Source organism: Rhodococcus sp. 14C212, assembly GCF_011058195.1.
GTDB classification, from domain to species: domain Bacteria; phylum Actinomycetota; class Actinomycetes; order Mycobacteriales; family Mycobacteriaceae; genus Rhodococcus; species Rhodococcus aetherivorans.
Genome location: NZ_JAALEH010000043.1, coordinates 1 through 45979 on the forward strand (window position 1 = coordinate 1; position 45979 = coordinate 45979).

General features: G+C 72.1%; 47 protein-coding genes and 1 pseudogene. 22 read left to right on the forward strand and 26 right to left on the reverse strand.

Annotated elements, in window-relative coordinates:
- On the reverse strand, positions 1-257 hold a 257-nt coding region (locus G6038_RS18410; RefSeq protein WP_165039244.1), incomplete at its 3' end, for a MerR family transcriptional regulator.
- 82 nt (positions 258-339) lie between these two features.
- On the opposite strand from G6038_RS18410, the gene G6038_RS18415 reads away from it, so the two are divergent.
- Positions 340-759 (forward strand): hypothetical protein, encoded by a 420-nt coding sequence (locus G6038_RS18415; RefSeq protein WP_165039245.1) that lies wholly within the window; start codon positions 340-342, stop codon positions 757-759.
- Here the strand turns inward: G6038_RS18415 and G6038_RS18420 are convergent.
- The 3 genes from G6038_RS18420 to G6038_RS18430 are packed head-to-tail and all read right to left on the reverse strand — an operon-like array spanning position 715 to position 3819.
- A complete protein-coding gene (locus G6038_RS18420) occupies positions 715-1677 on the reverse strand; it encodes a sugar phosphate isomerase/epimerase (RefSeq protein WP_165039246.1) in 963 nt (320 codons plus the stop codon). The two genes, G6038_RS18415 and G6038_RS18420, sit on opposite strands and share 45 nt — an antisense overlap.
- A 13-nt stretch (positions 1678-1690) precedes the next feature.
- Positions 1691-2869: a hypothetical protein gene (locus G6038_RS18425; RefSeq protein ID WP_165039247.1), complete on the reverse strand. Its 1179-nt coding sequence runs from the start codon at positions 2867-2869 to the stop codon at positions 1691-1693.
- Positions 2866-3819 (reverse strand): Ppx/GppA phosphatase family protein, encoded by a 954-nt coding sequence (locus G6038_RS18430; RefSeq protein ID WP_165039248.1) that lies wholly within the window; start codon positions 3817-3819, stop codon positions 2866-2868. The genes G6038_RS18425 and G6038_RS18430 overlap by 4 nt, the downstream gene beginning before the upstream one ends.
- Before the next feature lie 45 nt (positions 3820-3864).
- Between G6038_RS18430 and G6038_RS18435 the strand changes: the two genes are divergently transcribed.
- Complete coding sequence (locus tag G6038_RS18435) at positions 3865-4695, forward strand: hypothetical protein (RefSeq protein ID WP_165039287.1); 831 nt, start codon at positions 3865-3867, stop codon at positions 4693-4695.
- Here G6038_RS18435 and G6038_RS18440 read toward each other — a convergent pair.
- From G6038_RS18440 to G6038_RS18450, 3 genes are all read right to left on the reverse strand, one after another.
- A complete protein-coding gene (locus G6038_RS18440; protein ID WP_165039249.1) occupies positions 4677-5366 on the reverse strand; it encodes a response regulator transcription factor in 690 nt (229 codons plus the stop codon). The two genes, G6038_RS18435 and G6038_RS18440, sit on opposite strands and share 19 nt — an antisense overlap.
- Positions 5367-5443: 77 nt before the next feature.
- A complete protein-coding gene (locus G6038_RS18445) occupies positions 5444-6631 on the reverse strand; it encodes an ATP-binding protein (RefSeq protein WP_165039250.1) in 1188 nt (395 codons plus the stop codon).
- Positions 6632-6777: 146 nt separating this feature from the next.
- Positions 6778-7524: a phosphoglyceromutase gene (locus G6038_RS18450; protein ID WP_165039251.1), complete on the reverse strand. Its 747-nt coding sequence runs from the start codon at positions 7522-7524 to the stop codon at positions 6778-6780.
- Between the two features lie 132 nt (positions 7525-7656).
- Here G6038_RS18450 and G6038_RS18455 point away from each other — a divergent pair, with 132 nt between their 5' ends.
- Together G6038_RS18455 and G6038_RS18460 are read left to right on the forward strand one after the other, a co-directional pair.
- On the forward strand, positions 7657-9432 hold the full coding sequence (locus G6038_RS18455) for an FAD-dependent oxidoreductase (RefSeq protein WP_165039252.1): 1776 nt from the start codon (positions 7657-7659) through the stop codon (positions 9430-9432).
- Between the two features lie 136 nt (positions 9433-9568).
- On the forward strand, positions 9569-11185 hold the full coding sequence (locus tag G6038_RS18460; RefSeq protein WP_165039253.1) for an FAD-dependent oxidoreductase: 1617 nt from the start codon (positions 9569-9571) through the stop codon (positions 11183-11185).
- Between the two features lie 4 nt (positions 11186-11189).
- On the opposite strand, the gene G6038_RS18465 is transcribed toward G6038_RS18460, so the two are convergent.
- On the reverse strand, positions 11190-12776 hold the full coding sequence (locus tag G6038_RS18465) for an AMP-binding protein (RefSeq protein WP_165039254.1): 1587 nt from the start codon (positions 12774-12776) through the stop codon (positions 11190-11192).
- Positions 12777-12972: 196 nt separating this feature from the next.
- Here G6038_RS18465 and G6038_RS18470 point away from each other — a divergent pair, with 196 nt between their 5' ends.
- Positions 12973-13980, forward strand: coding sequence for an AraC family transcriptional regulator (locus G6038_RS18470; RefSeq protein ID WP_206025061.1), 1008 nt, complete (start codon positions 12973-12975; stop codon positions 13978-13980).
- Positions 13981-14122: 142 nt separating this feature from the next.
- Positions 14123-15298: a serine hydrolase domain-containing protein gene (locus G6038_RS18475; protein ID WP_206025073.1), complete on the forward strand. Its 1176-nt coding sequence runs from the start codon at positions 14123-14125 to the stop codon at positions 15296-15298.
- A gap of 88 nt (positions 15299-15386) precedes the next feature.
- On the opposite strand, the pseudogene G6038_RS18480 reads toward G6038_RS18475, so the two are convergent.
- From G6038_RS18480 to G6038_RS18495, 4 genes and pseudogenes are all read right to left on the reverse strand, one after another.
- Positions 15387-15722, reverse strand: a pseudogene (locus G6038_RS18480) (transglycosylase family protein); the annotation flags it as partial.
- 379 nt (positions 15723-16101) lie between these two features.
- Positions 16102-16620 carry a YbjN domain-containing protein gene (locus tag G6038_RS18485; protein ID WP_346772856.1) on the reverse strand — a complete coding sequence of 173 codons (519 nt, stop codon included), beginning with the start codon at positions 16618-16620 and terminating at the stop codon, positions 16102-16104.
- Positions 16617-17954 carry a D-inositol-3-phosphate glycosyltransferase gene (gene mshA / locus G6038_RS18490; RefSeq protein WP_006936015.1) on the reverse strand — a complete coding sequence of 446 codons (1338 nt, stop codon included), beginning with the start codon at positions 17952-17954 and terminating at the stop codon, positions 16617-16619. Before mshA ends, G6038_RS18485 begins: the two co-directional genes overlap by 4 nt.
- A gap of 93 nt (positions 17955-18047) precedes the next feature.
- Positions 18048-18749 carry a helix-turn-helix domain-containing protein gene (locus tag G6038_RS18495; RefSeq protein WP_165039257.1) on the reverse strand — a complete coding sequence of 234 codons (702 nt, stop codon included), beginning with the start codon at positions 18747-18749 and terminating at the stop codon, positions 18048-18050.
- Between the two features lie 63 nt (positions 18750-18812).
- Here G6038_RS18495 and G6038_RS18500 point away from each other — a divergent pair, with 63 nt between their 5' ends.
- The gene (locus G6038_RS18500; protein ID WP_165039258.1) at positions 18813-19991 is read left to right on the forward strand and encodes an acyl-CoA dehydrogenase family protein; all 1179 of its coding nucleotides are present in this window, start codon (positions 18813-18815) and stop codon (positions 19989-19991) included.
- On the opposite strand, the gene G6038_RS18505 is transcribed toward G6038_RS18500, so the two are convergent.
- Positions 19966-20787 (reverse strand): alpha/beta hydrolase, encoded by an 822-nt coding sequence (locus G6038_RS18505; protein ID WP_165039259.1) that lies wholly within the window; start codon positions 20785-20787, stop codon positions 19966-19968. The genes G6038_RS18500 and G6038_RS18505 overlap by 26 nt on opposite strands.
- A gap of 5 nt (positions 20788-20792) precedes the next feature.
- Positions 20793-21983, reverse strand: a complete 1191-nt coding sequence (locus G6038_RS18510) for an MFS transporter (RefSeq protein ID WP_165039260.1) — start codon at positions 21981-21983, stop codon at positions 20793-20795.
- Between G6038_RS18510 and G6038_RS18515 the strand changes: the two genes are divergently transcribed.
- The 3 genes from G6038_RS18515 to G6038_RS18525 are packed head-to-tail and all read left to right on the forward strand — an operon-like array spanning position 21982 to position 24291.
- Complete coding sequence (locus G6038_RS18515) at positions 21982-22764, forward strand: PIG-L family deacetylase (RefSeq protein WP_165039261.1); 783 nt, start codon at positions 21982-21984, stop codon at positions 22762-22764. The two genes, G6038_RS18510 and G6038_RS18515, sit on opposite strands and share 2 nt — an antisense overlap.
- Before the next feature lie 25 nt (positions 22765-22789).
- A complete protein-coding gene (locus tag G6038_RS18520) occupies positions 22790-23251 on the forward strand; it encodes an SRPBCC family protein (protein WP_165039262.1) in 462 nt (153 codons plus the stop codon).
- Positions 23252-23256: 5 nt separating this feature from the next.
- On the forward strand, positions 23257-24291 hold the full coding sequence (locus tag G6038_RS18525; RefSeq protein ID WP_165039263.1) for a tocopherol cyclase family protein: 1035 nt from the start codon (positions 23257-23259) through the stop codon (positions 24289-24291).
- A 78-nt stretch (positions 24292-24369) separates the two neighbouring features.
- Here the strand turns inward: G6038_RS18525 and G6038_RS18530 are convergent, their stop codons facing one another.
- Positions 24370-25632, reverse strand: a complete 1263-nt coding sequence (locus G6038_RS18530) for an ROK family protein (RefSeq protein WP_165039264.1) — start codon at positions 25630-25632, stop codon at positions 24370-24372.
- A gap of 531 nt (positions 25633-26163) precedes the next feature.
- Here G6038_RS18530 and G6038_RS18535 point away from each other — a divergent pair.
- The 3 genes from G6038_RS18535 (at position 26164) to G6038_RS18545 (ending at position 28991) form a co-directional block, all read left to right on the forward strand.
- On the forward strand, positions 26164-27120 hold the full coding sequence (locus G6038_RS18535) for a TauD/TfdA family dioxygenase (protein ID WP_165039265.1): 957 nt from the start codon (positions 26164-26166) through the stop codon (positions 27118-27120).
- 62 nt (positions 27121-27182) lie between these two features.
- Positions 27183-27932: an SDR family oxidoreductase gene (locus G6038_RS18540; RefSeq protein WP_165039266.1), complete on the forward strand. Its 750-nt coding sequence runs from the start codon at positions 27183-27185 to the stop codon at positions 27930-27932.
- Positions 27933-27938: 6 nt separating this feature from the next.
- Positions 27939-28991: a DUF2804 domain-containing protein gene (locus tag G6038_RS18545; RefSeq protein WP_165039267.1), complete on the forward strand. Its 1053-nt coding sequence runs from the start codon at positions 27939-27941 to the stop codon at positions 28989-28991.
- A 10-nt stretch (positions 28992-29001) separates the two neighbouring features.
- Here the strand turns inward: G6038_RS18545 and G6038_RS18550 are convergent, their stop codons facing one another.
- Both G6038_RS18550 and G6038_RS18555 read right to left on the reverse strand, forming a co-directional pair.
- Positions 29002-30138 (reverse strand): Ig-like domain-containing protein, encoded by a 1137-nt coding sequence (locus tag G6038_RS18550; RefSeq protein ID WP_165039289.1) that lies wholly within the window; start codon positions 30136-30138, stop codon positions 29002-29004.
- Positions 30139-30235: 97 nt separating this feature from the next.
- Positions 30236-31282: a UDP-N-acetylmuramate dehydrogenase gene (locus G6038_RS18555; RefSeq protein WP_346772857.1), complete on the reverse strand. Its 1047-nt coding sequence runs from the start codon at positions 31280-31282 to the stop codon at positions 30236-30238.
- A gap of 71 nt (positions 31283-31353) precedes the next feature.
- Here G6038_RS18555 and G6038_RS18560 point away from each other — a divergent pair, with 71 nt between their 5' ends.
- The 3 genes from G6038_RS18560 to G6038_RS18570 all read left to right on the forward strand — a co-directional run bounded on the left by G6038_RS18560 (position 31354) and on the right by G6038_RS18570 (position 33268).
- Positions 31354-31857 (forward strand): DUF2505 domain-containing protein, encoded by a 504-nt coding sequence (locus tag G6038_RS18560; RefSeq protein WP_165039269.1) that lies wholly within the window; start codon positions 31354-31356, stop codon positions 31855-31857.
- Positions 31858-31921: 64 nt separating this feature from the next.
- The gene (locus G6038_RS18565) at positions 31922-32428 is read left to right on the forward strand and encodes a DUF2505 domain-containing protein (protein ID WP_165039270.1); all 507 of its coding nucleotides are present in this window, start codon (positions 31922-31924) and stop codon (positions 32426-32428) included.
- Between the two features lie 6 nt (positions 32429-32434).
- Entirely contained in the window at positions 32435-33268 is an 834-nt protein-coding gene (locus G6038_RS18570; RefSeq protein WP_165039271.1) for a class I SAM-dependent methyltransferase, read from the forward strand.
- Here G6038_RS18570 and G6038_RS18575 read toward each other — a convergent pair.
- Positions 33214-33831, reverse strand: a complete 618-nt coding sequence (locus tag G6038_RS18575; protein WP_165039272.1) for a type IV toxin-antitoxin system AbiEi family antitoxin — start codon at positions 33829-33831, stop codon at positions 33214-33216. The two genes, G6038_RS18570 and G6038_RS18575, sit on opposite strands and share 55 nt — an antisense overlap.
- Positions 33832-33934: 103 nt before the next feature.
- Here G6038_RS18575 and G6038_RS18580 point away from each other — a divergent pair, with 103 nt between their 5' ends.
- Positions 33935-34675: a DUF2993 domain-containing protein gene (locus G6038_RS18580; RefSeq protein WP_165039273.1), complete on the forward strand. Its 741-nt coding sequence runs from the start codon at positions 33935-33937 to the stop codon at positions 34673-34675.
- 16 nt (positions 34676-34691) lie between these two features.
- On the opposite strand, the gene deoC is transcribed toward G6038_RS18580, so the two are convergent.
- The gene (gene deoC, locus G6038_RS18585) at positions 34692-35357 is read right to left on the reverse strand and encodes a deoxyribose-phosphate aldolase (RefSeq protein ID WP_165039274.1); all 666 of its coding nucleotides are present in this window, start codon (positions 35355-35357) and stop codon (positions 34692-34694) included.
- 64 nt (positions 35358-35421) lie between these two features.
- Between deoC and G6038_RS18590 the strand changes: the two genes are divergently transcribed.
- The 3 genes from G6038_RS18590 (at position 35422) to purU (ending at position 37962) form a co-directional block, all read left to right on the forward strand.
- Entirely contained in the window at positions 35422-35946 is a 525-nt protein-coding gene (locus G6038_RS18590; protein WP_165039275.1) for an N-acetyltransferase, read from the forward strand.
- 224 nt (positions 35947-36170) lie between these two features.
- Positions 36171-37031 carry a class I SAM-dependent methyltransferase gene (locus tag G6038_RS18595; RefSeq protein ID WP_165039276.1) on the forward strand — a complete coding sequence of 287 codons (861 nt, stop codon included), beginning with the start codon at positions 36171-36173 and terminating at the stop codon, positions 37029-37031.
- Positions 37032-37074: 43 nt separating this feature from the next.
- Entirely contained in the window at positions 37075-37962 is an 888-nt protein-coding gene (gene purU, locus G6038_RS18600; RefSeq protein ID WP_165039277.1) for a formyltetrahydrofolate deformylase, read from the forward strand.
- A 23-nt stretch (positions 37963-37985) separates the two neighbouring features.
- Here purU and G6038_RS18605 read toward each other — a convergent pair whose 3' ends face one another.
- From G6038_RS18605 to G6038_RS18635, 7 genes are all read right to left on the reverse strand, one after another.
- Positions 37986-39530 carry a molybdopterin-dependent oxidoreductase gene (locus G6038_RS18605; protein WP_165039278.1) on the reverse strand — a complete coding sequence of 515 codons (1545 nt, stop codon included), beginning with the start codon at positions 39528-39530 and terminating at the stop codon, positions 37986-37988.
- Between the two features lie 60 nt (positions 39531-39590).
- Positions 39591-40628, reverse strand: a complete 1038-nt coding sequence (locus G6038_RS18610; RefSeq protein WP_165039279.1) for an alpha/beta hydrolase — start codon at positions 40626-40628, stop codon at positions 39591-39593.
- A 71-nt stretch (positions 40629-40699) separates the two neighbouring features.
- The gene (locus G6038_RS18615) at positions 40700-41602 is read right to left on the reverse strand and encodes a diiron oxygenase (protein ID WP_165039280.1); all 903 of its coding nucleotides are present in this window, start codon (positions 41600-41602) and stop codon (positions 40700-40702) included.
- 82 nt (positions 41603-41684) lie between these two features.
- The gene (locus G6038_RS18620) at positions 41685-41978 is read right to left on the reverse strand and encodes a DUF2516 family protein (RefSeq protein WP_165039281.1); all 294 of its coding nucleotides are present in this window, start codon (positions 41976-41978) and stop codon (positions 41685-41687) included.
- 76 nt (positions 41979-42054) lie between these two features.
- Positions 42055-42885, reverse strand: coding sequence for a heparin-binding hemagglutinin (locus G6038_RS18625; protein ID WP_165039282.1), 831 nt, complete (start codon positions 42883-42885; stop codon positions 42055-42057).
- Position 42886: 1 nt separating this feature from the next.
- Positions 42887-43435 (reverse strand): helix-turn-helix domain-containing protein, encoded by a 549-nt coding sequence (locus G6038_RS18630; protein ID WP_165039283.1) that lies wholly within the window; start codon positions 43433-43435, stop codon positions 42887-42889.
- Positions 43436-43495: 60 nt separating this feature from the next.
- Positions 43496-44767, reverse strand: a complete 1272-nt coding sequence (locus G6038_RS18635) for a DUF445 domain-containing protein (RefSeq protein WP_165039284.1) — start codon at positions 44765-44767, stop codon at positions 43496-43498.
- Between the two features lie 140 nt (positions 44768-44907).
- Here G6038_RS18635 and G6038_RS18640 point away from each other — a divergent pair, with 140 nt between their 5' ends.
- Positions 44908-45648 carry a TetR/AcrR family transcriptional regulator gene (locus G6038_RS18640; RefSeq protein WP_165039285.1) on the forward strand — a complete coding sequence of 247 codons (741 nt, stop codon included), beginning with the start codon at positions 44908-44910 and terminating at the stop codon, positions 45646-45648.
- A 41-nt stretch (positions 45649-45689) separates the two neighbouring features.
- On the forward strand, positions 45690-45979 hold a 290-nt coding region (locus tag G6038_RS18645; RefSeq protein ID WP_165039286.1), incomplete at its 3' end, for a DUF4873 domain-containing protein.

The following is a 45979-nucleotide window of genomic DNA, read 5'->3' on the forward strand; positions in this document are numbered from 1 at the left end:
GCGATGGCCCGGCCGAGGGCGACGAACAGCGACTCGTCGGTGCCGTCGAGGAGACGGACGATCTCGCGGATGCGCGGCAGCGGCAGCCCCTGCGCGGCGAGCGCACGGATCAGGGCGAGGCGGCGGACGTGCCGCTCGTCGTACCGGGCCTGAGTGGCGCTGGTCGCCTCGCCCGGCATCAGCAGGCCCTCGCGCAGGTAGTACTTCACGGTCGCCAACGGGACGCCGGTGCGGGCCACCAGTTCCGAGATCCGCATTGCCACCTCCTCTTGACATCGGATAGTACAACTATCCAGTATTGGATACTGCAACTATCCAATACTCTGCGAGGAGGACCTCGTGCATCCCGTACTCGTCATCGCCCTCGGCGCCACCCTGCTCACCGTCGCCGGGATCGCCTTCGGCGGCACGTTCCTGTTGCGCGTCGCCGGCGGGCGGGCGCCGGCCAACGATCTGCAGAAGGCGTTCTTCCGGGCCGGTCACGCCCACGCCGGCGTCCTCGTAACCCTGGGGTTGCTCGTGGCGGTGCTCACCGACGCCGTCGGCGCCTCACCCGGATGGGCCGCGGCCGGCGCGCTCGCCGTGCTCGGCTCGGCGATCCTGATCCCGGCCGGGTTCTTCCTGTCCGTGCTGGGCCCCGACCCCCGGCGACCGGGCACGATGATCGCCTCGGTGTGGCTCGGGGCCGCCGCCCTCGTCGCCGGGGTGACGATCTCAGGAGTCGTGGTCCTCGGTGCCGGGATCGGCGCCCTGGCCTGAGTCGCGAACCTGCTCGATCGCCGTCGAACGCGGATGCTCGGGCCCGGTGGTGATCGCCAGGCGGGGGGCGCGGTGCAGATGCTCGCGCGCGAAGGCCAGCGCCTGACCCAGCGCCCGCGCCCGCGCGGACCGGCTGCGCGCCCCCTGGGTGCTGACCTCCAGGACCACATGCCCGGAGAAGTCGCTCTCGGCGAGGAGCCGGCACACCTGCTCACACGGCTGGCCACCCTCGCCCGGGAGCAGGTGTTCGTCCGTCGATGCACCGTGGCCGTCCGCGAGGTGCAGGTGGGCCAGACCACCGCCCATGCGCTCGGCGAGTGCCACCGCGTCCATCCCCGCCGTGGCCGTGTGCGACAGGTCCAGCGTGTAGTGCGCGAAGCCGGTGTCGGTGGGGTCGATCGACGGGCTGTAGGCCGACACGGCCCGGCCGGGCCCGCCGCGCCGGCGCATGCGCTGGGCCGTGCGGTCGCGGCCGCCGAAGAACACATCGGCGCGCATCGGGTACATGTTCTCCACCGCGACGACCACGTGACTGCGGTCCTCGAGGCCCGCCACCTGATCTGCGAAGCCCTCCGCGTAGCGGCGCTGCCACCGGAACGGCGGATGCACCACCACCGATGCGGCCCCGAACGATTCCGCAGCCCGCACCGACCGCTCGAGTTTCGCGGCCGGGTCCGAGCCCCACACGCGTTGCGAGATCAACAGGCACGGCGCGTGCACCGCCAGCACCGGTACGCCGTACTTGCGCACCAGCGCCTGCACCGCCCGCACGTCCTGGCTCACCGACTCGGCCCAGACCATCAGCTCGACGCCGTCGTAGCCGAGTTCGGCCGCATAGCGGAAGGCCGCCTCGGTGTTCTCCGGATACACCGAGGCGGTCGACAACCCGACCAGGATCTCTCGCGAAAGGACGCTCATGACGACGCGCGGCTCAGCCGGTGGGCAGCAGGAACAGAAGCGGACCGAACGTCACGAAGGCGCCCACGGCGAGAGCGATGAGCTGGCTCGTGATGTCGTCGGTGCGGCGCAGGATGCGCACCATCGCCACCAGGCCGACGATGACCAGCAGTGCGAGCGCGAACGCCACCCACGGCAACGCGTCCCACAACTGTTCGAAGCCCTTGAACAGCAGCGCACCCGCGATAATCGCGACGACGGCCTCGCCGATCAGCCGCGCCCACTGACCGATGGCGCCGCGCGACTCTCCGGTGTCGGACGGGGCCTCGTCCGGCTTCGCCGCGGACGGAGTTTCCGCCGCGGCGCCGTCGCCGCGGCGCCGGCGTGACCCCGCGGGCCGCTCCTCCGGCTTCTCCTCGTCCGGCTCGTGGGCGGCGACGGGGCCGCCGATAGTCTCGGTGTCGCCGTCGGCGATGTCGTCGCCGCTGCCCCGCAGATCGCTCGCCGGCCCGGACAGCAGCCTCGGCTCGGGGGCGTCGGCGGGCCGCACCGGCGCGCTCGCGGTCACCTCGACGTGGGCCCGCGCTCGTCGCGGCAGGACGGCCGGGCGGATGATCTCGGTCGGCGACTCGACCTTCACCGGCTGCACCCGCTCGGCGGCTGCCGCGTCCTCGCGCGTCCCGGGCGGCGACGGCGGGACCGGGGTCTTCGATTCGGGTGGCTCGGCCTTGGGGGCCTCGAGTGCGACGGGCTCCGCCGTCGGCTTCGCCGGCACGACGGGCGTCGGCTTCGCCGGCACCACGGGCTCTGCCTTCGCCGGCGTCACGGACTTCGCCGGCGTCACGGGCTCTGCCTTCGCCTTCGCCGGCGTCACGGGCTCTGCCGGCGTCACGGGCTCTGCCGGCGTCACGGGCTCTGCCTTCGGCGCCGCGGGCTGGGCCGACGCCGCCGGCTCGGCCTTCGGCGCCGCGGGCTCCGGAGCCTCGGTCGGCTCGGCCTCGGGAGGTGCCGTCGGCTCGGGCTCGGGAGGCCCCGTCGGCTCGGGCTCCGGAAGGCTGACGGGGATCTCCCCGGTCAGTTCCGCGACCGAGATCCCCCCGCTGACGCCGCGGCGGCGACGTCCGCCGGCGCGGGAATTCACCTTCTGGCCGTTCCGGGCCAGCAGCTCCGCGACGGAGATCTGCCCGGTGTCGGTGCTGTGACCGTCCGTCATTGCGAAACCACCATCAATTCGCCCCCCATCTCGGTGTCGAGCTTGCGGAGGATGAGCCCCTCTCGCAGGGCCCAGGGACAGATGTCGAGCGTCTCCACTCCCAGCGCACGCATGGCGGCCTCCGCGACCAGCGCACCGGCGACGATCTGCTGCGACCGGTCGGAGCTCACGCCCTCGAGCTCGGCACGGTCCGCGGCCGTCATGCGGGAGATGAACGCGATGAGCTGACGCAACCCGGCAGCGGTCAGGGTGCGCCGCACGCGCGGGCCCGCCGACGACGGGGCGGCACCGGTCAGCCGCGCCAGGGTGCGGAACGTCTTCGAGCTCCCGACGCACAGGTCGGGAACGCCGGCCGCCCGCAGCTCCTGGGCGGGCCGGACGAGCTCGGCGTCGAGCCAGTCCCGCAGCACCGCGACGCGCCGCTTGCCGGGCGGGTCCTCGCTCAGCCAGTCCCGGGTGAGGCGACCGGCGCCGAGCTGCAGCGAGAACGCGCAGTCCGGATCCTCGTCGCCGCCGAACGTCAGCTCGAGGGAGCCGCCGCCGATGTCGAGGCACAGGATGCGTCCCGCGCTCCAGCCGTACCAGCGCCGGACCGCCAGGAACGTCAGCCGGGCCTCGTCCACGCCGGAGAGCACCTCGAGCGCGACCCCGGTCTCGGCGCGGACGCGGCGGAGTACCGCTTCGGAGTTGTTGGCGTCGCGCACCGCGGAGGTCGCGAAGGCCATCAGCTCCTCGCACCCGGAGGTGCGGGCGATGCCCGCGAAGTCGGCGACCGTCTCGACCAGCCTGTCGGCGCCCTGCGGGGTGATGTCGCCGCGGTCGTCCGTGTTCTCGGACAGACGCAGGGTTGCCTTCGTCGAGCTCATGGGGGTGGGATGGCCACCGCGATGAGCGTCCACCACGAGCAGATGGACGGTGTTGCTTCCGACGTCGAGTACCCCTAGGCGCACATACATACGGTACTGGGTCTACCGTCGGGTCCTGTGACAGCAGGTATGCCCGGCGCCGCACACAAGCAGGACCCGGCCCCCGAAGTTCCCCTCGACTTCCCGCGCGAATGGGTCGAGTTCACCGACCCGGACAACAGCGAGCACGTCGTCGCCGCCGACCTGACGTGGCTGCTCTCCCGCTGGACCTGCGTGTTCGGCACGCCTGCGTGCCAGGGCATCATCGCCGACCGTCCGGACGACGGGTGCTGCTCCCACGGGGCGTTCCTGTCGGACGACGACGATCGCGCCAAGCTGGACGCTGCAGTGAGACATCTCACTCCCCAGGACTGGCAGTTCATGGAGAAGGGACTCGGCAAGAAGGGCTACCTCGAGGAGGACGACCTCGAGGACGAGCCGGCCCTGCGCACCCGCCGCTACAAGGGTGCCTGCATCTTCCTCAACCGGCCCGGTTTCGCCGGCGGCATCGGCTGCTCGCTGCACAAGATGGCGCTGCGGCGCGGCATCGAACCCCTCGAAGTGAAGCCGGACGTGTGCTGGCAGCTGCCGATCCGCCGGACCCAGGACTGGGTCGAGCGCCCCGACGGTACCGAGGTGCTGCGCACCGTCGTCACCGAGTACGACCGGCGCGGCTGGGGCGAGGGCGGCCACGACCTGGACTGGTACTGCTCCGGATCGCCGGACGCCCACGTGGGCGCCGCGCCGGTGTGGCAGTCGTACGCGCCGGAACTGCGCGAGCTGCTCGGCGAGGCCGCCTACGAGGAGCTCGCGCGGCTGTGCCGCCGCCGCGAGGGGCTGGGTCTGATCGCCGTGCACCCCGCGACGACGGCCGCCGCCGAGCGGACGCCGGAGCCCGTCCGCTACCCCTCGAGCTTGTAGCCGAGGCCGCGGACGGTGACCAGGTGCTGCGGTTTGGCGGGGTCGGCCTCGATCTTCGAACGCAGCCGCTTGACGTGCACGTCGAGGGTCTTGGTGTCGCCGACGTAGTCGGCACCCCATACCCGGTCGATGAGCTGGCCGCGTGTGAGCACCCGGCCGGAGTTGCGCAGGAGGTACTCGAGCAGGTCGAACTCCTTGAGGGGCAGGGTGACCGGCTGCCCGGCCACGTGCACGACGTGCCGGTCGACGTCCATCCGCACCGGCCCGGCCTCGAGGATCCCGTCGTCCTGTGCGGACTCGGCGTCGCTCTCCCCGCCGCGGCGCAGCACCGCACGGATGCGGGCGATGAGTTCACGCGCCGAGTAGGGCTTGGTGACGTAGTCGTCCGCTCCCAGCTCGAGGCCGACGACCTTGTCGATCTCGCTGTCGCGAGCGGTCACCATGATCACGGGCACGCCGGAGCGGCTGCGCAGTTGCTTGCACACGTCGGTGCCGCTCATGCCGGGCAGCATCAGGTCGAGCAGGACGATGTCCGCGCCGGCCCGGTCGAACTCCGCGAGCGCCGACGGTCCGTCGCCGACGACGGTGGTGTCGAAGCCCTCCTTGCGCAGCAGGAACGCGAGCGGATCCGCCAGCGATTCCTCGTCCTCCACGATCAGCACACGCGTCACTGCTGGTCCTCCGTACCTTCCGTTACCTGGTGCATCCGGCTCGCTTCCGTTTCTCGTCGTGGGTGTCGGCGTAATCGTCACCGCTCCGCCGTCAGCGCCGCCCCGCCCTCGCGGCGAGGGGAGCCGACCTGCGACTCGCGGGGGTCGGCCGAGTGGGCGGGGATGAGGAGCGTGAAGGTGGATCCGGTTCCGGGCTGGCTCCACAACCGGATCTCCCCGTTGTGGTTGGCGGCGACGTGCTTGACGATCGCCAGGCCGAGACCGGTGCCGCCGGTGGCGCGGGAACGGGCCTTGTCGACCCGGAAGAACCGTTCGAAGACGCGCTCCTGGTCCTCCTTCTCGATCCCGATGCCGCGGTCGGTCACCGCGATCGCCACCTTGCCCCCGCGCAGGGACCGGCTGACCGACACCGGCGAGCCCGGGGACGAGTAGGCGACCGCGTTCTCGATGAGATTGGCCAGGGCGGTGACGAGCAGCGTCTGATCGCCGAGGACCTCGAAGCCGCCGGGGGCGTCGGTGGTGACGGTGATCTGCGCGTTCTCGGCGGTCAGGCGGGTGCGGCGCAGCGCCTCCTCGACGATGTCGTCGACCTCGACCACCTCGAGGTTCGGGAGCTTCTCGGCCCCCTGCAGGCGCGAGAGCGCGATCAGTTCGGTCACCATGTTGCCGAGCCGGTAGGCCTCGCTCTGCAGCCGGGTTCCGAAGTGCCGCACGGATTCCGGGTCGTCGGCGGATTCGAGCAGGGCCTCCGCGAGCAAGGCCATCGCCCCCACCGGCGTCTTGAGTTCGTGGCTGACGTTGGCGACGAAGTCCCGGCGCGTGGCCTCCATCCGGACCTGCTCGGAGTCGTCGTAGGCGTAGAGCGCGACGAAGCGCGCGTCGTCGTCGAGCAGGCGCCGCGCGAGGCAGCGCACCGCGACGCGCTCGCGACCGCGCGGGCTCTTCGCGGTGAGGTCGAGCTCGACGGGCTCGCCGGTCTCGAGGACCCGGGTGGCGGCCGCCCAGGCCGAGTCCTCGACGAGCCGGTTGCGGACGAGGCCGAGTTCCTCGGCGCGCGGGTTGAACAGGATGACGTCGTGGAACCGGTCGACGACGGCGATGCCCGTGTCCGCGCCGTAGACGACGCGGTCGAGCACCTGCGCCATGGTCAGGTCGGCGTCCGTGCGGTCGGTGGCCCGGCCCCGGAGGAGCCGCATCAGCACGATCGCGAACACGGCACCGAGGACGGCGGCCCCGGCGAGCAGCACGGCCTGCGCAACAGTCACGTCTCGAATCGTACGTAGGCACGGCGGGACGGTGACAGCGGGCCGGGGCATTCCGCCGCACGTCACGCCGCATGTTCGCGCCATTTGCCGCGTGTTCACCGGCCGTTTCCCGGGGCCGCGGGACGGCTGCCCGCGGCCCCCGGGGACTACCGGCCGCCCTGGCCGGCGACGGCGGCGGCACCGGCCGCGGCCGCCTCCGGATCGAGGTACGTGCCGCCCGGGTTCAGCGGGCACAGGTTCTCGTCGAGGTCGTAGCGCAGCGGGATGCCGGTGGGGATGTTCAGCCCGGCGATCTCCTCGTCGGAGATCCCGTCGAGGTGCTTGACGAGGGCGCGCAGCGAGTTGCCGTGGGCCGTGATCAGGACGGTCCGGCCGGCCCGCAGGTCCTGGGAGATGGTCTCCTCCCAGTACGGGATCAGGCGCTCGACGACGTCCTTCAGGCACTCGGTGAGCGGCACCTCGTCGACGTCCGCGTACCGGACGTCGCTGTCCTGGCTGTACTTGCTGCCGGGCTCGATCGGGGGCGGCGGGGTGTCGTAGCTGCGGCGCCACAGCATGAACTGCTCCTCGCCGAACTCCGCCTTGATCTCCGCCTTGTTCTTGCCCTGCAGCGCACCGTAGTGCCGCTCGTTCAGGCGCCAGTCGCGCACGACCGGGATCCAGTGCCGATCCGCGGCGTCGAGCGCGTAGTTCGCGGTGCTGATCGCGCGGCGCAGCAGCGACGTGTACAGCACGTCCGGCAGGAGACCGTGCTCCGCGAGCAGCTCGCCGGCACGCTTGCCCTCGGCGATCCCCTTGTCGGTCAGGTGCACGTCCACCCACCCCGTGAAGAGGTTCATCGCGTTCCATTCGCTCTCGCCGTGGCGGAGCAACACAAGTGTTCCGTTGGTCATGGGCCAATCCTGGCACGCCCGGGCAGCGGTGCCACGTCCGCACTGTTCGGCGAATCCGCTACGCGGGTCGCACACATCGGATATATGTGACAACGGTTGTTTTCAGAACGACGTCCGGATCGGGGGATTCTCGTGTTCGACACCCGGCTTTCCCGCCGCACCTTCCTCACCGCCCTGGGCGCGCTCGCCGTCGCGCCCACGACCGCCCATGCGGCGCCGCGCTCGCCCGCGCTGCGCTCGGGGGGCTCGGGGGGCCGGCGCGTCGCCGTGCTCGGCGGCGGGATAGCGGGCCTGACGGCCGCCCACGAACTGAGCGAACGCGGCTTCGAGGTCACCGTCTTCGAACCGACCGCCCTCGGCGGCAAGGCCCGCAGCATCCCGTCGCCGGGCACCGGGACCGGCGGGCGCGGCGACCTGCCCGGCGAGCACGGCTTCCGCTTCTTCCCGGGCTTCTACCAGCACATCCCGGACACGATGCGGCGGATCCCGTTCCCGGGCAACCCGAACGGCGTGTTCGACAACCTCGTCGCCGGATCCGCCTTCCGCATGGCGATCCCCGGCGGGCCCGACCTGACCGCCCCCGCGTCGATCGCGCCGTTGCGCCCCGACGTCCTCGACCCCGTCTCGCTGCAGGAGTCCCTGGCCGCCGCCTTCTCCCTCGGCGGCGCGATCCCCCCGCACGAACTGGCCGTCTTCACCCGCACGCTGGTGATGTTCCTGACCAGCAGCCTCGAACGCCGCAACGGCCAGTGGGAGCACCAGACGTGGTCGCAGACACTCGAGGCCGACGGCAAGTCGGCGTCCTACCGCAACATCCTCGTCTCGGCGCTGACCCGTCAACTGGTGGCCGCCCGGCCCACCGTCGCGTCCACCCGCACCATCGGCATCATGGGCCAGGCGTTCGTGTGGAACGCGATGGGCACCGTCCCCGCATACGGTCACCTGGACCGGCTCCTCGCCGCACCCACCAACGAGGCCTGGATCGACCCGTGGGCGGCGCACCTGCGCGCCCTGGGCGTGCGATTCGAAATGGGCTGGGCGGCCGAAGCTCTCGACATCTCCTCGGGCTCGATCACTGGGGCACGGCTGGTGGACGGCAGCGGCACCCGCGCCGTCGCCGAGGCCGACTGGTACGTCGCGGCGATGCCCGTGGAGCGGGCTGTGCCACTGTGGTCACCGCAGATCCTCGCCGCGGACCCGCGGCTCGAGGCCATGCGGAACCTGCAGACGGACTGGATGGTGGGCATCCAGTACTTCCTGCGCCGGCCCACCCCGATCGCCGCCGGGCACGTCGCGTACCTCGGCTCGCCGTGGGCCCTGACCTCCATCAGCCAGGGCCAGTTCTGGGGCGGGGACTTCGCCGCCCGCTACGGCGACGGCAATGCCCACGACTGCCTGTCGGTGGACATCTCCGACTGGGACACCCCCGGCATCCTCCACGGGAAGACCGCGAAGGAGTGCACCGCCGAGGAGATCGCCCGGGAGACCTGGGCTCAGATGTCGGCCTGCCTCGACGACACCGGCACGGGTGTGCTCGACGAGAACGACGTCGTCTCGTGGTTCCTCGATCCCGGCGTGCGGTGGGATGCCGACCGGGCCCGCAACACCAACGACACTCCCCTGCTCGTCAACACCGTCGGCTCCCTGTCCGACCGTCCGGACGCGCGCACCGCGATCCCGAACCTCTTCCTCGCCGGCGACTACGTCCGCACCGACATCGATCTCGCGACCATGGAATCGGCCGGCGAATCGGCGCGGGCGGCCGTCGCCGCGCTGCTCGAGGCCGCCGACTCGCCCGCCGCACCGCCGGCGCTGTACCGACTGCACGAGCCGCCCGAGCTCGACCCGATGCGGCGGATCGACGCCGACCGTTACCGCGCCGGGCTGCCGCACATTCTCGACGTGTGATGTCGGGCGCGCGTCCCGGCGCCGAAAGGGCCCGGAACGTGGTCCCGTCGGCGCGGAAGCAGGATGCGGCGAACGGGCACCCGCCGGAGCCGGATTCGGACATACTTCCCCCGGACGCGACGAAAGGGTATGCCCGATGAGCGAGACCTCGGTCCTGGTGGTCGGCGCCGGTCCGGTCGGACTGACCGCCGCGCTGGAACTGCGCCGGCGCGGCGTCGACGTCGTGATCGTCGATCGGCTGCCGGAACCGCCGCAGTACGCCAAGGCGGTCGGCATCCAGCCGCGCACCCTGGAGGTGTGGGACGCGATGGGCGTGGTCCGGCCGTCGCTCGACGTGTCCGCGCCGATGCACGGGCAGCTCGTGTACGTGGACGGGCACGAGGTGATGCGCCTCGAACTCGCACTGCCCGAGGACGTGCCGTACCGATTCGTCTGCATCCCCCAGTACGCCACCGAACGGGTGCTGACGCAGGCCCTGGCCGAGCACGGCACCGTCGTGCGCCGCGGCGTCGAACTCACCGGCTTCGACCGGACCGCGGACGGCGTGGTCGCCGCCCTGCGCGACGGCGACGACACGACCCGGCTCGCGGCCCGCTACCTGGTCGGCTGCGACGGCGCGCACAGCGCCGTGCGCAAGGGCCTCGGGGTGTCCTTCGACGGCGACGCGTTCCCGGAGGAGTACATGCTCGCCGACGTCGAGCTGAACTGGTCGATGCCGGCCGGCTACGGCATCCGCGCGTCGGCTCGGACCGACGGCACGACGACGGACATGATGGTGTGCATCCCGCTGCCCGGCGACGGCCGCTACCGGCTGTCGACGTTCGTCGCGCCGGACCTGGCGACGTCCGCGCCCGGCGTCGGTACCGTCGCGCACGGACTCGAGGGCGGGCGCCGGCCCACCCTCGGTCACATCCAGGCGGTGCTCGACCGGCTGGCGCCGGAACCGACGCGGGCGAGTGCCCTGCGCTGGTCGTCGGTGTTCCGGATCAGTCACCGCCTCGCCGGGAACTACGGTGCGGGCCGGGTGTTCCTGGCCGGGGACGCCGCGCACATCCATCCGCCCACCGGGGCGCAGGGCATGAACACCGGCATCCAGGACGCCTACAACCTCGGCTGGAAGCTCGCGCTGGCGGTGCAGGGCCGCGCCGCCGACGGCCTGCTCGACAGCTACGACGCCGAGCGCCGCCCCATCGGGGAGGAGGTGGTGGGCCGCACCGTGCGGCACGCCCGGCAGGGCCTCGGGGCCGGCGAGACGGACGCGGCGACCGCGATCGCGCGTGAGGCCCAGTTGCTGCTCGGCTATCCCGGCAGCCCGCTCGTGGGCGGCGACGTGCCGGACGGCGGCGGTCCGGCTCCGGGTGATCGCGCCCCGGATGCGACGGGACTGCGCCAGGACGCCGTCGCGTCGCCGCTCCGGCTGCACGAGCTGCTGCGCCACCCCGGCCACACGGTCCTGCTGTGGGCGCCGACGGTGCAGGCGCTGGCGTCCCAGCGGGAGCTGGCCGAGCGGGCGACGGACCGCTTCGGCGACGCGCTGCGGGCGTATGTGCTCGTGGCGGGACCCGCCGGAACGCCGGCCGACGGCAGGGTGCTGCGCGACGACGCGGGCCGCGCCGCGCAGGCGTACGGGTTCGACGCTGCCGCCGCGGCCGTGGTGGTGCGGCCGGACGGCTACGTCGGGTTCCGGGTGCAGGATCCGACGATCGAGGCGCTGGCGGCGCATCTCGGCCGGATCCTGCGGCCCGGACGGTAACCGGCTACGCCGTCGGCGTGCGCAGGTCCTTGCGCAGGATCTTGCCCGCGGCGGACTTCGGGACGATGTCGATGAACTGCACCCGGCGCACCTTCTTGTGCGGCGAGACGCGCTCGGCGACGAACTCGATGACCTCGTCCTCGGTCAGCTCCGCGTTCGGCTGGCGCACGACGAAGGCCTTCGGCACCTCCTCGCCCTCGTCGTCGAGCACGCCCACGACCGCGGCGTCGGCGATCTGCGGGTGCGTCAGCAGCAGCGCCTCGAGCTCGGCCGGCGGCACCTGGTAGCCCTTGTACTTGATCAGTTCCTTGAGCCGGTCGACGATCGTGATGTTGCCGGCCGCGTCCACCGTGGCGATGTCGCCGGTGTGCAGGAACCCGTCGGCGTCGAGGGTCTCCGCGGTGGCCTGCGGGTTGCCGAGGTAGCCGACCATCACGTTCGGGCCCTTGCACCACAGCTCACCCGGCTCGGAGACGCCCTCGCCGGTCGGGTACGCGACCTCCTCGAGCGTGCCCGGGTCGACCAGCTTGCACTCCATGTTGGCGATCGTCGGGCCGACCGAGTCGAGCGGCACGTCGTCGCCGTCGAAGGGGATGGCGTGGCTGACCGGGCTCATCTCCGACATGCCGTAGCCCTGGCGGATCTTGCAGCCGAGCCGCGCGGAGACCGCGCCGCCGAGTTCCTTGTCCAGGGGCGCGGCACCCGAGAACACGGTGTGCACGCTGGACAGGTCGAACTGGTCGACGAGGGGGTGCTTGGCGAGGGCCACCGCGACGGGCGGCGCGATGAACACGTACGTGCACTTCTGTTCGGCGACGATCCGCAGGAACTCCGGGAGGTCGAACTTCGGCATCGTCACCAGCGACGCCCGGTTGTACAGGGCGGCGTTGAGCAGCACGGTCATGCCGTAGATGTGGAAGAACGGCAGCACGGCGAGGACCTTGTCGTCGGCGCCGATGCCCATGCGCGGGTTGATCTGGCACACGTTGGCGACCAGATTGGTGTGCGTGAGCATCACGCCCTTCGGGCGGCCCGTGGTGCCCGACGAGTACGGCAGCACCGCCAGATGGGTGGCCGGATCGAACGACACCTCGGGGGCGGGCGCGTTCTCGGCGAGCAGGTCGCGCAGGGACGGGTGCCCCTCGGCGCCGTCGAGCACGACGAGGCGGTCGTCGGCGATGCCGACCTTCGCCGCGGCCTCCTTCGCGTGCGGCAGCAGCGGGGAGACGGTGAACAGGACCGTCGCCTTGGAATCCGCGAGCTGCTTGGCGATGTCCTCGGCGGTGTAGAGGGCATTGATCGTGGTGGCGGTCGCGCCCGCCCGCAGGATGCCGTGGAAGACGGACGCGAAGGCGGGCACGTTCGGCGACAGCAAGCCGACGACGTCGCCGACCCCCACACCGCGCGCCGCGAGGGCCCCGGCGATCGCGTCGATCTGCCCGATCAGGGTGCGGTAGTCGGTGACGGCCCCGGACGCGCCCTCGATCAGCGCCGGGCGACCGAGGTCCGCCTCCGCGATCGAACCGAACAGGAAGTCGTAGACACTCAGTGCCGGGATTTCGACGTCGGGAAACGGGCTGCGAAAGCTCATGGGTTCTCCTCGGGAGCAGGACTCTGTGGCACGCCGTGCCAGACGTGCCGGGAGTACGGTACCTGACCGCTGTGAAGGCAGTCACACGCACGCCGGACATTACCGCGTCGGGGCCCGTCGCGTGCCGGGTCGCGCGCCCGGCACCCAGCCGATCGGGCAGTGTCGGCGCCCGCCCCGGCGCTCTAGGCTCGGCCGGATGACGGACGTCGTGCATTCGCTGGACCCGTTCTCCGGCTGCGCCCCCTCGCCGGCGACGGTCTCGACGGACTGGGACGAGATCCGGGCGTGGTCGGACCAGGTGTACATGCCCTATCGCGTACGGCCGAGCGGTCGCCTGCTGCGCCCGCGATCGAGCATGTTCTCCGCCGCGATCGGCGACATCGTGCTCACCCGTTTCCGGTACGGGATCCCGGTGACCGTCGACCAGCTCTCGGCCGAGGCCGGCAACATCCTGGTGCTGACGACGGTCCGCGGTCACGCCCGGCACCGCGTCGCAGCGGGCGAGGTGGAGATCGGCTCCGGCGCCACCTTCGTGGCCGATTGCAGCCGGATCGAGCATCGCGTCGACTTCGACGACGAGCATCTCCAGCTCAACCTGACGGTGCCGCACCGGCTCGTCGCCGACCTCGCCGACCGCTGGTTCGGCGTCGTTCCCGACGACCGTCTGTGGCAGCACAAGTGCGTCGTCGGGGCCGGATCGTCGGGCTGGAACGCGCTGCTCGCGTATGCGGTCCGCGCGATCCGCGCCGATCCGCTGCGCATCGCGCAGGGCCCGCCGGGCGCTCACCTGCAGGAGCTGCTCCTCGGTCACCTCGTCACCGAATGGGCCGCCGCCGCGGGCGTCGCGCTCGACTCCGGCCGGCAGCCGGCCGCGCCGGCGTACGTCCGCCGCGCGGAACAGTACATCCGCGAGCACGCCGCGGATCTGCCCACGGTCTCCGAGATCGCCGCCGCCGTGGGCGTCAGCGTGCGCGCACTGTCGGGCGCGTTCCGCCGCCATCTGGACACGACGCCGAACCGGTACCTGAGCGACGTGCGATTGCAGCACATCCGCGACGAACTCGCCGCGGCGTCGGCCGACTGCACCGTCTCCGCGATCGCGGCCCGCTGGGGCTACGTCAACATGGGCGTCTTCGCCGCCGCCTACCGTCGCCGATTCGGCGAGAACCCGTCGCGGACCCTCGCCCGGGCCCTCGGACGGTGAGTGCCGAAATCCGACAGCGCGTGCCGATCGGAGGTGGCCCACGTCACATCTCGGTCCGTAGCGTCCGCATCCGACGCCGGTGAGCCCACCGGCGGCGGACCCGCGCACAGGAGGAACCGTGACAGACGATTTCGCGAGCACCATGGATGCAGCCCTACGGGAACTCACCCACAACCCGGGGGGCCTGCCGGGCGTGGTGGCCATGCTCACCGACCGGGACGGCGTGGTGTATTCCGGGGTGGCCGGGGAACGGGCGGCCGGGTCCGGCACGGCCATGACCGCCGATACCGTGTTCGCCGGCTTCTCCACGACGAAGGCGGTCACCGGCACAGCGGCACTCCAGTGCGTCGAGGAGGGCCTGCTCGACCTCGACGCCCCCGCCGCCCGGTATGTTCCGGAGATCGGGGAACTCCAGGTTCTCGAGGGCTTCGGAACGGACGGCGAGCCCCTGCTGCGCGCGCCGAAACGGGACATCACCACCCGCATGCTGCTGCTCCACACGGCCGGTCTCGGGTACGACTTCTTCGACGAGAGCTACCGGCGTCTCGCCGAGGAGCACGGTCAGCCCAGTGTCATCACGGCGTCGAAGGCCGCACTGCGGACCCCGCTGCTGTTCGATCCGGGCGAGCGGTGGATGTACGGCTCGAACCTCGACTGGTGCGGTCTGGTGGTCGAGGCCGTGCGGGGCCGGCGCCTCGGGGAGGTGATGCGCGAACGGATCTTCGACCCCCTCGGGATGGCGGACACGGCGTTCACCCTCACCGGCGACATGCGCGACCGGCTCGCCGTGGTCCACCAGCGCGGCGGGGACGGGGCCGTCGTACCGATGCCCGAGATGGTGCTCCCCCAGGATCCGGAGGTCCACATGGGAGGCCATGGTCTGTACACGACCGTCCCGGACTATCTGAGGTTCCTCCGGATGTGGCTGCGCGACGGGGAGGCGCCCGGCGGCCGGGTGCTGGCGGCCGGAACGGTCGCCGACGCGGTGCGCGGCGGCTTGGAGGGGCAGCAGATCACCGCCCTGCCCGGCGTGATCCCCGCGCTGTCGAACGATGCGGAGTTCTTCCCCGGGCTGCCCAAGAACTGGGCCTACACGTTCATGGTCAACGAGGAGCCGGCGCCGACGGGTCGGCCCGCCGGGGCGCTCGGCTGGGCCGGCCTGGCGAACCTGTACTACTGGATCGACCGCGAGAACGGCCTCGCCGGTTTCTGGGCCACCCAGATCCTGCCCTTCGCCGACGCCGTCTCGTTCGGGGGATACCTCGACTTCGAAGCCGCCGCCTACCGCCGGTGGGCCGCGTCGCGGCGGACCCGGTGAGAACGCGACGAACCCCGCGTGCGGTGCACGCGGGGTTCGTTCGGCTGCTACGGGCGCAAGCCCGGCGGCATCAGGGGTGTGGGGATCAGAGGTACTGACCGCACACCGGCCACGCGCCGCGTCCCTGGCCGTCCAGGACGTTCTCGGCGATGGCGATCTGCTGCTCCCGGGTCGCCTGGTCGGCGGTGGGGGCGTACTGCTGGCCGCCGTAGGCGTTCCAGGTGCTCGGCGAGAACTGCAGGCCGCCGTGGTAGCCGTTGCCGTTGTTGATCGCCCAGTTTCCGCTGCTCTCGCACTGCGCGACGGCGTCCCAGTTGCCGGAGGCGGCGTTGGCGGTGCCGGTGCCGAGGGCGAACGGGGTGACGGCCAGGGCCGCGGTGGCGGCGACGGTGCCGAGGGCGCGCTTGAAGGTGAAGTTAGCCATGATGCGGTTGAATTCCTCTCGCGTCTGCTGGCGAGGCACTGCGGCGGCCGACGATGTCGATCCCGCTGCCCGGATTCGGAGCTGTGCCTCGTCCCTGCCCCTCGATCAGGTATCGAGTTCCGGTCCCGCGGGGCAGAGTCAGCGGCGACGGGCCGGTGTTGCTTGCCCGGTGGTATCGGGCTGATTACGACGCTAGAGACTCATCACGGATCGGTCACGCGCTGTTTTCCGGCACGCCCGTCTCACATTCCAAGATCGGTCGGCAGCGTTTCCCCAGGTGATGTCCGAGTTATCGCCGTTACGAAACCGTGTAGTTACACGGCCGTTATGTGACCATGCTCACAGTAATATTGTGGCTCGGGTCACCGATATCGCGCCGTTACGGCTGCGCGTCCTCCACCACGAAGGGCCGGCCGTCCTCGATCAGGTGCCGGAAGGGCTCGAGGTTGCGGAGCGACTCGCCCCGCGAGACCCGCCACTCCCACTCCCGCTTGATGGAGGTGAGGAATCCGAGCCCGAGAATGACGTTGAAATCGTGGTCGGCGGCCTCGAGCACCTGGCCGAGCACCGTGTCCAGTTCGTCCGGAGTGACCGATGCCTCCGACATCCGGCCGACGAGGTAGATGTCCCCGATCTTGTCGAGGGTGTACGCGACCCCGTACAGCCGCCGATTGCGGCGGAGCAGGTACCGGTAGACCCCTTCGAAGTTCTCGTCGGGCTTGCGGCACACGAACGCCTCGAGCCGCAGGCCGTGGTTGCCGGGACTGAGCAGCGTCGTCGTCTTGAGCTTGTTCTCCCCTGGCAGGTCGACGACGAAGTGCCCCCCCTCCTTGCGGGAGAACTCGAGGCCGCGATCGCGCAACGTCGCCTCGATCGTCTCGCTCAGTCGCTCGCTCACGCTCGTACCCCCGTCGTCCGCCGGATCTTCCACACTCCGCGTTGCCGGCGCAGCGGGAACTCGCCGGTCCCGAGGGAACGGTTCCGCAGCGCACCGGCCTTACGGTAACTGGCGAGCAGACCCTCCGCGGTGTGCTCCCAGGAGAAGTTCTCCGCGTGCAGGGGCGCGGCCGCCGCGAGCGCAGCCCGCCGTCCCGGGTCCGTGACCAGCGCGCGCAGCGCGGCGGCCCAGTCGTCGGTGCGATGGCCGTCGACGAGCAGCCCGGTCTCGCCGTCGCGCACCGCGACGCCGAGGCCACCGACGTTCGCGGCCAGCACGGGGGTCCCGCAGGCCTGCGCCTCGATCGCCACCAGGCCGAACGACTCGGAGTAGCTCGGCACCGCCACCACGTCCGAGGCGCGGTAGACCTGTACCAGCCGCTCGGGCGGCTGCGGGGGCAGGAACGTCACCCGGGCGGCGATTCCGAGCTCGGCGGCCAGTTCGATCAGCGAGTGCGGCCGCTCGAGTCCCGTGCCGGAGGGCCCGCCGACCACCAGCACGCGCAGGGGCACCTCCGGGTCGGCGGACATCGCCGCCGCAGCGGCCCGCAGCAGCACGTCCGGGGCCTTGAGCGGCTGGATGCGCCCGACGAAGGTCACGATCGTCTCGCGGGGGTCGAGGCCGAGGCCCGCCCGGGCTGCCGCGCGGTCCCCCGGCCGGTAGCGGGACAGGTCCGCGCCCGGCGCCACCACGTCCACCCGCGACGGGTCGGCGCCGTAGCTGCGTTCGAGCTGCGCCGCCTCGTCGACCGTGTTGGCGACGAGGCGGTCGGACTCGGCGACCACCTGCTGCTCGCCGATCTGCCGGGCCGCCGGCTCGGGCACGTCACCGTCGGCGAGCGAGGCGTTCTTCACGGCGGCGAGCGTGTGCGCGGTGTGCACCAGCGGGACTCCCCACCGGTCGCGGGCGAGCCAGCCCACCTGGCCGGACAGCCAGTAGTGCGAGTGCACGAGGTCGTAGTAGCCCTGCGGGTGACGCGCCTCCTCCCGCAGCACCCCGGCCGCGAACGCGCACAACTGCGTGGGCAGGTCGTGCTTGTCGAGCCCCTCGTACGGACCGGCCGCGACGTTGCGCACGAGCACGCCGGGTGCCGCCTCCTGCACCACGGGGTCGGCCGACGACGTCGCCCGGGTGAAGATCTCCACCTCGACCCCGCGGCGCGCGAGCTGCACGGCGGTCTGCAGAACGTAGACGTTCATCCCGCCGGCGTCCCCGGTGCCGGGCTGCGCGAGCGGCGAGGTGTGGACCGACAGGACGGCCACGCGGCGGGGACGGCTGTTCGACTTCGACGTCACTTCTCCATACTGCCCTGCCGCGCATCCCCGCCCGGCTCCGCCCTCCCCTGCGCTCCGACGTGCTGCGACTGCTCGGCGCGGCACCCCGGCCGTTCAGGAATGCTCGCCGGCCTCGAAACCCGCGACGGCCCGGCGCACCGCCGCGTGGAAGGGGCTCCACAGGAACCACGTACCGAACTCGCGCACCAGCGCGGACGGCCCGTGCACCTGCACGCTGCCGTCGCCGGTCGCCTCGGCGAGGGTCCGGGTGCCGGCGAAAACGCGCATCAGGGCCACCGGTTCCCCGGTCACGTACAGGTCGACGTCGAACCCCGGCGGCTTGCGGCACACCGACGGCTCGCCCCGGTCCAGGACGATCCACAGGCGGATCGGGGCGGGACCGGTGTAGTCGAACTCGATCACCACCCGCCGCTGCGGCACCCGGTCGCGGTCCACCCGGCGGTGCATCCACCACGTCAGCGTCACGGGGTCGACCTCGGCGGGGAGCGGTTCGGCGAACAACCACTTCACCGCCCACTCGCCGATCGCGACGAGGATCGGCGCGAGTTCGCGGCCGGCGGGCGTGAGGCGGTACTCGCAGCCCCGGGCCTGCGGGACCCGCTCCAGCACGCCCTTGCGCTCGAGGTGCCGCAGCCGCGTGGCCAGCAGGGTGCGGGAGATGCCGGGGAGGCCGCGCTCGATCTCGTTGAAACGGGTGCTGCCGTAGACCATTTCGCGCAGGATCAAGGGGGTCCACCGGTCGGCGAGCACTTCGCTGCCGATCGAGACCGGACAGTACTGCCCGTACTCGCGCACATCTCCAGAGTAGGTCCAGAACGTGCACTGGGCGGCATCGATCTGCGCTCCTACCGTCGAGACATGACCACCGTAGACATCACCCAGCACCCCCGCTCCCGCTCCCGCGAGGAACTCGCCGCCCGCGCCGATGAACTGGGTCGGCGGATCGCCCCGTACGCCCGCGCCCACGACCGCGACGGCACGTTCGTCGCCGAGGCCTACGAGATCCTGCGCTCCGAGGGCCGCCTCGCGCTCGCCGTCCCGCGTGAGCTCGGCGGGGACGACGCGACCGTGCGCGACGTCGCCACCGTGCAGCGCACCCTGGCGCACCACTGTGCGGCCACCGCCCTCGCCTCGTCCATGCACCACCACGTCGTGCTCGCCGCCGCGTGGCGGTACCGGCACGGCGCGCCCGGCGCGGACCGGATGCTGCGCCGCGTCGCCGAGGAGGGACTCGTGCTCGTCTCCACCGGCGGCGCCGACCAGACCCGGCCGCGCGGGACCGCCCGGAAGGTGCCCGGTGGCTACCGCGTCGACGGCCGCAAGGTGTTCTGCAGCCAGGCCCCGGTCGGCGACGTGCTCGCCACCATGTTCCCGTTCGACGACCCCGACGAGGGCCGCATCGTGCTCAACATGATGGTCCCGATGAACGCCGACGGGGTGCGCGTCCTCGACACCTGGGACTCGCTCGGCATGCGCGGGACCGGCAGCCACGACGTCGAACTGACCGACGTGTTCGTCCCGGACGCGGCCGTGGTCGCCCGCCGCCCGTACGGGGTGATCGACCCGCCGTTCCAGCTGGTGCTCAGCGTCGCCATGCCCGTCGTCGCGGCCGTGTACCTCGGCGTTGCCGAGGCGGCGCACGCGACCGCGACCGCGCTCGTCGCCGGGACGCCGCGGGCCGGCGACCCCATCGTGCGACGCCAGCTCGGGGTCGCGGCCACGCGCCTGCAGGTCGCCTCGTGGGCCCTCGACGGTGCCCTCGACGTCGTCGGCGGCGACCCGGTGCCGTCGATGACCACGGTCGCCGCGGTGATGACCGCCAAGGCCGAGATCGCGCGGGCCGCGATCGAGGTGTGCGACCTGGCGCTCGACGTCGCCGGGGGCCGCGGCTTCTACCGGTCGAGCCCGCTCGAGCAGTGCTACCGCGACGTGCGCGGGGTCAAGTTCCACCCGCTCACGCCGGAGGAGACGCTGCTGCTCGCCGGGGCGCAGGCGATCGAGTCGGCGGCGGCTACAGCGATCCCGCGAAGCGCGTGACCTCGGCGGCGAACCGCTGCGGGTCCTCGACGAACGGGCCGTGGTCGGTGCCCTCCCAGTACGAGGTCGTCGCGTTCGGCAGCAGCGACGCCGCGTGCTCGGCGGCCGAGACGTCGACAACCGAGTCGGCGGTGCCGTGCAGGACGAGCACGGGCGTGTCGAGGCCCCGCAGCAGCTCGTCGTTGCTCACCGTCCGCGCGAACATCGCCGCCCGCACGCGGGGCGGGGTGCACAGGCTGGTGCCGAACAGCGCCTGCGCCGCGACGCCCGTGCCCTCCCCGGCACCGGTGAGGGCCGTGCCGAAGGCGCCCAGTGCGCGGATCGCCGTCGCGGCGTCCTCGGACATCGCGTCGGGGACGGCCGCGCGCATGGCCGCCCCGACCTTGCCGCCCTTCTCGCCCCGCCCGATGCTCGTGATCGCGCCGACCAGCACGATCCCGGCGACGCGGTCGGTGCCGTGCGTCGCGAGGTAGTCGCAGATCACCAGGCCGCCGTAGGACCAGCCGAGCAGCACCGCGCCGTGGGCGCCTTCGGCGTCGAGCACGGCCTGCACGTCCGCGGCCCACAGCTTCGACTCGTCGTATCCGGTCTCCGGGGCCCCGGAGTACCCGTGTCCGCGCAGGTCGACGGCGATCACCCGGTGGGCGCGGGCCAGCTCGTCGAGTACGGCCTCGCCCCAGCACCGCGACGACTGGGCCCACCCGTGCAGCAGGACCAGCGGGCGGTGGGCGGGATCGCCGGTGACGCGGTAGACGATGGGGGTGCCGTCGGAGCTCTCGACCTCGCGGATTGTCATGCGGGTCACCCTAGCCGGGCGAGCCGGGCCACTCCCACCGCGCACGCGCACCCGACGAGCGCGGCCACCACCGCGACCCCGATGCCCGCGCTCGGCCCGGACCGGTCGATGACCTGACCGACGACGGCGGAGCCGACCGCGACACCGACCCCGAGTCCCGTGACCGTCCAGGTGATGCCCTCGGTGAGCCGGCCCGGTGGCACGATCCGCTCGGTCAGGGAGGTCGCGACGATCATGGTGGGGGCGACGGCCACCCCGGCCGACAGGTAGAGCACCGCGAGGGCCGGCACCGTGTCGGCGAGCAGCAGCGGCCACAGCAGGACCGCCACGGCCGCCGTCGCGCCGAGCAGCTGCCGCGTCAGCGGCGCCCGCAGCCGCACCGTCCCGAAGACGAGGCCGCCGAGCGCGGACCCGGTCGCGAACATCGCCAGCACCACGGTCGCGGCGCCGGGCACGCCCCGCTCGGCGGTGAAGGCGACCCCGACCACGTCGACGACGCCGAAAATCGTCCCCATCGCCGTCATGGCGACCACCAGCACGACGAGCCCCGGGATCCGCAGCACGCTCACGCCGGGCACCCCCGCGACGACGGGTCGCGCGGGCGGTTCGGTGCCGCGCTGCGCGGCGAGCGCGACGGTGCCGATCACCAGCAGCACCGCCCCGAGCAACGCGCCCGCCTCCGGGAACGCGGCGACGCTCAGCCCCACCGACAGCACCGGCCCGACGATGAAGCACAGCTCGTCGATCACCGCCTCGAGCGCGAACGCGGTACGCAACCCGTCGGTGCCGCGGAACAGCTCGGTCCACCGCGCGCGGACCATGGCGCCGATCGTCGGCATCAGTCCCGCCGGGACCGCGCACGCGAACAGCAGCGCCTCGGGCACCTCCCATCGCACCCCCGCCAGCATCGCGGCCGTCGCGGCCGCGCTGATCGTCGCGGCGACCGGCAGGACCCGGGACTGCCCGTGCCGGTCCGCGGCCCGCGAGACCAGCGGGGTGAGGGCCGCGTACGACAGCGCGAACACCGCGGCCAGGGCGCCACCGAGGCCGTAATTGCCGCGCAGCTGCGAGAACATCGTCACGATGCCGATGCCGACCATCGCGATCGGCAGCCGCGCGACGAACCCCGCCAGGCAGAAGGCGGCGGCGCCCGGCGCGGTGAACAGTGCACGGTAGGAGCGCATTCGTGCCAGCATGCAGTACGTGAGCGTGCTGGTGTGTTTCCATGCCCATCCCGACGACGAGGTGTTCACCACCGGCGGGGTGATGCGCCTCGCCGCGGACGCGGGGCATCGGGTCGTGCTGGTCGTGGCGACGGACGGCGCCGCGGGCGAGGTCCCCGACGGGCTGCTCGGTCCCGGCGAGTCCCTGGTGCAGCGCCGCCGCGCCGAGCTCGAGGCGTCGGCGCAGGCGCTGGGGGTCGCCCGCCTGGTGCCGCTGGGCTACGCCGATTCGGGCATGGCCGGGGCGCCGCAGAACTCGGACCCGGCCGCGTTCTGCAACGTCGACGTGGACTCGGCCGCGGCCCGGCTCGCGGCCGTGCTCGCGGAGGAGAGCGCCGACGTCGTCACCATCTACGACCCCAACGGCGGGTACGGGCACCCCGACCACGTGCAGGTGCACCGCGTCGGCGCCCGGGCCCAGGAGCTGACCGCGCACCCGTCGGTGTACGAGGCGGCGATGAACCGGGACCACATCCGTCGCCTGCTCGCCGCCAACCCGGAGGTGAACCCGGACGCGTCGCCCCCGGACCTGGACACGTTCGGCCTGCCGGAGGCCGAGATCACCACCACGATCGACGTGGCCGCGACGATCCCCGCGAAACGGGCGGCGATGCTCGCGCACGCCTCGCAGGTCGGCGACTTCGGGCCGATGCTGGCGATGACGCCGGAACAGCTCGCGAGCGCCTTCGGCCTCGAATGGTTCCGCCGGCGCGGCGCGGACCCGACGCTGCGGGAACACGCCCTGCCCCTGTGACCGACCCGACCGTAGAGGAGCGCGAATGGGCCACCACATCGAGCTGAGCCGTTTCGTCGACGCACCACCGGACCGGGTGTGGCGGGTGCTGACCTCCGTCGACTCGGCCCCGCAGATACTGAGCGGGGTGCAGAGTGTCGAACGGCTCGCGGGCGTCGGCTACGAAGTCGGCACCCGCTGGCGCGAGACGCGCACGATGTTCGGCAGGGCCGCGACCGAGGAGATGACCGTGACGGTCGTGGAGCCGGGGCGGCACACGGCCGTCGAGGCCGAATCCGGCGGTGTGCGCTACCGCACCGAGTTCGACGTGACCCCCGAGCGGGCCGGCACGACGCTGGCCGTGCGGTTCTCGGCGGACGCCGGCCGGCCGGGACGGCTCCGGCGGGCGCTGACGGCGCTCGTCGCTCCCCTGGCCCTGCGGGTGACGCGCAAGGCGCTGCACCAGGACCTCGACGACATCGCGGCCGCGGCCCGGGCCGGGATCTGAGCGCCGTGTCGCTGTACTCGCGCTACCGCGCCACGGGCGCCGACCTGTCCTTCGGCGATCCGCTGGCGGCGCACGACGTCGCGATGGAGGGGTACTTCTGGCGGTTCACCCAGCCCGGGACCGGACGGGTGGTGATCGCGCTGTGCGGCGTCAACCGGGCCGCCGACGGGTCGTGGGCGACCCTCGGCCTGGCGGCGCACCCGGGCGGATTCCTGCGTACGACGGCACATCCGGAGGGGTTCGCCGACCCGCGGCGGCTCGGCGCGTCGGCGGGCACGGCGTTCCGCGGGGAACCCGACCGGCTGCGCGTGGACCTCGGCGACGACGCACGCCTCGAGGTGCGGGTGACGGCGCCCCGGCCGTGGCCCCGCCGCCGGTTCGGCGGATCCAGCGTCTTCCACGCAATCCCCGCACTCAACCAGTACTGGCACCCGTGGCTGCTCGACGGGCGGGCCGAGGGCGAGGCCGTGCTCGGCGGCGAGACGTGGAACCTGGACGGCGCCCAGGTCTACGCGGAGAAGAACTGGGGTAAGGGCGGTTTCCCGGAGTCGTGGTGGTGGGGGCAGGCGCACGGGTTCGCGGACTCCGCCGCGTGCGTCGCCTTCGCCGGTGGGCAGGTCCACCTCGGTCCCCTGCGGACCGAGGTGACGGCCGTGGTGGTCGCCCTGCCGGACGGACCCGTGATCCGGCTCGGCAACCCGGTGGTCTCCCCGGTGCGGGCCCACGTCACCGACGAGCGGTGGTCGCTGTTCGGGCGCGGGCCGCGGTGGACCGTCGAAATCGAAGGGACCGCCCCGCTGGGCGACGCACACGTGCTGCCGGTCCCGCTGCCGCTCGAACGCCGCAACGTGCCCGGCTCCCTCGAGCACCTCGCGGGCTCGCTGAGCGTGACCGTCCGCGACCGCGGCACGCTGGTGTGGGCGGACGAGTCCCCCCTCGCGGCGCTCGAGCACGGCGGCCTGGCCCGCGCGCGGGCCGAACTGGACCGGCGGGGTGTGCCGGCGGACGCGACGGACGGCCCGCCACTGCACTGCGGCTGACCGGCGGCCCCGCATCCGCACACTTCCCGGTCAGATGAGCGTGAAATCGTATGTGCGGATTGCTATTTCGTGCGCGCATCAGACCAGCGCCCGGCGCATAGCCCCCAGCGGATCGGAGTACAGCGAACTCAAGGACACCACGCTCGCGGCGTGCGCCTGCACTCGGTCGCCGAATCCGGTGACCCGGACGTCGGCGCCCGACGGCGACGCGAGCGCGCGCGCGACGTGCGGTGCGGCCTCCGGGTACGCGGTGAACGCCTGGCCGCCGAGGATCACCCGGTCCGGGTTGAACAGGTCACGGAGCATTGCGACGGACCGCCCCAGCACCTGTGCCCGTTCCACGAGGATCTCGTGGGCCTCGCGAGAGCCGTTGCGGGCCAGCGCGTACAACGCGGTGACGGACGTCGCACCCGCGTCGAGCAGGCCGGCGGCGCGCGCCCGGGTCAGCACCGCCCGGTCGGCGACGGTGGCCTCGAGGCATCCGCGGGCACCGCAGGCGCACGGCACGGACGATCCGGTGGGCAGGTGCGACACCGAGCCCGGGCCGCCGCGCGGTGTGTGCACCCGGCCATCGAATGCGATTGCAATACCGACGGTTTCGCGAGCGTAGAAGTACAGGGTGGCACCCTCGACGTCGGCGGTGTCGCGGTCGGGGGTGAGCAGCAACTCGGAGGCGGCCATCGCCTCGACGTGCGCGGCGACGGAAACCGGCAGGCCCAGGCCCCGGCTCACCACGGCCCCGACGGGCGCATCTTCCCAGCCGAGCCGCGGGTGGTCCACGGTTCCGGTGGCCGAGTCGACGCGGCCGCCGAGCGCGACGCCCGCCCACAGCGGCGTGCGCCGGTGCCAGCGCGACGCGAAGGCCCTGGCGCTGCCGGCGATCGCCCCGAGCGCCGCCTCCTGGCCGCCGTGCGGGGTGGGGATCTCCACCGCGCCGATCACGCGCCCGCGCAGATCGCTCGCGACGATGCCGGTGACGGCCGCCCCGATGTGGATGCCGACGGTCAGGTAGCGCTCGTGGTCGGTCTCGAACGGCACCCGGGGCCGGCCCACGGCACCGGACGCGGTCAGATCGGGCCGCTCCCGGAGCAGGCCCGCGGTGAGCAGCGCCGAGACCTGCCGGTTCACGGTGGCGATGCTCGCGCCCGTCGCCGCCGCCGCCTGGTCGCGGCAGATCGGCCCGCGCGCCGCGGCGACCCGGAACACCGCGGCGGCGGTGCCGTCGGCGATCCTCAGCTCGGGCGGCACGATCTGCACGCGCGTCGTCGATCGCACCCGGGCGGTGGCACTACGGGAACGGACGCCCGATCCGGATTTCGGACGAATAATGTTGGCGGACAAGATATTTGACGTAGCTACTGCAGTCACTACGGCTCTTCCTCGGGATCGGGTCCGCAGACCCGGGGCGTGGCAGGGAGGCGCCGATCCGCTCGATCGTGAGGCAGAGATCCCCGGCCGACGGCCGGGGAAACGAGGCGGGGCGCGAAGGGCGGTGTCAGCGACAACACAGTTCGCGCGCCAGCGGCAGCCGCGAGCCCAGCGCGGCGGTCACGTAGGTGACCCGCGGAGCACGGAGACGGCGAGCTGGCATATTCGCAACCTAGCCGCTGCGCGCCACCTGTGTCCAATCCGCACTGTGTCCGATCCGCACGGCGGCCGATCCGCACAGTGTCCGATCCGCACGGCGGCCGATCCGCACAGTGTCCGATCCGCACGGTGTCCGATCCGCACGGCGTCCGATCCGCACGGCGTCCGATCCGCACGGCGACGCGGCGGCAACGGTCCCGATCACGGTGACGGAAACCCTCACGCCGGGCCCGTCGCCGGTGATGAGGTCGACGGCACCAACGTTCGGTCTACGAAAGGTCCCCCATGTCTGTGGATTTCGATACCCGCACCCCATCCGCTCGCGACGTGTCCGTGGTCCGTCTGGGCGGGCACATCGGGGCCCGCATCGACGGCGTGCGGCTCGGCGGCGATCTCGACGAGGTCACCGTCGAAGCGATCCGTCGCGCCCTGGCCGAGCACAAGGTGATCTTCTTCCGGGAACAGCACCACCTCGACGACGCGTCGCAGTACGCGTTCGCCGAGTTGCTCGGCACGCCGACCACCGCGCACCCGACGGTCACCTCGCGCGGGGCGCACGTGCTGCCGATCGACTCCGACTACGGCAAGGCGAACAGCTGGCACACCGACGTCTCGTTCGTCGACCGCATCCCGAAGGCGTCGATCCTGCGCGCGGTGGAACTGCCCGCCTACGGCGGTTCGACCACGTGGGCTTCCGGTGTGGCGGCCTACGAGGGCCTGCCCGCCCCGCTGCAGACCCTGGCGGAGAACCTGTGGGCCACCCACACCAACCTGTACGACTACGCCGCCGAGAGCGCGGAGCACCTCCGCGACGGCGCCGACGAGCGGGTCGCCGGGTACCGCGCCGAGTTCCGGTCCGAGTACTTCGAGACCCAGCACCCGGTGGTGCGCGTGCACCCCGAAACCGGGGAGCGGTCGCTGCTGCTCGGCCACTTCGTCAAGGACTTCGTCGGGTTGAGCGGCCGGCAGTCGCAGGCGCTGTTCCGGCTGCTGCAGGACCACCAGACCCGGCTGGAGTACACCACCCGCTGGAACTGGGCCGCCGGGGACGTGGCGGTGTGGGACAACCGCGCCACCCAGCACTACGCCGTCGCCGACTACGACGGCCTGCACCGCCACCTGAACCGCATCACCCTCGCCGGTGACGTCCCGGTGAGCGTGCACGGCGAGGCCAGCCGGGCCGTCGCCGGTGACGCGAGCGCCTACTCGGTCGTCGAGGTGCCCCGGCCGCTCGCGTCGTGACGGGCGCCGCGGTCGCGCGGACTCCCGCGCGACCGCATCCGGGGCACCCTAGGATCGCCTGCATGACGATTTCTCCCGAGTCCCGCGTCGCCGTCGTCACCGGTGCCTCCTCCGGCATCGGCGAGGCCACCGCCCGAACCCTCGCAGCCCAGGGCTTCCACGTCGTCGTCGGCGCTCGCCGCGTCGACCGGATCGAGAAGCTCGCGGACGAGATCGGGGGCACGGCCCTCGAGCTGGACGTCACGGACGAGGACTCGGTGACCGCCTTCACGACGGTGCTCCCCCGGGTGGACGTCCTGGTCAACAACGCGGGCGGCGCCAAGGGCATGGCCCCGGTCGGCGAGGCGGACCTCGACGACTGGCGCTGGATGTGGGAGACCAACGTCCTCGGCACGCTGCGGATGACGAAGGCACTGCTGCCGAAGCTCGTCGACTCCGGCGACGGCCTGATCGTCACGATCACGTCGGTGGCGGCGTTCCACGCCTACGACAACGGCGCGGGCTACACCTCCGCCAAGCATGCCCAGGCGGTGTTGCACCGGACGCTGCGCGGTGAGCTGCTCGGCAAGCCGGTGCGCCTGACCGAGATCGCGCCGGGTGCGGTGGAGACCGAGTTCTCCCTCGTGCGGTTCGAGGGTGACGCCGAGCGCGCCGCCAAGGTGTACGAGGGCATCACGCCGTTGGTGGCCGAGGACATCGCGGAGATCGTCGGGTTCGTCACGTCGCGTCCGCCGCACGTGAATCTGGACCAGATCATCGTGCAGCCGCGCGACCAGGCCGGCCCCATGCGCTTCCACCGCACCGCCGAGTAGGAACCGGTGGGCATCGAGGGGGACGCGGGGCAGCGCCGCCTCTCCCCGGGGCCGTTGCTCGACGTGCGGGGCCGTCTCGCCGAGACCGGATGGGCCGGCACCGAGGTCCGGACCTACGACCGGTCCCGGGTCGCGGCGCCGCGGTGGCGGATCAAGGAGTGGGACTACTACTGCGTGCTCGCCGACGGCGACGACGGCCCGTTCGGTCTCGCGCTGACCGTCGCCGACAACGGCTACGTGGGCCTGCTCGGCGTGAGCTGGCTCGACCTGACCAGCCGTGCGGACACCACCGAGAACGCGATGATCCCGTTTCCGCTCGGACGGCTGCGGCTGCCCGCCTCCGCGGACGCGGGCGATGTGGCGGTCGACCGGCGCGGAATACGACTCGAGTTCCGGCACGAGCGCGGCGCCCGGCACCTGATCGTCCGGCATCCCGGATTCGCGGGCGGCCGGGGCCTGTCGGGCGAGGTGGTGCTCACCCCGCCCGGTGCCGAGCGGATGGTCGTCGCGATTCCGTTCCCCGGCGACGAGCGGGCGTTCTACTACAACCAGAAAATTCCCGGCCTCACCGCCGTCGGCAGCATCACGGTCGGCGGCCGTGAGCACACCTTCGACGCCGCTTCGGCGTTCGGGGTGTTCGACTGGGGCCGGGGCGTGTGGACGTACGACAACACCTGGTTCTGGGCGTCCGCATCGGGACGGCACGAGGGGCGTCCCTTCGGGTTCACCGTCGGCCACGGCTTCGGCGACACCGCCGCGGGGAGCGAGAACATGCTCCTGCTCGACGGCGTGGCACACAAGCTGGACCGGGTGCGGTTCCATCTGCCTCCCGGCACCTACGAGGGCGCGCCGTGGCGGTTCTCGAGCACCGACGGCCGGTTCGAGATGGGGTTCGAGCCGATCCTCGATCGCGCTGCCGACGTGAACGCCCTCGTCCTGCGCTCGACGCAGCATCAGGTCTTCGGCCGGTTCACCGGCCACGTCACGCTCGACGACGGCGCCCGGCTCGAGGTGCGCGAGCTTCTCGGATTCGCCGAGAAGGTGCGCAACCGCTGGTAGTGCGCCGTCCCTACAGCGCCGACATCGACTGCCAGGTGGGCCAGTCGATCGCCCAGTCGTACAGGTCGCCGTCCGCGGCGGACAGCTCGATCGACGTTCCGGACACCTCGACCGGGTCGCCGTACACGGCCGTCGCGAAATACTCCTGGGCGTCCCCGAGCGAGAGGTTGATGCAGCCGTTGGTGACGTTGGTCGCGCCCTGCTGGCCGAGGGTCGCGGGGTTGGCATGGATGAACTCGCCGTTGTTGGAGATCCGCACCGCCCAGCGTTCCCGCACGTTCTCGTAGTACGGCGGGTTGGACATCAGGAAGTCCTCGTGCTTCTCGGTGACGACGTGGACGCCGCTGCGAGTGACGTTGCGGGCTTCGTTGCCCTGCCCGTAGCTCACCGGGATGTCCATGATCGTCACCCCGTCGCGCACGACCTGCATGCGGTGCGAGGTGGCGTCGGCCACGACGACCTGGCTCCGGCCGACGGTGAAGTCGAGGGTGAGGTCCTCCGCCCCATAGGCGCCGTCGCCGTAGTCGAGGCCGTAGAGCCGCGCGTCGAGGTGCACCGCGGTGCCCGGCGTCCAGTACTGCTGCGGACGCCAGTGCGCGCGGGCACCGCCGTTGTCGTCGGGCAGCCACGCCCAGCTGCCGACGGTCGGCGGGTCGGTCCCGACCACCATGGCTTTCTCGACGGCGGCCTTGTCGGTGATCGGGCCGTCGAACTGGACGATGATCGGGGCGGCGATCCCGACCGGCTGTGCGTCGGCGATGTTCAGGTTCGCGGAGACGACCCGGTCGGGGTCGACGGTGTCGAAGCTGCCCTCGACGGCCACGGACTCGCCGTCGGAGCCGACGGCCGTGCCGGACCAGCGGTAGGTCGCGCCGTAGCCGAGCGGCTCGGCGACGGTGTAGCTGCGGCGGTCGGCGGCGAGGGCGCCGCGCACGACGGTGCTCGTTCCGATGTTCGTGAGGGCGACGTCGGTGAGCTCGCCGTCGGTGACCGAGACGCGGATCGGGGCGGTGGGGTTCACGTCGGTGGCGCCGTCGGCGGGGTCGGTGACGATCGACGCGACGGGTGCGGTGCCGGCGGGTACCGCGCTCCCGCCGGGGCCCGACGAACACGCCGCGAGCACGGCGACGAGTGCGAGCAGCCCCATCCACAACAACCGACGACTTCGTTCACCCAGGTGGAGCACTCCGACGAGGGTACGCCCGCCGCGCTGTCGCGTCGCGGCAGGTCCGGCGGAACGACGCTCAGACGAAGCAACCCACGGTGACCGGCTCCGGCTCGAGCCGCACACCGAACGCGTCCTGCACGCCGTCGCGCACCTCCCGCGCGAGGGCCACCAGATCGGCGGTGGTCGCGGTGCCGCGGTTGGTGAGCGCGAGGGTGTGCTTGGTGGACAGCCGCGCCGGCGCGCCGGGGCCGGGGAAGCCCTTGCCGAACCCGGCCCGCTCGATCAGCCATCCCGCGGAGAGCTTGGTGCCGCCACCGGCGGGGAACCGCGGGATCCGCACGTCGGGCCCGACGCGTTCCTCGACGGCCGCGAGCACGCGGGGCAGCTCGTCGTCGGCGAGCACGGGGTTGGTGAAGAACGACCCGGCACTCCAGGTGTCGGGATCGTCCGGATCGAGCACCATGCCCTTGCCCCGGCGCAGGGCGAGCACCTCCTCGCGGACCTCCGCGGCCGGGCGGCGCTCCCCCTCCTCGGCATGCAGGGCCGCCGCCAGCTCCCGGTAGCCGAGGGGGGCGCTGGCCCCGTCCGGCCGCACGGCCAGGTCGACCTCGAGGACCAGGGCGTCGTCGGAGTGCTTGAGCACGCTGGTGCGGTAACCGAGCCCGAGGTCCTCGGGACCGACCCACCGCACGTCGCCGCTGGTGCGGTCGAGCAGCCGCACGGCCCTCAGGATCGACCCGACCTCGACGCCGTAGGCGCCGACGTTCTGCACCGGGGTCGCACCCGTGGAGCCGGGGATGCCGGACAGGCATTCGAGCCCGCCGAGTCCCGCCTTCACGGTCAGGGCGACGACGTCGTCCCACCCGGCGCCGGCCTCGGCGCGCACGGTGTCCTCCCCCGGCTCGATCCCGGTGGTCGCGATACGCACGACCACACCGTCGAACCCGGCGTCGCCGATCACCAGGTTGGAGCCGCCGGCCAGGACGAGGGTGGGGACGTGTGCCGCGTCGAGCAGCCGGACGACCTCGACGAGGGTGTCGGTGGTGGTGCACTCGGCGAGCAGCCGGGCCGGACCGCCGAGCCGCAGCGTGGTCAGCGTCGAGAGCGGCACGTGTTCGGACACGGCGGCGCCCGCCTCGACGAGTTGGGCCCCAATACGCGGATCAGACACCCGCAAACGGTAGCGTGCCGACCATGGGCAGCCGCATCGACCATTACTCGCACTACGCGTTCCCCGTCGCCACAGTGCACGCGGCGCTCGTCGACGAGAACTACTGGCGGACCCGCCTGGCGGAGATCGGCGGGCCGGGCGCGACGCTCGAGGACGTGCGCACCGGTGACGGGACGATCGACCTGCACATGACCCAGTCCATCCCGGCCGAGCACCTGCCGAGCTTCGTCACCAACTTCCATCCCGGCGACCTGGTCATCCATCGGCACGAGTCGTGGCAACCACTGACCGGGGACCGCGCGACGGGTCGTTTCTCCGCGCACGTGGACGGGCTGCCGGGCAAGGTGGACGGCACGTCCACGATGGCGCCGGACGGCGCGGGCACCATCGTCGAGATCGACGGCGAGGCCGAGGTGCGGATCCCGTTCCTCGGCGGCAAGATCGAGGGCATCATCGTCGAGCAGATCGTCGAACTGTTCGACGTGGAGCGCACCTTCACCGCGAAGTGGCTGTCCGAGCCGCACTGACGCGGCCGTTGCGGGACGGTGACGATTTCCGTCGCTCGGTAACGAACCGGTAACCTCGCGTGTCATGGCCCGGCGAATCGACTACTCCGCCCGCTATCCGTACAGCCCGGAGCAGGTGTACGAGGCGCTCTCGGACCGCGCGCACTGGGAGGCGCGCATCGTCGAGATGCGCAAGTACTCCGAGAACCACCTCGCGGAGTTCGAGGTGTCGGACGACGGTATCGACCTGGTCCTGCACCACGTCCTGCCGCGCACGGAACTGCCCGAGATCGCCCGGACGGTGATGAAGAAGGACATGATCATCACCCGCAAGGAGACGTACACCCCCTGCGGCGACACGATCACCGGCAGCTACCAGGCCTCGGTCCCCGCGGGTCCCGGCAGCCTCACCGGCACGATGGAACTGTTCGCGTCGGACGGCGGCAGCACCCTGCGCACCACCTCGGAGGCCAAGGTCTTCCTGCCGTTCATCGGTGGCAAGCTCGAGCAGCTCATGCTCGTCAACCTCGTCGACCTGTTCCGCACCGAGGCGGAGATCACCGCCGGCTGGCTCGCGCGCCGGTTCGGGTAGTCCCCCGTGCGCGCCCCGCGCCCGGAAGGTGTCGTCACCCGCGGCACCACGGGCATCAACCGCCTGCGCCGCAGCGACCGCTGGCTGATGCACCACCCCGACGTCGCCCGCGTCCTGCACTCCCGGGACGACGCGCTGGTTGTCGACCTCGGCTACGGCGCGATGCCGGTGACCACCCTCGAGCTGGCCGCACGGCTGCGCACGGTGCGCCGCCGCCTGCGGGTGGTGGGTCTCGAGATCGATCCCGACCGGGTGGTGCCGGGGCGGGACGGCGTGGAGTTCGCCCGCGGGGGCTTCGAGCTGGCCGGGCTCCGGCCGGTGCTGATCCGCGCGTTCAACGTGCTGCGCCAGTACCCGGAGGATGCGGTGGCGCCGGCGTGGGATCGGCTTCGGTCCGGGCTCGCGCCCGGCGGGTTGCTGCTCGACGGCACCTGCGACGAACTGGGCCGGCGGTGCGCGTGGGTGCTGCTCGACGAGCACGGCCCGCGCACGCTCACACTGGCGTGGAGCCCGTTCCATTCGGACACCCCGTCGGACCTGGCCGAGCGTCTGCCGAAGGCGCTGATCCACCGCAACGTGCCGGGGGAACGGATCCACGAGCTGCTGCAGGCGGCGGATCGGGCCTGGGCGTCGGCGGCACCGCACGCGGCGTTCGGACCGCGCGTGCGCTGGCGCGCGACGCTGGAGCTGCTGCGGGCCCAGGGCGTGCCGGCGGCACCGCAACGCCGGCGGCTGCGGGACTGCGTGCTGACCGTGCCGTGGGACTTCGTCGCCCCGGCGGAGGCTCAGCCGGCCGCGAGCAGTGCCAGCTCGATGCGGTCCGCGACGGCCGCGGGCTGATCGACGACCGCGGCGTGCAGTTGCGCCGAGGTCACCCGTCCGATGGCGATGGCGTCGCCGACGAGTTCGTCGAGCACCTCCTGGGAGACCCCACCCGCGGCGAGGTCGACGGCGGTCCGCGCGGGGGTGGTGATGCGGAAGCACCCGACCTGCTCGCAGTCCTGTGCGCGCAGCTGCCGGTGGTGCAGGGCGAGCCGGTTGCTCGGCACGGTTCGTTGGTCGGCCGTCGACAGGTGCAGGAAGCGGGGTTGCAGGTGCCCCATGCCGTGCAGGTCGGCGGCGCTCTGGTGCGAGACCACCGCCGCGCCCTCGTACCAGGCACACCACTGCGCGAACTCGTCGAACTTCGTGTGCGGGCTGTCCCCGAGCCGGAACAGGTCCGATTCGATCCGGACCCAGTGCCCGGCCGCGATCCGGCCGACGAAGTCGATCGTGGCGATGCCGTGGGCAATGGCCTGTCGCGCGGTGAAGAAGCCCGCCTGCGCGAGCGCGGTATGTCGCAGGGCCTCGTCCGGATCCACCCGGCCGGAGGCGTCGTGTTCAGGTTCCGTCCAGCCCGTCATGCCGCCACAGTACCCGAACAACTGTGTCCTACCTCACACTTTCTGGTAGTGGGACCGCATCTTCACAGACCTTCCTCAGAGTTCTTCGGAACAATCCGGAACCATGACGAACCGGAAGCGCATCCCCTTCGCCACCATCGGCATCGTCCTCGCCGTCGTGCTGGTCGCGGTGCTCGTCGGCGCCGAGGTGTACGTCCGCAACCGTGCCACCAACTGCCTCGCGCAGTCGTTCGAGAGCGAACTCGGCACGAACGTCGACGTGGATCTCGGGTGGAAGCCGGTGCTGCTCTCGCTGGTGGACAAACAGGTCTCGTCCGTCACGCTCGACAGCGACGACACGGCCTTCGGCCCCGCCCAGGAGATGCAGGTGCACGCCGTGGTCCGCGACGTGGATCTGCGGGAGAGCGCCGCCGGGGCCGGGACCATCGGCAGCTCGAACGCCGACGTGGTGTGGCCGTCGTCGGGCATCCTCGCGACGGTGCAGACCCTGCCGCTCGGCTCGCTGATCACCGACGTCACCCCGGACGCGAACGCCGGCACCCTCCGCTTCACCGTGGGCGGCGCGGGCCTGGCGGAGCTGACCGTGCGGCCGGAGGCCCGGAACGGGACGATCGCCGTCGAGACGGTCGACGCGTCGCTGTTCGGCATCGGGTTGCCCACGGCACTGGTCGACGGCATCGTCCAGATCCTCACCGAGAGCCTGCAGCAGTACCCGCTGGACATGCAGGCGACGGCGGTGTCGGTCACCGACTCCGGCATCGAGGTGACGCTCGAGGGCGGCACCTACACGATGCCGGAGGCCCCGGCCGGACAGCAGCCGCAGAACCAGCTCGACGACTGCTGAGGCCGCAGCCCAGTGCTCACTCCGGCAGGTCGTCGAGCACCGCGCGGGTGCCGGACAGGCCGAGCCGGGTGGCGCCGGCCTCGATCATGGCCAGCGCCGCCTCGGCCGTGCGGATGCCGCCGCTGGCCTTGACGCCGAGCCGCCCGCCCACCGTCTCGGCCATCAACCGCACCGCGTGCACCGACGCACCCCCGGCGGGATGGAACCCGGTGGACGTCTTGACGAAGTTCGCGCCGGCCCGCTCGGCGGCCCGGCACGCCTCGACGATCGCCTCGTCCGACAGCGTCGCCGACTCGATGATCACCTTCAGCACGGGCTCGAACCCGATCGCCTCGCGGACGGTGAGGATGTCGGCGAGCACGGCGTTGAAGTCCCCGGCGACGGCCGCGCCGATGTCGATCACCATGTCGATCTCGGCGGCGCCCTGATCCACGGCGAGCCGGGCCTCGGCGCCCTTGATCAGCGAATGGTGCTTGCCCGACGGGAAGCCCGCCACGGTGGCGACGACGAGTCCGTCCGCCCGCAGCGGCAGCATCGACGGCGACACGCACACCGACCAGACGCCGAGCTCGCGGGCCTCGTCGACGAGCGCGCGCACGTCGGCACCCGACGCCTCGGGCTTGAGCAGGGTGTGGTCGACCATCGCGGCGACCCGGGCACGGGTGAGGGTGGTCTCCGGCATACCCGTCAGCTTTCCACAGCGATATTCCGTTGCCCGGCGCGACGCCGGTGTCCACACTGCTCTCGTGTTCATCCGACGAGAACTTCCCGCCGACGTCCCCGCGATCGGCGACGTGCACCGCGCCGCATTCGCGCCGCTCACCCCCGACGGCGCGGAGCCGGTCGAGCCCGGCCTGGTCGAGGCGCTGCGCGCGGGCCCGGCGTGGCTGCCCCGGCTGTCATTGGTCGCATCGGATACCGAGGGCACGGTCGTCGGGCACGTGTGCGTCACCCGCGGCACGGTCGACGGCGAGCCGGCGCTGGCGCTGGGGCCGATCGGGGTGCTGCCGGAGCTGCAGCGCGCCGGCGTCGGGGGCGCCCTGATGCACGCGGTGCTCGGCGCGGCGGATGCCCTCGACGAGCCGCTCGTGGTGCTGCTCGGGCATCTGGACTACTACCCGCGTTTCGGATTCGTCCCGGCCGCCGAGCTCGGTGTCGAACCCGACGTGCCCGAGTGGGCGTCGCACCTGCAGGCCCGCGCGCTCACCGCCCACCGGCCGCAGCTGCGCGGCGTCTTCCGCTACGCTCCTCCGTTCTACGAGATCGGCTAGCGCGAGCGGGCTGTTGTGGTGGCGAGCGGGAGGTTCCTGAGCCCTGCCCTCGCGGTTCGCCGCGGGATCCACCCGCTCGACGCGAGATGTACCCGCTCGACGTCCCGGGCGCTCGCCATCCAGCATTCGGAACCGAAACGTTCGGAACTGCAATAGGGTATCGGCTGCACTCCCGCTGGGCATCCGAGGTTCCGTCCCCGGATTCGAGACCCCGAGGACGAGGCATGACCGACGCAGTCGACGAGACGGCACGGCTCGCGAACACCTTCGACGACGCGAGCGGCGACTTCGACCGGCTCACCCCGACGGTGTGGGGCCCGGCCGGGCAGGCGCTGGTCTTCCAGCTCGGTCCCGGTCCCGGCGCGACGGTGCTGGACGTGTGCTGCGGCGCCGGTGCCTCGGCGCTGCCCGCGGCGGCGGCGGTGGGACCGACCGGCCGGGTCCACGCGGTCGACGTCGCCGACGAACTGCTCGAGCTCGGCCGGCTCGTCGCCGCCGAGCGGGCGCTGCAGAACATCGACTTCGTGTGCGCCGACGCCACCACGTGGGAGCCACCCTCCGCGGTCCCGGAGGCCGGGTACGACGCGCTCGCCATCTCCTACGGCGTGTTCCTGCTGCCCCACATGGACGCCACGTTCGATCGCCTGGTGGGCCTGGTGCGGCACGGCGGCCGGATCGGCGTCACCGTGTGGCGGGCCGGGGCGATGGAGGAGATCAGCGCGACGCTGTTCGACGTCGTCGGCCGTCGCAACCCGGCAGTGGCGGGCCGGCCGTCGCTGCGGGACCGGACGCCGCTGCACGCGATCGATCTGCCGCGCACCCTCGAGGCGTGGCTCGCGGCCGCCGGCACCCACTCGGTGGAGGTACGCACCCTGTCGAATCTGCTGCCCGCCACCGAGGAGCTGTGCTGGGCGCTGGTGACGGGATCGGGCCTGCGAGCAGTCCTGGCCGGGCTCGACGCCGACGCCGTCGCCGCGGTGCGTGCCGAGTTCCTGGCGGCCGTCACCGAGCGCGGCATCCACACGATCGACGCGACCACCCTCGTCGGGACCGCCACCGTCCGGCGGCCCCCGGCGACGGTGTGACCGGCCGGAACGACCCGGACTCCCACCTGAGACACTGGACGGCATGACCTCCGCTGCCTCGTCCGACGACCGTCGGTATGTACTGTCACTGGGCTGCCCCGACGCCACCGGCATCGTCGCCCGCATCTCGACCTTCCTCGCGGACGTGGGCGGCTCGATCGTCGAAGCCGGCTACCACGCGGACCCCGACAGCGGCTGGTTCTTCACTCGTCAGGCGGTGCGCGCGTCCTCCATCCCGCTCGGCCTCGACGAACTGCGGGCGCGGTTCGCGACCGTCGCGGCGGAGCTGGGCCCGGAGACCGAGTGGACGCTGCAGGACACCGGCGAGACCAAGCGGGTGGTGCTCCTCGTCAGCAAGGAAGGTCACTGCCTGCACGACATCCTCGGTCGCGTGGCGGCCGGCGAGCTGAACGCGGAGATCTGCGCGGTCGTCGGGAACCACCCCGACCTCGAGCGGGTGACCCGCCGGCACGGCATCGACTTCCACTACGTGTCCTTCCCCAAGGACCCCGAACAGCGCGGGCCCGCGTTCGAGCAGGTGCGCAAGCTCGTCGACGTGCACGATCCGCACGCCGTCGTGCTGGCGCGGTTCATGCAGATCCTGCCGCCCGAGCTGTGCGAGCACTGGGCGGGCCGGGCGATCAACATCCACCACAGCTTCCTGCCGTCGTTCATCGGCGCCCGGCCCTACCATCAGGCCTTCGCGCGCGGCGTGAAGCTGATCGGCGCGACGTGCCACTACGTCACCCCCGAACTGGACGCCGGCCCGATCATCGAGCAGGACGTGGTGCGCGTCGGTCACGCCGACACGGTCGGCGACATGGTGCGCCTCGGCCGCGACGTCGAGAAGCTGGTGCTGGCCCGCGGTCTGCGCTGGCACCTCGAGGACCGGGTGCTGGTGCACGGCAGCAAGACCGTCGTCTTCAGCTGACGTCCCGTTCCGGGGATCACCCGTCACCCGACCGTGACGGTGCGGCTGTGCCAGCCGGTCGCGCCGTCGGGGATGGGCGGGCGACGTTGCTCGTCCTGCACCCGGCCCTCGCCGTCGGTCGCCCGCACCGCGAGCACGTGCGTACCGGGCGTCGCGTCCCACCGCCACGTCCACTGCCGCCACGTGTCGAGGGAGTACTCCTCGGCGAGCACGGCGTCGTTCCAGGCGCCGCCGTCGACCCGGACCTCGACGCGGTCGATGCCGCGCTGCTGAGCCCACGCGGTACCGGCGACGATCACGGGCCCGGGTTCGAGCCGGCCGAACGCGGCGGGGACGTCGATGCGCGAGGCCGTCCGGACGGGCGCCTTCTCCGCCCAGCCGCGCCGCGTCCAGTAGGCCTCGGCCCGGTCGAAGCGGGTCAGTTCCCAGTCGACGACCCACTTGGTGGCGGAGACGTACCCGTACAGGCCCGGCACCACCTGCCGGGCCGGGTACCCGTGTTCGAACGGCAGCGGCTCGCCGTTCATCGCGACGGCGAGCAGGGCGTCGCGGCCGTCGAGGACGGCGGCGACGGGGGTGCCGCAGGTGAAGCCGTCGACGCTGGTGGACAGGAGCATGTCGGCGTCGGGGCGGACCCCGGCCCGCGCGAGCAGGTCGCTCATCCGGTATCCGATCCAGCGGGCGTTGCCGACCAGGTCGCCGCCCACCTCGTTGGACACGCAGGTGAGTGTGAGGATCCTCTCGACGGGTTCGAACGCGGCCAGGTCGGCCCAGGTGAGCGTCACCTCCCGCTCGACCAGGCCGTGGATGCGCAGCTGCCAGTCGGCGGTGCGCAACCGCGGCACCTGGAGCGCGGTGTCGATGCGATAGAACTCCGCCGGTGAGGTGAGGAAGGGGGTGGCCCCGGGGACCGTCACCTCGGTGCCGGCGGGCACGGGTGCGGTGGCCCGGGCGGGCCGCGGGATCAGGAACCGGGCGCGGTCCTCGACGGCCCGCGTCAGCCGGTCGGTGAGGTAGCGGCCGGTGGCGCCGGCGGCCACGGCCACGGCGGCCGCGGAGCCGACCACCGTGAGGAACCGCCGGCGCGGCCACCGCGACGCCGGAGTTTCCGGTATGTCGTCGCGGACGTCGGATCGGGCGAGCAGCCGGATGGAGTACTGCAGCAGCGCCGCGCCAGCGAGGGCGCCGACGACCGTGGGCACCGCGGCGACGGCCGTGGCGCCAGGCCGGCTCAGCGCCGCGTACACGCCCACCGCGGCCAGGGCGAGGATCACGAGGCCACCGCGCGGACGGCCGGGCTGCTCGAGCAGCCCCGCCCCCACGGCGAGTACCGCCAGGATCACCGACATGCCGATGAACAGCGCCGGCTTGTCGGACGTGCCGAAGGTGTCGATCGCGAACTCGCGGGCCCACGCCGGGGCTCGGTCGACCGTGGTGGCGCCGACGGCGTAGAACGGTGACGACGCGGGCCCGATCAGCACGGCGAGCAGTTCGCCGACGCCGAGAACCACGCCGAACGCGACGAGGCCGGCGAAGGCGCGGGCCGCGCGGTGGCGCGCCACTGTCATGGGTCTCCTCCCGGTGGACTACACCGGTGGTTCGGCGCCGCGCCCGCCGCGGATGGGACCTCAGGCGCCGGCCGGCATGCGATCGCGTTCGGCCAGGTGCAGCAGTTCGTCGTCGAAGGCGTCGATCGCCTCGACCGAGCTCATGTGCCCGATCCCGTCGAGGACCACGAGCCGCTCGAGGTGCCCGCAGGTCTTCAGGGTCTCGGCGAGCTTGCGGGCGTGCACCGGCGGAGTGAGCCGGTCCGCGGTGCCGACGAGCACGGTCGTCGGGACCGTGAGGTGGTCGAGCCCGTCGCGGATGTCGAAGGCGCTCAGCGCGGTGCCCCAGTTGCCGCGGGCCCGCGGCGTGCAGCCGAGCACGATCTTCTCGCAGAAGGCCACCTCGGCGGTGCTCGAGCCGGGCGCGAGCGCGACATACTTCAGGGCCCGGGTGGTGACAGGGGAGGCGACGAGCGGAAGGGCGGCGCCGAGGAGCCGCCGCGCGACGGGCTCCTGCACCCGCCCCAGCCGGGACGGCAGCAGCGCGGCCTCGGCGAGCAGGCTGTCGGTGCCGGTGCTCGCGAGCAGCGCACCGGAGGCCTTCTCCCGCACCTGCTCGGGGTGGCGGCCGGCCCACGCGATGATGCTCATGCCGCCCATGCTGTGACCGGCAAGGACTGCCTTGCGGCCGGCCGGCACCGTCGCCTCGAGGACCGCGGCGAGGTCGTCGGCGAGGACGTCGGGGCCGAAGGTCCGGGTACCGAGGTCGCTGCCGCCGTGTCCGCGCTGGTCGTAGGTGATCACCCGGTAGCGGCCGGCGAGGGCGTTGATCTGCGGGATCCAGTAGTCGGCGTTGCAGGTCCATCCGTGGCTGAGCACGATCGGGTCGGCGTCCGGGTCGCCGTAGGCGCGGACGTTGAGGTGGGCACCGTCGTCGGTGGTGATGTCGATGACGTCGGGTTCCACCGTCGGCGGCGCGAGCAGTGCGTGCGGGGGCCGGTCGGCGGCGCGCAGCACGGCGCGGCGACGGCGGGCGCGGTAGACCACGACGCCGGCAACGGCAGCGGCGCCGGCCACCCCGGCGATCGCCAGGGTGGTCCTGCGGGACGGCTTCTTCACCTGTGTTGTTCTCCTGGTTGCTGGAACGACGGCCGTCGCGACGTGCGGCGGCCGGGGGGACGGTCGCGCGGTCACAGGACGTGGGCGCGGCGGAGCAGCAGGGTGGACGGTCCCCCGATCAGGCCGACGTCGTCGAGGAACTCGATCGTCCGTCGGGCGCCCTCGCGGAGCCGGTCGTGGTAGTGGGTGTTGGCGCGGACCGCGGCGGTGGCCTCGGCGACGTCGAGTCCCGCGGCGGCGTAGACGTCGTCGTGGACCAGGCTCGTGACGACGAAGTATGCGGAGATGCCCAGCTGCAGCCGGACGCGTGCGCGGTCGGCGCGGGAGAGGTGGCGCGTGCGGCGGACGATCTCCTCACGCGCGTACCGGATGTGGCGGGACTCCTCGATCACATGGATGCGGCTGACGGTGCGGGTGACGGGCTGGACCCGCTCGTCGCGCATGAAGTCGCGCTGCATCATGTCGAGGATCTCCTCGGCGAACAGGGTGCCGCCGAAGGCGAGCGCCCCGCTCGCGGTGGCCTTGAACAGCCGGCCGCTCTCCCGGATCCAGCGCTTCGGCCGGTAGGACGGGATCCCGAAGTGCTGTGCCGCGCGCGCGAACATCGTCGAGTGCCGGCACTCGTCGGCGATCTCGGTGAGCCCGAATTGGACGTAGGCGGTGGCGGGGTCGTGGCGGTAGAGGTCGCGCACGAGCATCTGCATCAGGATCATCTCGAACCAGATGCCGGTGCCGGCGATGCTGGCGGCCTCGTGCTGGGTCAGTACGATCCGTTGCCGCTCGGTCATGGACTCCCACAGGGCGGTGCCGTAGAGGCTGCTCCATTCGGGGGTCATGCCGTACTTGTCGGCGGGGACGGGGGCGTCCCAGTCGATTTCGAGGCCCGGGTCGTAGGAGGAGCGCGCCGCGGACGCCAGCAGGCGTTGGGCGGTGTCCTGCCGGTCGGCGGTGCGGACGGTCCGGGTGAGCGCCATCGTCGATCACCTCGTCTCGGTAATTACCCGTTACTCGAAGTGTCACCAACCTGGCGGCGCTTGTCAAGGCTCCCGTGGACAGCTACCAGCGCCGCTTCTGCACCTCGTCCACCCGCGGCCGCACGTCGACCAGGTACACGCACACGGCGATGACCGCGATGATCCCGAGCATCATGAAGGTGCCCCAGAAGACGACGATCACCAGCAGCGAGGCGGCGAGGATGCCGAGCCACACCGGCTTGGTGAGCTTGTCGACCGCGGGGAACGCCTCGGCCGGCTGCCGCACGGCATGCAGCAGCGCGAAGCCCGCCCCGGCGAGCGCGACGATCTGCAGAGCGAAGATGATCAGGGCGGCGAGAGAATCGACGTTGGGCACGTCCCCATGGTACGAGCAACGGCCCCCACGCGGAGGTCGCGTGGGGGCCGTCGGCGGTTCTACCGACCGGTCGCGATCAGGCGCCGGTGGTCTTGCGCGGCGCGGCCTTCTTGGCGGGCGCCTTGGCCGGAGTCTTGGCCGGAGCCTTGGCCGCAGCCGGGGCGGGCGCCTTGGCCGGAGTCTTCGGCGCGGCAGCCTTCTCCGCGGCCTCCTCGAACTTGGTAGCAGCCTCGTCGAGCTCGAGCGCGGCGGTCTCGACCCGGTCGGCAGCCTCCGCGGCGGCCTCCTGGGCCTGGCCACCGAGGTCGAGCACCCGCATACCGGCCTCCTCGCCGGCGCCGGAGATGGCCTCGCCGACCTCGCCGGCGGTCTCCTCGATCCGGCCGGCGGCGCGCCCGGCAAGCTTGGCAGCCTGCTCACCCACGGCGCGGGTCTGCCGCGCCACGGTGCCGAGAGCATCCTCGGTGAGCTCGACGGCATCGCCGAACGCGGCCTCCGCGCGGCCGATGCTCTCCTCCACGACCGGCTGCTTGCGCAGTCGCTCGATGGTCTCCTCGCCGCGCTCGGCGAGCGCGGTGTAGATGTCGGAGGCCACCTTCAGGTATGCCTCGGCCACCTTGCGCAGCTCCTCGGGAGTGAACTTCTCGCGCAGCTCCGCGAGATCCTCGGGCAGCTCGGCCGGCAGGCCCGCGAGACGCTCGCGCAGGGACTCGACGTTCTCGGTCAGGTCCTCCTGGAAGTCGGCCAGACGGCCCCGGGCGCTGTCGACCCGGTCGGTGACGTCGGTCTGGGTGTTCTCGGCGCGACGGCGGGTCCGGGCCACCACATCGGCCACGGCCTGGACCACGGCGTCGCCGGCGCCGACGGCGGCATACAGCGGGGTGGCGAGGTTCTTCGGATCGGTCATGTCAGTTCTCCTGTTGATCGGGGTCGGTCGCGCCCTGGGGGGCGGCGGCCTCGGATGCGGACGTCTCGGGTGTGGATGCCCCGGGCGCAGATGTCCCGGGTGCGGATGCCGCCCCGGACGGGGTGGAACCGTTCTCGCGGCAGAACGATTCGTAGATGTCGAGCAGGACCTGCTTCTGCCGTTCGTTGAGGACGGCATCGGCGAGCAGCGCGTCGCGCACCGCGCTCTGCGGGCGTTGCTCCAGGATCCCGGCCCGGACGTAGAGGACCTCCGCGGACATCCGGAGACCCTTGGCAATCTGACCGAGCACCTCGGCCGAGGGCTTGCGCAGCCCTCGCTCGATCTGGCTCAGGTAGGGATTGCTGACGCCGGCGAGCTGGGACAGCTGACGCAGGGACACCTGCGCCGCCTCGCGTTGCGAGCGGATGAAACTGCCGATGTCCTGGGCGGCAGTGCTGACCACCCGGGTAGCGATCTCGGTGGCGCCGGACGCGTCATCCCTGTCACCGTCCCCTCCGTCGGCGGGTTCACCCGATTCCTTCGTGGACACAACCTCAGCGTACGCGCCAGTGCTAGCTGTAGCAAGCACCTTGCTAGCACGTGAGGCGTGTCACGCGAACAGCAGGTTCGACAGGGTATAGATGGCCAGGCCCGCGAGCGAGCCGACCACCGTGCCGTTGATGCGGATGAACTGCAGATCGCGTCCCACCTGCAGCTCGATCTTGCGGCTCGCCTCCTCGGCATCCCAGCGTTCGACCGTCTCCCGGATCACCGCCGTGATCTCGTCGGCGTAGTTGGCGGCGATGTACCGGGCCCCGTCCAGCAGCCAGCGGTCGAACTTGCCGCGCAACTCGTGGTCCTCCATCAGTCGCACTCCGAAGTGGATGACGTTCTCGGTGACCTTCGTTCGCAGCGTGCTGTGCGGATCGTCGACCGACTCGAGGATCATCCGCTTGGCCGCCCGCCACGTCGCGGAAGCCAGCTGCGTGACCTCCTCGCGGCCCATGATCTCCGCCTTGACCTTCTCCGCCTTGGCGATGGTGACCGGGTCGTGCTGCAGGTCCCGCGCATAGTCGGCGAGGAACCGGTTCGCGGCCGCACGCACCTCGTGGTCGGGGTTGGAGCGCACCTTCCAGGTGAACTCGACGAGCTCGCGATGAATCCGCTCGCCGAGCAGCAGGTCCACGAACTTCGGCGACCACGACGGCGAGTCGCGGCTGATGATGCGGTCGATCGTCTCCTGGCTGCCGAGGGCCCACTGATGGGCCCGTTCGGCCAGCATGTCGATCAGCGGCATCTGCCGGTTCTCGGCGAGGAGCTCGGACAGCACCCGGCCGATGGGCGGACCCCACTCCGGCTCGGCGATGCGCTTGACGATGGTGTTGTCGATGATCTGCTGGATGTCCTGCTCGCGCAGGACCGTCACGAGGCCCCGCAGCACCGTCGACGTCTCCTGCGCGATCCGCTCGGCGTGATCGGGCTCGGCCATCCAGGTGCCCAGGCGCAGCGGGATCCGGGCGTTCTCGACCTTCGCCGACACCACCTCCGGGGCGAGGAAGTTGGAGCCGACGAACGAACTCAGGCTCGCCCCGAGCTGATCCTTCTTCCGCTTGATGATGGCCGTGTGCGGAACAGGGATCCCGAGCGGATGCCGGAACAGCGCGGTGACGGCGAACCAGTCCGCGAGCGCGCCGACCATTCCGGCCTCCGCGGCCGCCCGCACGTACCCCACCCATTCGCCGGCACCGCGCGACTCCTGCCACCGGCAGAACAGGTAGACCGCGGTCGCCGCGAGCAGAAAGCCGGTGGCGACCGCCTTCATCCGGCGCAGATCCCTGCGCTTGGCTTCATCGTCGATGCTCATCAGCTGCACCTCCACCATTGTGCCGAACCCGCGACCCGCGGGGGCGGGACACGGGTTCGGCACACCGCCTCGCCTACGAACGGGACATCCGCACGGGGTGCGGCACACCCCCCTTATAAACTGGGCGGACGATCGACAGCGAACGGATGTGCCACCCAGTGCCGAACCACCGAGTTCCCCAGCCCCTGCCCCCGACCGACACGCCGGTCCCGACAGCCGCCGCGCCGACCAAGCAGGACGGGCGCAAGCGCCGCTGGCACGAGCACAAGATCGCCCGGCGCGAGGAACTGGTCGACGGCACGATCAAGGCGATCCGGTCCCGCGGGCGCGACGTCGGGATGGACGAGATCGCTGCCGAGATCGGCGTGTCCAAGACGGTTCTCTACCGGTACTTCACCGACAAGAACGACCTGACCACGGCGACCATGCTCCGGTACGTGGAGACGATCCTGGCTCCGCGCATCTACGCGGCGGTGGCGGAGGACCTCGACGAGTACGACCTGACCCGGGTCGCGATCGCCACGTACGTCGAGACCGTCGCCTCGGATCCCGAGGTGTACCTGTACGTGATGACCAACAGCGCCGCGGCCGGGCGCGACGTCGTGGCGAACTCGGAGCGGATGATCGCCGAACTCGTCGCGACGGTGATCGGCGAGCGGCTGCGGCATCTGGAGATGGACTCGGGCGGCTCCGTGCCGTGGGCGTACGCGATCGTGGGCGCGATCCAGCTCGCCACCCACTGGTGGATCTCCAACAAGTCGATGTCGGCGGAGGACCTGACCGACTACCTCACCATGATGACGTGGGGCGGAATTTCCGGGATCGCCGCCGTCGGCGGCTCGCCGGCCCGGTTCAAGAGCGGGCCGCACCCGCTGCTCCCGGAAACCGGCACGCCGTGACCCAGTTCCTGTAACTGACGTTTACATGTAAAGTCGCGGGCATGTCCGACCCACACGACGACGAACCCGACGGCTACCGCGGCCCCGCCGAGGTCACCGTCGGCGAGCAGCACGCCACCACGGAGGTGCAGCTGGGCGGGGCGTTCGACCCGATCAGCGGCCGCTACCGCTGGCGTGGCCGGATCCGGGGCCTCGCGGCAGCCCTGCCGCCGGGCACCGACCTCTCCCCCGGCACCGACGTCCGCCTGACCGTGCCCGGCCCGGGCGGCCCCGCCCCGGCGACCGCCCGGATCACCGAGACGGACCTGTGGGGCAGCCACATGGTCGACGG

Excerpts from the sequence above, each read along its gene's own strand:
- G6038_RS18580 (WP_165039273.1), top strand. The coding sequence starts at position 33,935 with ATGACGAACCGGAAGCGCATCCCCTTCGCCACCATCGGCATCGTCCTC.
- G6038_RS18635 (WP_165039284.1), bottom strand. The coding sequence starts at position 44,767 with ATGGTGGAGGTGCAGCTGATGAGCATCGACGATGAAGCCAAGCGCAGG.
- G6038_RS18565 (WP_165039270.1), top strand. The coding sequence starts at position 31,922 with ATGGCCCGGCGAATCGACTACTCCGCCCGCTATCCGTACAGCCCGGAG.
- G6038_RS18535 (WP_165039265.1), top strand. The coding sequence starts at position 26,164 with ATGTCTGTGGATTTCGATACCCGCACCCCATCCGCTCGCGACGTGTCC.
- G6038_RS18420 (WP_165039246.1), bottom strand. The coding sequence starts at position 1,677 with ATGAGCGTCCTTTCGCGAGAGATCCTGGTCGGGTTGTCGACCGCCTCG.
- G6038_RS18510 (WP_165039260.1), bottom strand. The coding sequence starts at position 21,983 with ATGCTGGCACGAATGCGCTCCTACCGTGCACTGTTCACCGCGCCGGGC.
- G6038_RS18460 (WP_165039253.1), top strand. The coding sequence starts at position 9,569 with ATGAGCGAGACCTCGGTCCTGGTGGTCGGCGCCGGTCCGGTCGGACTG.
- G6038_RS18615 (WP_165039280.1), bottom strand. The coding sequence starts at position 41,602 with ATGGCGCTCACCCGGACCGTCCGCACCGCCGACCGGCAGGACACCGCC.
- G6038_RS18475 (WP_206025073.1), top strand. The coding sequence starts at position 14,123 with ATGGATGCAGCCCTACGGGAACTCACCCACAACCCGGGGGGCCTGCCG.
- purU (WP_165039277.1), top strand. The coding sequence starts at position 37,075 with ATGACCTCCGCTGCCTCGTCCGACGACCGTCGGTATGTACTGTCACTG.
- G6038_RS18435 (WP_165039287.1), top strand. The coding sequence starts at position 3,865 with ATGCCCGGCGCCGCACACAAGCAGGACCCGGCCCCCGAAGTTCCCCTC.
- G6038_RS18515 (WP_165039261.1), top strand. The coding sequence starts at position 21,982 with ATGCAGTACGTGAGCGTGCTGGTGTGTTTCCATGCCCATCCCGACGAC.
- G6038_RS18605 (WP_165039278.1), bottom strand. The coding sequence starts at position 39,530 with ATGACAGTGGCGCGCCACCGCGCGGCCCGCGCCTTCGCCGGCCTCGTC.
- G6038_RS18505 (WP_165039259.1), bottom strand. The coding sequence starts at position 20,787 with ATGACAATCCGCGAGGTCGAGAGCTCCGACGGCACCCCCATCGTCTAC.
- G6038_RS18540 (WP_165039266.1), top strand. The coding sequence starts at position 27,183 with ATGACGATTTCTCCCGAGTCCCGCGTCGCCGTCGTCACCGGTGCCTCC.
- G6038_RS18425 (WP_165039247.1), bottom strand. The coding sequence starts at position 2,869 with ATGACGGACGGTCACAGCACCGACACCGGGCAGATCTCCGTCGCGGAG.
- G6038_RS18560 (WP_165039269.1), top strand. The coding sequence starts at position 31,354 with ATGGGCAGCCGCATCGACCATTACTCGCACTACGCGTTCCCCGTCGCC.
- G6038_RS18625 (WP_165039282.1), bottom strand. The coding sequence starts at position 42,885 with ATGACCGATCCGAAGAACCTCGCCACCCCGCTGTATGCCGCCGTCGGC.
- G6038_RS18520 (WP_165039262.1), top strand. The coding sequence starts at position 22,790 with ATGGGCCACCACATCGAGCTGAGCCGTTTCGTCGACGCACCACCGGAC.
- G6038_RS18550 (WP_165039289.1), bottom strand. The coding sequence starts at position 30,138 with ATGGGGCTGCTCGCACTCGTCGCCGTGCTCGCGGCGTGTTCGTCGGGC.
- G6038_RS18595 (WP_165039276.1), top strand. The coding sequence starts at position 36,171 with ATGACCGACGCAGTCGACGAGACGGCACGGCTCGCGAACACCTTCGAC.
- G6038_RS18500 (WP_165039258.1), top strand. The coding sequence starts at position 18,813 with ATGACCACCGTAGACATCACCCAGCACCCCCGCTCCCGCTCCCGCGAG.
- G6038_RS18465 (WP_165039254.1), bottom strand. The coding sequence starts at position 12,776 with ATGAGCTTTCGCAGCCCGTTTCCCGACGTCGAAATCCCGGCACTGAGT.
- G6038_RS18470 (WP_206025061.1), top strand. The coding sequence starts at position 12,973 with ATGACGGACGTCGTGCATTCGCTGGACCCGTTCTCCGGCTGCGCCCCC.
- G6038_RS18450 (WP_165039251.1), bottom strand. The coding sequence starts at position 7,524 with ATGACCAACGGAACACTTGTGTTGCTCCGCCACGGCGAGAGCGAATGG.
- deoC (WP_165039274.1), bottom strand. The coding sequence starts at position 35,357 with ATGCCGGAGACCACCCTCACCCGTGCCCGGGTCGCCGCGATGGTCGAC.
- G6038_RS18575 (WP_165039272.1), bottom strand. The coding sequence starts at position 33,831 with ATGACGGGCTGGACGGAACCTGAACACGACGCCTCCGGCCGGGTGGAT.